This window comes from Bacillus sp. ok061, from assembly GCF_900108285.1.
GTDB lineage: Bacteria > Bacillota > Bacilli > Bacillales > Bacillaceae_G > Bacillus_A > Bacillus_A thuringiensis_S.
In genome coordinates this window covers 1-43,690 of sequence record NZ_FNUW01000013.1, presented here as the reverse complement: position 1 = coordinate 43,690, position 43,690 = coordinate 1, and the positions used below count along the sequence as shown (strand labels likewise).

The window sequence follows — 43,690 nt, the reverse complement described above, 5'->3', positions numbered from 1 at the left end:
CAGAGCCACTGCCACCAGAACCGTTACCGCCGGAACCATTGCCACCAGAGCCGTTGCCACCAGAGCCACTGCTACCAGAACCGTTATCGCCAGAACCGTTGTCACCAGAACCACTATCGTTCTGAGAACCGTTATTTCCTGGAGGTTTATTATTATCCTTTGAGTTTCCTTCTGCAAAATGATCACTATTTTGTACAATAGCGTTTGTTAATGGGCGGAAGTTTTCAGTTGCAGCATTACCAATATTTAAACCGCTAAAAAAAGATAAAGAGAGTGTTGATGCTAAAATGAAGATTTTCGTCATGGTTTTCCTCCTAAGAAATTAATATTCCATCTAAAATACATCCCTTTGTAATATTTCTTAGGAAAAAGAGTTTTATGCAAAAAAAACTATATATAGAAAAAGGTGGTGTATTTCTCAAAGCAGAAAAGAGTTAATGTAGATTTCCTACAAATAGTAGAGGCGGAGAATTTACATTCATAACGGTAGAGGAAGTGGCAGTAGATGAAAGAGTATATAGCGTTTGATATTGGCGGTACGCAAATTAAGTATGGCATTGTTTCAGAAATAGGGAGAGTATTAAAGCGTAAAACAGTTGCAACAGAAATTCATTTAGGCGGAGAACAAATTATTCAAAAACTGATATATGTATCAAAAAAAATAATGAATGAACATACTATTGCAGGAATTGGTATTAGCACCACGGGGATTGTTGATATTAGTAAAGGAATTGTGACGGGAGGTGCGGATCATATTCCGGGATATCGTACTATTCCTATTATTGATAGATTGCAAGAGATATTAAAAGTTCCAGTATCGATTGACAATGATGTGAATTGTGCAGCGTTTGGAGAAAAATGGAATGGTAGTGGAAGAGAGAAAGAGAACTTTATTATGCTCACCCTTGGAACAGGGATTGGGGGAGCGATTTTTATAGACGGAGAATTGTACCGAGGACATTCATTTAGTGCTGGTGAATGGGGGAATATGTTAATAGAAGGAAAACAGTTTGAAGAGGTTGCCTCGATTTCAGGATTAATTCGTCTTGTCAGAAAATATAAAGGCAAAGGCGAGTGGAATGGGAGATTAATTTTCGAGTTGTATGATAAAGGAGATCGGGAAGTTGCTCAAGCAGTTAGGATCTTCTTTAAACATTTAGCAATCGGAATTAGTAATCTTGCTTATATTTTCAATCCAGAAAAGATTATTATTGGTGGAGGAATTACCGATAGAGGAAATGAGTTTTTAAAAGAAGTAAAAGAAGAGGTCAGTAAATACTTAAATCAAGAGATTTATAATAATTGTGAGATTGAACTTGCACAAAACGGTAATTGTGCAGGAATGATTGGTGCTATTTACCACTTCTTACATCATCATAAGTAAATTATATGAATGTTTTCATATAACTGAGAATTTATCCTTTTTATCGCTAGGTAAATAATGCTACAATATAAGAGAAGAATACAATATTTTCCGATTTGGAAAATGCTTTGTAGAAAGGGAGAAACTTCATGCCTATTATTTTAGAAAAAGGTCAAAAGATCGATTTAACGAAAGGACAACCAAAAGTAGCAAAACTACAGGTTGGCTTAGGCTGGGATCCAATTGGGCAATCAGGTGGATTTCTGTCTTCATTATTTGGAAGTAAACCAAATGTAGATTGTGATGCATCTGTTGTTATGTTAGAAGGAGATCGTTTTTTAAACAAAAATGATTTAGTTTACTTCGGAAACAAACTTTCTACTTGTGGTAGTATTATTCATTCAGGAGATAATTTAACAGGTGAAGGCGCTGGTGATGACGAAACAATTTTCGTAGAATTACATAAAGTTCCGAGCCGTATTAATCGTTTAGTATTCGTTGTAAATATTTATGACTGTGTAAATCGTCGTCAAGATTTCGGGATGATTCGTAATGCATATATTCGTATTCAAAACCCGCAAACTGGTGAAGAATTAGCACGCTATAATTTATCGGATAATTATGCTGGCAAAACGACTCTAATTGCAGGTGAAATGTATCGTCACGGAAGTGAATGGAAGTTTTCAGCTGTTGGAGAAGGCACACAAGATAAAAACTTAAGTGAGATTGTATCACGTTATCAATAAAATAAACCGAGGAGGAATTGAATATGGCATCAATTTCATTGAAAAAAGGACAAAAGGTAGACTTAACAAAAACGAATCCGGGTCTTTCAAAAGTTCTTGTAGGACTAGGTTGGGATACGAATCGTTATGACGGACAAAACGATTTCGATTTAGATGTTAGTATTTTTTTAGTAGGTGCTAACGGTAAAGTTTCAGGTGCAGAGGATTTCGTCTTCTATAATAACCCAAAAGGTGCGAATGGTGCTGTCGAGCATTTAGGAGATAACCGAACTGGCGAAGGTGAAGGTGATGACGAATCGATCAAAGTAGATTTGAAAAATGTACCTGCACATATCGAACGTATTTGTTTCACAATTACAATCTATGATGGAGAAGGTCGTAGCCAAAACTTCGGACAAGTTTCTAACTCTTTCGTACGTATTTTAGATGAAGAAAAGAATGCAGAATTAATTCGTTACGATTTAGGAGAAGATTTCTCTATTGAAACAGCCGTAGTAGTAGGTGAATTATACCGTCATGCAGGTGACTGGAAATTCAATGCAATCGGAAGTGGATTCCAAGGTGGATTAGCGTCTCTATGTAATAACTTTGGTTTAGACGTAGAGTAATAGATTTAATTTATATATCCATCGGTGAAATGTATGTTTACCGATGGATATATTTTAAAGATAAAAATATAGAGGTGAATATAGATGGTTATTCAATTACAAAAAGGACAGAAAATTGATTTGGGTAAGACAAGCCCTGGTTTAACAAAAGCAGTAATTGGTCTTGGATGGGATATTAAATCTTATGACGGTGGATCAGATTTCGATTTAGATGCATCTGCCTTTTTATTAGATGCAAACGGAAAATGTACGAAGGAAACTGATTTTATCTTCTATAATAATTTACAGTCTCCTTGTGGATCTGTTTTACATACAGGAGATAACCGTACAGGTGAAGGTGAAGGTGACGATGAGCAACTTGTTGTGGACTTAAAGAAAGTTCCAGCAGATGTGCACAGAATTGCTATTACAGTTACGATTTATGATGCAGAAGGCCGTAGTCAAAACTTTGGACAAGTAGGAAATGCGTTTGTTCGTTTAGCAAATGAAGAGACGAATGAAGAAGTTCTTCGTTTTGATTTAGGGGAAGATTTCTCCATCGAAACAGCAGTTGTCTTTTGTGAATTATACCGTCATAATGGACAGTGGAAGTTTAATGCAGTAGGAAGTGGATTCCAAGGTGGTTTAGGTGCGCTTGTAAGAGCGTATGGCTTGGATGCATAGAAAGGAAACGATATTCGTTTCCTTTTTTTGACCTTTCTATAAATCTAGCAAAGAATAGGGGATAAAGGTAAGATGAGTATTTTGCAAGGAATCCTTGATACGTATGCTCAGTTTTTCGACTTGGACATGTGGATTAAAGTGTTGCAAGATCCAGTATCTTGGGGATTAATAGGTACACTTGTTGTACTTGAAGGTTTGTTATCTGCTGATAACGCACTTGTGTTAGCAGTAATGGTAAAACATCTTCCGGAAGAAAAACGTAAAAAAGCATTATTCTATGGACTTATTGGAGCTTATGTGTTCCGCTTTATTGCAATTGGAATTGGAATGTTCTTAATTAAATTATGGTGGGTAAAACTTCTTGGTGCACTTTACCTTGCTTGGTTATCAGTAAAATACTTTATTGATAAGCGTAAAGGTGCAAGTGAAGAAGACGAAGCTCACGGTATGAATCAAAACAGTATTCTCTTTAGAATGTTCGGTGTCTTCTGGGGAACAGTTGCGATGGTTGAATTAATGGATATCGCATTCTCTGTAGATAGCGTACTTGCTGCATTTGGTGTATCTAATGAAGTTTGGATTTTATTATTAGGCGGAATGCTCGGTATTTTAATGATGCGTGGTATCGCTGGTGTATTCTTAAAATTGTTAGAGCGTATTCCAGAGCTTGAAACGACAGCATATATTTTAATCTTAATTATCGCATCGAAAATGTTACTGTCTTTAATCAAGATTGAGGTTAGTCATACACTATTCTTTATTATTTTAGTTGTAGCATTTGGAGCAACATTTATACTTCACTACATGAAGAATTCTGGACAAGCTAAAGAAGAAGTTGCAGCTACTAAAGAAGACCATAAATAATTGAAATGGGTTTGCTCGTTTTGTGAGCGCCCATTTTTTATAACCAAAAATAGTTTATAATAGAAGAAAGACTTAGAAAAAACGTAAATGTTTTTGGAGGTGAACTGTTGTGTTTTCACGTTTTACACTTCAACCATATGCATTAAAAGATGAATCGGATTTAAAGCAATTTGAAACACTTTTAGAAAAACGTCCACAATATGAGCTGACAGAGAATGAAATGAAATTTAGTTATATAGCATGTCGAATCCTTGGCGTTCCTAATGATGTAGATGAATATTTTAATGAACTGTTTGATTATAGTGAAGCGAAAGGAATTGAAGTTTTACACGAACAAAATTTAAACAAAGTGATTGATTCGGAAAAGCTTCGTCATATTCAAGAAGTGTTCGGATTACATCAAGAAGCACCAAATGGTCTGACAGTAAATAGGCTAGTTGCACACTTATCTGGGAAACAACTTTTACCGAAAGTAGACAATCCTGATTTACAGCATTACATACATGCGACGTTCATTTCAGTATTGAAATTATATGAGAAACAACATAATCAGTCGTTAAAGACAGAAGGCTTCCGTCGTTTCTTAATCGACATAATTAAACTAAGCGAAAATTACGTAGCGAAGTGGTTCTCTACGATTAATTATAAGAAACAAATGCCGCGTATCGTTTGGTATGGTGATGCACAGGAAAGCCGTATATATTTCTTATATTTTCTTATTATGCTCGGTTGTGATGTGCTTTATTATCACCCCGAAGGAAAAGATGGATTTGAAAATATTGATGAAGAGGGAAGAACTTTTGTTGTATCTCATCCGGGTCGCATTTCGCTTGAACCATTCCCTGATCGTCGACGTGAGCGTGTTGCAACAGTAGCGTATCAAGCTTCGAAAGAAATTGAACAAGTACTTCACCACGATAATTCACTATTATATAAACCGTGGCAATTTCGTTCGTATACACCTGTAGCACGTACGTTAAAAACGACATATGATGAACTCTTTTTAATTACGAAAGAAAAGGCATTTGTACGTCCGACATTTTATGTTGAAAATAAACATATTTATATTCCTTCTTTATTTGCGAAAATATCAGGCGTTTCAAAGAATGATAAAGAATATTTTCAACGATTAAAGGTTGTTACATCATTTGATAACAGTTTATTAATTAATACATTCCCGTTTACGAAAGAGCAGAAAGCAAATTTCCAATATCATTATCGAGATGCATTGGACCGAGCCGGGAAATTACATCCTGATCTAATTATGAATAGCCATTGGTGGCCGCATAAGCGTTTACCGGAAGGTTTACAACATGGGATTGCAGAGGCGATTATCCATACGTGCGAAAGTGAAATGTGCAAACCGATTGCGAAAGAAACGAAACAAGATGTAGCACTGTATGTTTTCGCACAACTTTCTCAAATACCACCTAATATTTTAGAGCAGCTTGAGAAATTTGATTATTCACAAGATGTACCGAAAATTGTTATATTTAATAATGAGAAGAGCGGAGAATTAACTCGTTCTGACGCTGTTTTATTACTATTTTTGAATCAAATTGGAGTAGATGTATTCCATTTCAATCCCACGGGCAGAAACGATATTGAACCGTATGTTGAAGCAGGAGCATTTGATTCCCATTGGCTTGAAGAAGTTAATTTCGATCTTGAGTTTCATGGTTCATCAGCCTATAAAAATTTATCACAAACAATAAAAGGACTATTTCGTCCATTTTTATAAGGAAAGGGAGAATACCATATGAATAACCCAGTCGTACTAGATTCGAAAACTGAATTGAATGAGCAAACCGCACAAGATGTTCGATTGCAACTTAGACAAGATGCAGATGTGCAACGTATTTATAACGCAGTAGATATTAAAGATCAACTGGAATTAATTGAACTTGGAAAAGAACCTTCTATGGAAATTTCACGTTTCGCTGATCAAATTTTACATACAATGTCTCTATCAAAGATAGAAGATTCTGGTGAATTGTTAAAGCAACTTGGTAAAATTATGGACAGATTTGATAGTAAAGACTTTGCGGAAGAAAAAAGTGGTTTCTTCTCGCGCATGTTCAAAAAAGCGGATAAAATGATAGAACAAATCTTTAGTAAATATCAAACGATGGGCCGCGAAATTGATAAAGTTTATGTGGAAATTACGAAGTACCAAGATGAGATGAAAAAATCAATTGGTACGTTAGATGGCTTGTATGAGCAAAACTTAAAATATTATTTAGACTTAGAGAAGTATGTAGTAGCAGGAGAAATGTTATTAGAGCGTTTAAATACAGAATTAGTTCCGATGTATGAAGAGCGCGTGCGTAATAATGATCAATTAGCAGGTATTGAATTAGAGTCGCTTAAAAACTCGGTTGAAATTTTAGAGCAACGTATTGATGATTTAGAAAAAGCGCGTATGGTTGCGCTACTTACAGCGCCGCAAATTCGCATGATTCAACGTGGTAATAATAAATTAATTGGTAAAATCAATACAGCATTTATTACAACGATTCCTATCTTTAAAAATGGTATCATTCAAGCAGTAAATGCGAAACGTCAAAAGCTTGTTGCAGATTCTATGGCTGAACTTGATCGCCGTACAAATGAATTACTTAAGAAAAATGCACAAAATATCGCAACGCAAAGTGTAGAAGTAGCGAGATTATCAGGTTCTTCTAGTATTAAAATGGAAACACTTGAGGAAACTTGGAACATTATTTCAAGAGGTATGCAAGAAACACAACAAATTGAAGAACAAAATAAACGTGAGCGTGAAGAAAGTCGCAAGCGTATGGCTACATTAACAGAGAATATCAAAAAAGAATTACAAGGATAAATGAAAAGGCAATGAGGAATAGTCCTCATTGCCTTTTAGTTTCTCTTCACTAATTTAATAATCTCATTCACAACAAGTGGAATGATAATTAATAAGAGAACAAATCCCCAATCTCGCATCGTTAATGCATGTACACCGAATATATTTGCAAGGGGCGGGATGGAGATGATACAAACTTGCATAAGAACACCGATAAGAAGGGAGAAGACTAAATATTTATTTGTAAAGATCCCAATTGAAAAAATCGATTTCGTTCTTGAACGCAAGTTAAATGAATGAACAAGCTGAGAAAAACTAAGAACGACAAATGCCATCGTTTGGGCATGTAATAGAGCATCCTCATCAATTCGCTCTGGGAAAAGAGGGAATAAATTTGTATCTCCAGTATAGAATTTTGCTCCGGCAATAAAAGCTATTAGCGTTAAAAGTCCAATGACAAGCCCATTGAAAACAAGAAAAGGAACGCTACCACTAAATAAGCTTTCTTTCGCATGTCGTGGTTTTTCCTTCATCACATCTGGATCTTCAGGATCAACCCCAAGTGATAATGCAGGCAGTGTATCTGTAATTAAATTTACCCACAAAATATGAATAGGTCGTAGGGGTGTTGCCCAGCCAAGTAAAATCGCTAAAAATAAAGCGATAATTTCTCCGAAGTTACAAGAGAGTAGGAAGAGAATTGATTTTTTTATGTTACGATAAATATTTCTACCTTCCTCAACAGCTTTCACGATAGATGAGAAATTATCATCTGTTAACACGACGTCCGCTGCTCCTTTTGCGACATCTGTTCCTGTAATGCCCATCGCTACGCCAACATCAGCTTGCTTTAAAGATGGTGCATCATTGACACCATCACCAGTCATAGAAACGATATTTCCTTTTGCGCGTAATGCCTTTACAATTTTCACTTTATGCTCTGGAGAGACTCTAGCGAATACATTTAAATGATTAATTTTGCTAGCTAGTTCTGTATCTGAAATGTTATCTAATTCAGTTCCAATCATAATTTCAGATATTTCTTCAGCAATGCCAAGTTCTTTAGCAATTGCAAAGGCGGTATCTTTATGGTCACCGGTAATCATAACTGTGCGAATACCGGCTTTTTTACATTCTGTAATTGAATCTTTCACTTCAGTTCGCGGTGGATCAATCATACCGACAAGACCGATAAAGATAAGATTTTCTTCAAGATGATTTATATCCACATCGTTTGAATTGTATTTTTTAAATGCGAATGAAAGTACTCTTAAAGCTTCTTGAGACATTGCTCCGGCAGATTCTAATATTTGATTTTTATCGGAATCAGTTAAAATCTCGATTTTGCCGTTTTTAAAAATATGGGTACATCGAGGTAAGAGCTTATCGATAGCACCTTTCGTCATGCTATAGTAGCTTTCATCGTATGTATGTACGGTTGACATCATTTTACGATCTGAATCGAAAGGTACTTCGTTAACACGTTCATGTATTTTTTCTAAATGATCTTTTTGCATGTTAAAAGTGGTTCCAGCAACGAGAAGTGCAATTTCAGTCGGGTCTCCCGTTTGTGATTCGTTATTGTAAGACGCATCATTACATAGCACCATATTTTCTAACAATAGACGTTGCGCATCATTATTTACATTTAAACTTTCTAAGCGATCGTATGTGTTATCACTATAAAAGTGAGTAACGGTCATTTTATTTTGCGTTAACGTACCTGTTTTATCTGAACAAATAATTGTGACAGAACCGAGGGCTTCAACAGCTGGTAGTTTCCGAATGATAACGTTTTGTTTAATCATACGTTGCACACCAATTGCAAGAACGATGGAAACGATAGCTGGCAAGCCTTCTGGAATAGCTGCAACGGCTAAACTAATAGCAGTCATAAACATTTCTAACGTATCCCGGCCTTGTAAAAAACCGATGAGGAACATAACGATACAAATAGCTACAGCGACAAATCCTAAATATTTTCCGACTTGTGCTAAGCTTTTTTGAAGTGGTGTCATATCATCGTCTGCTTCATGTAAAAGGGTAGCAATCTTACCAATTTGTGAGTTCATTCCAGTTTCAACAGCAACACCGACGCCTCTTCCGTATGTTACAAGAGTAGACATAAAGGCCATGTTTTTTTGATCGCCGAGTGGTACTTGTTCATCACTTTGCATGGAAGGGTGGTAGATTGCATCTTTATCAACAGGGACAGATTCACCAGTTAGAGCAGATTCTTCAACTTTTAAATTTGCGGTTTCGATAAGGCGTAAATCACATGGGATATATCGTCCGGCGTCGAGCATAACGATATCCCCTGGAACGACGTGCTCAGATGGAATTTCTTTTAGTTCACCATCTCGCTTGACAATTGCTTTAGGTGTCGCCATCTTCTTCAATGCCTCTAAGGCTTGTTCTGCTTTCGATTCTTGGACAACACCGATAACAGCATTTAAAACTACAACGAGTGCAATAATACTTGCATCAGCCCATTCACCTACAAAGGCGGAAATAAGGGCTGCAATAATAAGGACATATACGAGAACGTCATTAATTTGGGCGAAAATACGTTGCCATAAAGTGCGTTTTTGTTTTGTAGCTAATTCATTAGAACCGTATTGCTTTAAACGTTCATTTACAATTTCATCTGTTAAACCGTGTTGTTCATTTGTTTCTAGGTCGATTAATGTTTGATCTTTCGTCTTACTGTACCAATTGCTCATAAGTAAGCACCTCCAGTAAAAACAGTTAGCAATGGTAGTGTTGCTATTATTTGTGAGTAGTATGTATGGAGAAAAAATCTAAGGTGAGGTTCTACTTCTATTGTACAATATTTTACAGTTGGTTGAGGGAAAGAGAAGAGTTGTCATGAATTTGTTGGAAATAAAAAAGAGCCTCATATAAGAGAGGCTTTTTTACTTTTTAATTAATGTACCTAATTCTTCTGTAATAGCTTGCATTTCACTAATGCTGAATGTTTCACGTTTCATAACATGATCATAAATATCACGTAAATCTTCGTACATTTCTTCGTTAAAACTAGCAGCTCTCATCGCTCCAGCATTAACCATACGTAATTTTTCTTTAATAGCTTCGACCATGTATTCAACGTTTTCTTCTGACTTTACGGATAAATCCACCGAAGTGTCCCCCTTTAAAATAACATAAGGCTATCTTAACATTTTTTATCATTTTCGTTAATGGATCTTTTCAATCCTATTAAATTAGTAGGGATTTCCTTTATATTTCATAATTGGTTGTTTATACTATAAGTATATATGAAGAAATGCACCAAGAAGGGAAGAAACAAAAACATGGTTCAAGTATTGTTTGTTTGTCTTGGGAACATTTGCCGTTCTCCGATGGCAGAAGCGATTTTTCGAAATCTTGTCGTAAAAGAGGGACTTGAAGAGAAAATTGTCATTGATTCTGCAGGAACTGGAGATTGGCATGTTGGCCATCCGCCACATAAAGGAACACAAAAAATTTTAAAAGAAAATGCAGTCACTTTTGAAGGAATTAAAGCAAGGCAAGTAGAAAAAGAAGACTTAACAAAGTTTGATTATATTATTGCCATGGACAACAAGAATATAGCAGATTTAAAAAGTTTAGGTAAAACTGGAGGCTATATTGGTAGGCTGTCCGACTTTGTTCCAGACGGTGGCTGGACAGACGTTCCTGACCCTTACTATACAGGGAATTTCCAAGAAGTATATGACCTTGTAACAGAAGGGTGTGCAAAGCTATTAGCTTTCATTCGAAATGAACAAGGAATATGAGGAAGCTTAGAAAGAAATACTTTCTAACATAAGAAATGAAAGGGTGAAGGAATATGGCAAAGAAAAATAATATTGCTCGAAACATTGCGATTGGTGTAGCGGCAGGTGTAGCTGTATCCATGTTAAAGAAAGAAAACCGTGAAAAAGTAAAAAATACAGCAGAAAAAGCAAAAACAAAGATGATTGAAATTGGTGAAAATGCAAAGATCAAAGAAAAGGTGCAAACTGTTACAGATAAAGGACGCGAACTTGCTGATTTCAATGTGGTAAAAGCGAAAGTAGCAGAAATTAAAAAATTAACGCCATCTGTTGTAGAGACGTTAAAAGAAACGAAAGAAATTTTTAGTAAGAAAAAAGTTGAGTCAGAAGAAAAGCCAGAAACGATTGAAATTCAAGCTGTATCTCCAAAGGTAGATGAGCTGAAAGCAGAAGAAGAGCCAGTAGTTGCTGAAGATGGTGGTATGAAAGAAGCGCGTGAATTATTTATGAAAGACTCAAATAAAGAGGAAAAAAAAACTGAAGCGTACATTGAGTTGAAGCAAGATAAAGAAGAGAAGAAAAGTGTTTAAACATATATGAGAAAAATTTTAGAAAAGGTGAGAAGAAATCGTACTTATTCGTTTGGTAAAGATTTGTATGACCGGACGATGCGCGATGATGTAGCGGGCTTGGCAGCACAGCTCGCTTATTTCTTCTTGCTTGCAATTTTTCCTGGGCTCGTTTTCTTAATTACGCTTCTTGGATTTATCCCCATTCAAACAGAGGATGTGCTTAGTTTATTAGAGGTTTATGTACCAGATGATGCAATGAACTTAATTGAGGTAAATGTAGATAAAGTTGTAAACCAGCAAAATGGTGGTTTATTATCGTTTGGTTTATTATCTATGTTATGGTTTGCCTCAAATGGTGTTAATGCGGTTATGAATGCTTTTAACCGCGCTTATGATGTGAAGGAAACACGTTCTTTTATTACAACAAGAGCGTTATCAATTGTGTTTACATTAGCTATCATTTTTATGATTGTCTTTGCGTTAATTGTCCCAGTATTCGGACAAGTTATTGGAGCAGCAGTGTTTAAAGCACTCGGTTTATCAGATAGTTTCTCTTTCGTATGGAGCATTACACGATTAGTAGCGAGTTTCTTCGTGTTATTTGCATTGTTTAGTTTTTTATATACATTTGCACCAGATCGAAAATTAAAAAGAAGAGAAGTTATTTCAGGGGCGTTATTTGCTACTGTAGGATGGATTGTGGTATCGTACTCATTTGCTTATTATGTAGATAAGTTTGCAAATTACGCCAATACATATGGTGGTCTCGGTGGTATCATTATTTTAATGTTATGGTTTTATTTAACTGGATGGGTAATTTTACTTGGCGGTGAAATTAATGGTTTACTCCATCATTATAGAACGGGTGACAATAATTCCCGTAATGAAAAGTGAGCTCTTGTTCCATAATAATAGGGAACAGGGGGGATATTTCATGAGTAATAATAAAAAGAACCATAATAATAAAAATAACAATAAACAAAAAAGCAGTTCGCATCCAAAGCATAAAACGAGTAGCAGTGCGAATGGGCATAATAGCTACCATTAAAAAAAGCGGGTCCTTTATGAGGGACCCGTTTTATTTGTTTCCTTTTAATAATCGTAAGCCATTCAAAATGACAAGAATCGTACTTCCTTCATGCCCAATAACACCGAATGGAAGAGCTAAAAATTGTAAGAAATTTGAACAAATTAGTAGTGCAATTACAGCTAGCGAAAAGATTACGTTTTGCTTCACAATACGGTTCATTCGTTTTGATAGACGGATCGCTTGAGAAAGTCGAGATAATTCGTTCTTCATCAGTACAACATCCGCAGTTTCTAAAGCTACGTCTGTTCCTTCTCCCATTGCTACACCAATGCTAGCAGTAGCGAGTGCTGGTGCATCATTTATACCGTCTCCGACCATTGCTACTGTACCGTATTTTTCTTTTAACTTTTTAATGGTTTCAACTTTTGTTTCTGGTAAACATGATGCGTAATATTCTTTTATATTACTTTCAGAGGCAATTGCCTTTGCTGTTTCCTCATTATCGCCAGTAATCATAATTGCTTCGACACCAATGATTTGTAATTCACGAATAGCAGCTATTGTTTCTTGGCGAAGCGTATCTTTTAAAGCGATAAGTCCAAGAATGCCTCCCTCATCACTAATATAAACGACAGTTTTACCTTCCTTTTCAAGTGAGGCAGAAATACCATTATGGAATGTTTTTGTTTCTTCACCGATAAAATCAGCTTTACCTATTTTATAAGCGTTGTTTTCGAATATTCCTTTTAGCCCAAAACCAGTTACATCTTCAACCTTTTCTGGTTTTTTTAATGTAATGTCGTACGCATGTTGTGCATATTTAACAATGGATTCAGCTAAAGGATGTGTAGAGTGACTTTCAATGGATGCTGTAATAGAAAGTACTTCTTTTTCTGTTATATTTTCTCGAACATATACATCTGTTACGGTAGGTTTCCCTTCTGTTAATGTTCCTGTTTTATCAAACGCGATTGCTTTCACCGAAGCAAGGCGTTCTAAATGTATTCCACCTTTAAAGAGAATTCCATTTCTTGCTCCGTTAGAAATTGCAGATAACGTTGCTGGTGTAATGGCAGCAACGAGTGCACAAGGAGATGCGACTACAAGTAAGATCATAGCGCGATAAAACGTTTCATTCCAGCTCCAGTCAATTAAGAAATGAGGAACGAACATCATAAGCGTAACAACGAGTAGTACACCTTTTACGTATGTTCCTTCAAACTTTTCGATGAATAGTTGTGATGGTGATTTTTCACTTTGTGCACTTTGGACGAGACGGATAATCTTTTGGAATAATGTTTGATCGCTTGGCTTCGTAATTTTAACTTCGATAGCACCACGTAAATTTACAGTACCTGCAAATACTTCATCGCCATGTCTTTTCTCATTTGGAATAGGTTCTCCCGTGATTGCTGCTTCATCGATATTTGTTTCACCGTTATGAATCGTACCGTCAGCAGGAACACGTTCACCAGGTTTAATTAAAATAATGTCGTTAATTTGTAACTCTCCAACAGGAACACGTTCCTCAGTTCCGTTGGAAATACGTAATGCTTCTTCAGGTTGTAAGTCAAGAAGAGCGGAAATTTCTTTTTGGCTTTTACTTAACGTATAAGATTCCATAGCACCGCTGAGCGCAAAGATAAAGATTAAGATAGCCCCTTCTGCCCAGTAGCCAATAATTGCAGCACCAATAGCTGCAAAGAGCATTAGCATTTCAACATTTAGCTCTTTTTCTTCAATCGTATCTTCAATGCCTTCTTTCGCTTTTGCATATCCACCAACTATATAAGCAAGGATATAGCAAGTAATACCTACATTCATTGCATCGTTCTTTGTGAATAGCCAGCCAGCTAAAATAAAAATACCAGATGTCACTGCAAATACAAGTTCATAATGCTTTTTTAATATGTCCCATAAAGAGGGATGAGGAATTGTTTCTTTTGCGTGTAACGTTTTTACTTCTGAGTTCATTACTACTCGCTCCTTCCGAATTCTTATTGAGAAAAATAATCAAAATCGAAACCCCTATAAAACGACGAAAGCTGCCATCCATAATGGATAGCAGCATTTCTGTTGAATCTGTTTTTAATAGTTATTATGTTGTAATTATTCTATAGTATATCATATGTTTTTATGAGATGGTACAGTTTTGTTTCAAGTATAAACGGAAAACTTGTGTTTTCGCAATTCCTTTGGTATATATGAATATTGTTCATAAAAAGGTCGGAAAGGAAGACAACAAGTGAAGACAGAGAAATTTTTTACCCATCCGATTGGCGTATTTATTGCTGCAATAGTAGCAACTTTTTTATGGGGAAGCGCATTTCCTTTTATTAAATTAAGTTATGTTGAACTTGGAATTCAACCACAAGAAGTTGGAGAGCAAATATTATTTGCCGGTTATCGTTTCTTTTTATCTGGAGTCATGCTCTTATTATTCTTTAAAGTGTTAGGAAAAGATATGAGCTTCAAAAAAGGAACGGGGAAACAGTTAATACAAATTGGTTTATTCCAAACGTTTCTTCAATATATCTGTTTTTACATTGGAATGAGTTATAGTTCGGGAATTGAAGGAGCTATCATTTCAGGGACATCATCATTCTTTCAAATTTTACTCGCCCATTTTTTATATAAAGATGATGCTCTCAATATGAGAAAAATAATTGGGGTATCGATTGGTTTTTGTGGCGTCATTTTAGTAAATGTGCCGAGTGATGGTAGCTTATCATTTCATTTTGGAATCGGAAGCTTATTACTTCTTAGTGCAGCAATACTGTATTCATATGGAAACATATTAGCAAAAGAAGGTAGTAAAACATTAGATGTTGGCTATATGACAGCATACCAAATGATGTTTGGTTCTATAGGATTATTATGTATAGGGGCTTTACAAGTTGGAGTAATGCCATTTACATTTAGTCTACATGCACTACTTATGCTGATTTATTTATCTTTCTTATCTGCAGCTGGTTTTTGCATTTGGAATACAATTATGAAGTACAACAAGGTTGGAAAAGTATCTATGTATATGTTCTTTATACCCGTATTTGGTGTGTTATTATCGAGCATGATTTTAGGTGAAGCAATTCATTCATTTGTGCTACTCGGTTTAGCATGTGTAGCCGCGGGAATTATTGTGGTAAATCGGACACCAGCTAAGCAAAAAATGGAGCAAGAAAAACAAGTAGCATAGAGAGCAGAAAAGCGATTACAATGGAAGAACAGTGCTGTTCTTCTTTTTTTAGAAAAAGGATAATAGACTAAGTGTAACGAAAAAAGATACAAAAAGCATTTATTGAGGAGAACATATTATGAATCTACTTTACGTGGTGTTAATTGGGCAAATACTTCTTTTTTTTATTGGTGCAATTTATGCAATGGGGCAGACAAAAAGAACGAAAGCTAATATGCCGTTACCTTTAGCAATCCGTCTTATTCTTAGTTTTTCTTTAACAGGTAGTGCAATTTGGATATGGTTACAAGATCCATCTGTAGAGTATAGTACGTGGGTTGCACTTGGTATGACTTTATCGACTGTGGGAGATTTGTTTATGGCTGGGCTGATTCCAATTGGTCATCGATTAATTGGAGGGATGGTTACTTTCGCTCTTGCTCATTGTTTTTATGTAAAAGCATTTTTGCAAACAGGAATTTCATGGAATGGTTTTTGGATTGGCTTACTCGTATATGGGCTCTTTCTAATTGTAGGATGGTTCTTCTTTATCCGAAATGATAAACAGGATAAGTTGTTTACGATAGGAGCTCTAATTTACGGATTGTGGGTTGGAGGAATGGCTTGCTTTGCATTCGCCTTATATTATGAAAATACAGGGATATGGTGGATACCAGCGTTTGGTGGCTTACTGTTTGTAATTTCTGATTTCATTATTGGCGTGACAGATATCGGAGGGCGTAAATTGAAGTATGAGCCACTTTGGATTTGGCTTACATATGTAGCTGCTCAAATGTGTATTGTATATGTGGGATTATAAAAAGATACTCTCAAAAATAGTGGATAGACTATTTTGAGAGTATCTTTTTTGCTTGTTAATTTGATCAGTATTTTTATTTTAAAATTTCTAATATTATAATTTTACAATTCAGAATTTTGTAGAAAATCACCGGTCGTATTATTTATAATAAAAGTAAAAAGATGATGAGTTGGTGAAATGATGCAAAAGAAAAAACGTTGGCGTGAATTCTTTGGAACTATTGCAATTGCATGTTTATTGGTGTTTTTGGCGAAAATTTTTGTGTTTTTTCCGACGACTGTAAAAGGAGCATCTATGAGGCCAACGTTGCAAGATGGAGATAAGGTGATTGTTAATAAGTTAGCAAAACAATTTGAAAGCTATGGGAGAGAAGATATTATTGTTGTGAAAACAGATAATTTTTATGTCAAAAGAGTGATTGGATTGCCTGGAGATATAATTGAGATGAGAAATGATCAATTATATGTAAATTCTGAAGTGAAAGATGAAGAGTATTTGGATAGTAATAAAAAACAAGCAGAAAAAAAACTTATGAATTTAACAGAGGACTTTGGACCGATTACAGTTCCTAAAAATAAGATTTTTGTTATGGGAGATAATCGCTTAATAAGTAAAGATAGTAGAAATGGTTTAGGTTTTATTGATAGAGAAGATGTGTTAGGAAAGTTAGCAGGCATTTATTATCCGTTTGAACATATGAAAATAATAAAGTAAAAAAAACCAAGCAAATTTTAGTTTGCTTGGTTTTTTTGTTAAACAGTAGGAGATTCGTTTGATACAGAGATATCTTCATGTTTCTTTGTAGTACTTAAAACAAATTTATGTTGTAGTAATTGTAGTTTAAATAACGCCAAAGGATCATGATATGTTTCTGGATTGCTTCTTAGCGTCGCTAATGTTTGCTCGTCTTCCTGTATCTCAAGTTGAGCTGCATCTACATTTTGTTTCAATATATTAAGTGGATCTTTGAAGAACATCATGATATCACGTTCTAATGCACCTTCAAATACTTCAAATTGAAGGAAGAATTGTTTGGAAATTGTGTGAGCAATTTCTGTATAGTCTTCTGTTTCAATATATTGTTTATATTTGTTGGCGAGCATAGATTGGTTTTTTTGCATATTACCAAATAATTTTCCGGCACTTTTTAAGAAAAACTGTGTCGGTGTAAAGCGTAATAAAATATTGATGTTCGTTACTGTAATTCGATTTGTCATTCGTGCAACATCTCGATTCCAATCATCTAATAATTTGAAATCGCAAGGAAGTTTCATACGTTCTTCTTTATATAATTTATTAAACGTTTCACTCATTTCATCTAAATAAGCTTGAGCTTGAATAAATTCATTATGTGCTGTTTCAATCCATTCTTGAATAGACCCAGTAAATTTAGGAAGAAGTACCTGTTGTACATGCTTTTGAACACGTTCATTCATTGCAGCATTTAATTCTTCATGAACTAGTTTGAAATCACTATCTTCTTGAACAAGATCAGAGCAACTCTGTAATAATTCAGGAATTTGAGAATGTATATCTCGTGTAATTTCTTCTTTCGTTAAAAGATAGGATTCGGTAATAGAGCGAATTTTATCTTTTTCAAGAGCAGTAAGGTTATTAATAAATCCAGTAAGTTTCACTGAGATGTGTTTATTCCAGCGTACGGATTTTACTAATGTATTTTCTAATTCCACACGTTCATTTATGAGATAAGCAATTGTCTTTTGTGTAAACCATATTAGCTTTTCTATACGTTCTTTTTCTATATCGCGTTTTGCAAGATTAGAGAGAATAGATTCTGTTACATCTCCAAGTTGCTGGCTACTCTCTTGCGAAGGAGAGTATGGGAAGAATTGTGCATCTGGAAAATGTACTTTAAGTTTACTAATTAGTTTTTCATTAGTAGTCGTATTATTTGTGTGTAATACGAAGTGAATTTGTAAGTTTGGTACTTGTTCACGTAAATAAATTAATGTATCAATTTCTTTACTATGCAATGGTGAAGAAGAATTTAATACGTAAACAAGACTATCTGCTGCTTGTAAGTATTCAAAGTATGCATTGTTTTTATCCAATTGCTCTTGAATGGATGGTGTAAGAAGAAATGTAAACTTATTTTTTCTTAAAAACCTACTTGGTAGCTTAATTTCTATACATTTTTTCTCAAGTTCTGACTGAGCAGATGTAGCCGTTATTTGATGGAATTCATCAAGGTTAGGGATATTTCGTATATCTAACTCGGTAAATTCTGTTATTTCAGTTTGACTAGCGTCTTTAAATAGAATAGGAGTTGTTAAAGTTTCAGTTAAGATGTTCTCTCCCAATATTGAATTAACAAATGATGTTTTATCATGGTCACTAGTTCCAGCTATTAGTAGTGGTGTGACATTTAAATCACATAGTTCATGGACTAGTAGCGTAAATTGATGACTTAAATCTACATCATTTTTCTCAGCCCATACAGCGATTGTTTCGAATAAATGAGAAACTGTTTCCATATTTACATCTGCTTCAGCTGATGTATTAGAAAGTAAGGATCCAGCACTTTTTACGAGTAATGATTCTAAAGTTGTAGGTGAGACTTCATTCCATGCTAACACTGCTGCAGAGACAACTAGAGAATCTTTTGCTTTCGTTAAACTAAACCAATTTGTTAATAAATTTGGTACAAGTCCGTTTAATTCATGCATAAAATGATTTCCGGTAATTAATGCAAAGTATGTTTCTTGATAGCGAGTAGAAATTTCATTCCAATCGTCATTATTGTCTGTTTCAATATGCAAGAATAAATGATTAATACTTTGAATCCAAGGAAGGTATAAGGATTCATGTTGATAGCTATTCCAAAGAGCAATAACAAGCTCTTTAAATTGAGCTTGATCAACAGCATATAGAGCTTTTAAAGACTCATAGAAATATTCAGGCTTAATATTTTTTGTAAATCCTTTGTTTATGTAATTTATTAACGTATCAAACCAGTGTAAAGATTGTGTTCGAATACCTTCTTGAACAGCTAGTTCGATAGCGTTGTTCCAATCTTCTTGTTTTTCATAGAAAGAACGTGCAATTGCAGTAATATTTGGATAATCCGGTTGGAATGCAACAGCTTCACTAATCGTCTTAAAAGCGAGTCCTAAACGATCTTGTTCGATATAAAGAGAAAGAAGTTGTAAGGAAACCTCCATCGTAAGAGTTGTATCTTCCGTTTGAATAGATTGATAAATTTCTTCTGCCTTTGGTAAGAATCCTAGTTCAAAATAAGCATCTGCAATATTTTTTGTCGCCCAAAGTGCAAGAGCATTATTTACTTTTTCCCATTTAAATATAGCTGCTTCAAAATCTTTATTTTGATAATAAAATTCACCTTGAGCAAATCGAATATTAGAAATGTTGGAGAATTCATTTTTAGATTCATTTATATATGCTTCACCGAGTACTTCCGATGCAGGAGTAGAAGTTTCTTCTGTTAAAAATGTTTTATAGTAAACTTTTTGAATAAATTGATTTTCAATGGTCATGTTCGTTCCCCCCTGTATAATTTAGAAAAATGATGTCGTATGTAAAAGGGTGTATGTTCTTTTAATAGGTAGAAGTTGCATTATATAGACCAAACTATGTTTTTGCTAGATATATCATTTTTCTTGAGAGTTAAACCGTTGCGAAAAGTAACTTTCCTTTATTGTAACAAAAAAACACGCATATGAATTTTTATTTTTTATCGGGTTATTTGCGGGCAGTAAGAATCTACTCTCAAAATTGGTGAATGTAAGTAAGTTATGTGGGAGTCGGGATGTCTGTAGAAGCAAGATTGGCATAGGTTAATAATTAGTAGAGGATGAACAAAACTCCCACTGATTAAAGTTTCACTTTATCTCTGTTAAAGGAAAGAATAGAAGTAGAGTTCATTATAAAAACAATGTATAGTGAATATGTATACCATGTTTGCCTTAAAGATAGAAAGGGTACAATGTGGAATAACGATCGTGCATAGGATGTGTCTTCCGAATGGAACAACATATTGGCGAGTTAATCGCGCATTATGGCTATTTTGGAATTGTTATAGCTTTGGCTGGTGGTATTGTCGGATTACCGATACCAGACGAGTTTTTATTGACCTTTGTTGGTTATAATGTTTCAAAAGGAGTTATGTCAGGAACTGCTGCTTTTTTAAGTGGGATGGCTGGTGCGATGTTAGGGATCACGTTAAGCTACATATTAGGTTTAAAACTTGGGCTCCCTGTTTTAAAGAAATATGGGCCGAAAATTAGAATTAAAGAACATCACATTGAAAAAACACATATTTTATTTGAAAAATATGGGCCATTTCTTTTAATGATTGGTTATTTTATACCGGGAGTACGTCATTTAACGGCATATTTTGCTGGGGTATCAAATTTGACACTTTGGCGTTTTTGTTTGTACGCTTACGGTGGTGCGCTCATTTGGATAAGTGTTTTTATTGGGCTTGGCTGGAAGTTAGGCGAGAAGTGGCGCTTCGTTGAGTATAGTTTACATCATTATGGAATATGGATTTTATTAATTTCAGCAGTTGTTACATGTGTTGTATGGTTGTACATAAAGAAAAAGAAAAACCGCTAATAGCGGTTTTTTTAGCTGAAAGCAATAAATAATACACCAGCTGTAATAAAGACTACACCAACACCGGTCATAAAGTTTAACTTTTCACCGAGGATAATCATAGCGAGAATGATAGAAAATACGACGCTTAATTTATCGACAGGAGCTACTTGTGAAACCTTTCCTGTTTTGAGGGCAAGAAAATAAAATAGCCATGACGAAGCACCTGCAACCCCACTTAATGTGATAAATAGCAGTGCTTTTTTATTTAGCAGTACGTCGCCGATATTTTGAAATTTACCTTGTATGATAATAACGCCTATCATAAATAATGCCATAATAATAGATCGAATTGTTGTTGCAACGTTTGCATCGATGCCGTCTAAACCAAACTTTCCAAAAATAGATACAAGGGCAGCAGCAATTGCTGATAATAGTGCAAATAAGAGCCACGAACTCATAGTAAAATTCCTCCAATCTTACAGTATTATACATGAAAATGATTCTCATGTATAAAGTTGAAGCAATTGAGCTTTATAGAAAGCGCGACTTCAACTTAACTTCTTGCTCCACCTGAATTTTAAGGTGGGAGTTTTACTGCCTGTAAATAGTGGGCTAAATAACGAAATAATCCCCACCTTATATTTTTAATAAGGTGGGGATTATTATACTACTCTGCAATTTCCTCATATAAAAAGTACGTTACATTATAAATATGTTCTACTTCATCGTCTGTCATAAACAATAATTCGTCACGCTCAATCCCTTTTTTCTTTTCAATAAACTCAATCATATTTTTGCGTTCTTCTCTCTTCATCAATTTTATTTCTCCTCTCAATCTGTTTTAATACAGTTTATTTAAGTTACTGCTATTATATAACAGAATCTTTGGAAAGTTCCACCTATTTTATTATTTTTTTTAAAAGAACTTTTCGACAAAACAAGCCCACCTAAGGGGGGGCTTGTTTTATTTTATAGTCGTAAAAACTCAGGCTCCGTCGTACCGGCACCATCGATGTAATAAATTGTGTCGGGATTGATTTTTATCAATACGTAATTAGGGTCTTCAGGACCGAGTAACCAACGTTTTAAGCTATTATTCCAAAACTTGTTTTTTAATGTCGAGTCTTCCTCGATTGAAGCCAATCCTTCAACTTCAATATAATCTTCATCTAATTTTTTCCCTTCTCGTCCGAGTAGTACATGGACATTAGGATTGTGTTCAATATCTGTTATCTTTTTTGATTGTCGATCTGTTGCAACATACAGTACAAAATCTTCATGGAAAAACATCATAAAGGCGCTATGAGGTTTCTCATTTCGTACTGTAGATAATACACCAGTACGTTGACCGTGAATAATAGTTGCGATTTTTTCTTTTAAGTGCATAATTTTAACCCCTTTTCATAATTTATAATTCTGTCTGTTTAAACAAGATAATTTAAATATCTTTCATACTGTTTTCTTCAATCCGATTTTTTAAACGTAATTGTGATGAAATCGGACAAGTTAGGAGAAGAATAATAATAATATTGAGGAGAAATACATACGATGGAAGGGTGAAAAGCATGTTTAATAAAATATTTCTTATAGTAGCGCTTATAGGTGTACCACTGTCTGTACTTGGAAAAACACTTCATTGGCCAGAAACAATTATGTTCGCTGTGTATTGTATTACGATTATCGCATTAGCTGGTTTTATGGGGAGAGCAACAGAGAGTTTAGCAATTGTTTCTGGTCCTAGAATAGGCGGATTATTAAATGCTACTTTCGGTAATGCTGTTGAACTTATCATTTCAATTTTTGCACTTCAAGCAGGGTTAATTGAAGTGGTGTTAGCTTCTTTAACGGGTTCTGTACTTGGAAATTTATTATTAGTAGGAGGGTTATCTTTCTTTGTTGGAGGTCTTAAATACAAAAGACAAAGTTTTAATGTATACGATGCAAGGCATAATTCAGCTTTATTAATATTTGCTGTTGTCGTGGCCTTTGTTATTCCAGAGATCTTTTCAATGAAGATGGACGCTGGCAAGACGTATCAATTAAGTATAGGTGTTTCTATTATTATGATTATCATGTACCTTGCTGCATTACTATTTAAGTTAGTTACGCACCGTGGTGTATATCAACATAAAAGTGACGAAATAGCGCATGAAGAAGAGCCAGAGTGGTCGAAAGGGAAGGCACTCCTTATTTTAGCGATAGCAACACTGGCGGTAGCTTATGTATCAGAGGCGCTCGTGCATACTTTTGAAACTGTTGCAAAATCATTTGGTTGGTCAGAGTTATTTATAGGGGTTATTATCGTTGCAATTGTTGGAAATGCAGCGGAACATGCGTCTGCAATTATTATGGCTTATAAAAATAAAGTAAATATTGCAGTCGAAATTGCAATAGGCTCTACATTACAAATCGCCATGTTTGTTGCTCCTGTATTAGTATTGCTTTCTATGTTCTTTACGCAGAGAATGCCTTTAGTATTTACCATACCAGAACTTGTGTCTATGATTACAGCCGTTTTCTTAACGATTGCAATTTCAAATGATGGAGATACAAACTGGTTTGAAGGTGGCACTTTACTAGCGGCGTATGTCATTATGGGAATTGGTTTTTATTTATTATGAAAAATAGGCATAACAATTGTGCTCAGAGAAAACAATAAACAAAGTAGTATATATACCTTTACATAGGAAGGAGCCAGACAGGTGAAACGAGTATACAGCATATGTCTTTCAACTATGGTCTCGTTTATTTTATTATTTCCTAACATGAGTTTTGCAAAGACAACAGTAGGAACAAAAATGCCTTCATCTGTTTTAAATATTTCAAAAGACAATACATTTCCAAATGATGCGCAAGATTTGCCACGTTTACAGCCAAGTAAGTTTGCTCAAGAACTATTGAAAACAGCTAATATTAAAATTGAAAATCCAGACTTAATTCGGATGTTTAATGAAACGACAATTTCAAATGCGCCGCTTGCAGTGGGGTATCGGGCAAAAATTTATTTAGGTCAATGGGCTTTACATTATGAATCAGTAGACACATCGATTAATTGGGAATATAAACAAGTGAATCGAAATGTGTATGATAATCGCGGAGGAGACCGTTTATATCCACTTCGCTATAAGCAAGAAACACAAAAGACGGTTGAAGGTGATTTAACAGCAGATATGAAAGATGCTGCAGATGTGAAAAAAATGATGCTTCTCAAAGCACTTGAAAAAGTACAATTACCCCTTTCGTTTAAAACAACTATTGGTTATGGTACTGGACATGAGCGTGTGTATAATATTAGTCCGAGTCAACTCGGATATTTATACGCTTATACACCAGCAGTAAATGAAAAGGGAAAAGTAACATTTGGAGAAGTCTATCTTGTATTAAAGGGAAATCAAAAAAGACTTGTTGTGAAAAATATTACCTCTCAAGGAATTGGAGCGGCGATTCCAATTCATGATCATTTATTTTTTAAATTCATTTCTTCTTCTCACTCGCAATAACATGAAAAAACGTCAGCTTATAAGCTGACGTTTTTTATAATGTAATGTTTGCTGTTTTTGATAAGAAATCTTCTGTCGGATAGTAGCTGTTTTTTACAAGAACATTTGGTCCAAGACATTTTACTGCAGGACAGTGACAGCTTAATGATTTTGCTGTTTTTGAAGCACTCCATTTGTCGTATGCTTCTTGTAATGTGTTTGTTTGTATGTTTCCTAGAAGTGGAACATCACCAAAATCAGTAACGATAATATTGCCATCGAAAATATTTACATTTAAGCGTGAACGACCATCTGGATCGTTACGAACAGTTACATTTTTGCTCTCTTGTAACTTTTTAAATGTGGCAATGTCTCGCTCGTCATCGCTACAAGCATAGAAAGGTAAAGTTCCAAATAACATCCATACATTTTCATCGCGAATTTCTAGTAAATGCTCAATCGCATCACGAATTTCAGCTTTTGTTAAAATCTCTAGATTACTCGCGAAGTCACTTGGATACATTGGGTGAACTTCATGACGTTTACAGCCCATCTCTTCGACGATTTGGCGGTGAATATGTTCAATATGTGGTAGAGTTCTTTTGTTTAACATTGTTTCGGCCGATACAAGTACACCTGCATCTGATAGAGCCTTACTATTTGTAATCATTCTTTCGAATAATTTTGCACGTTGTTCGTAAGTAGGTTTACGCTCCATCATTGCAAATCCGCCTTCAACGAAGTCATCAATTGTTCCCCAGTTATGAGAGATATGCAACACGTCTAAATAAGGAATAATTTGTTCGTAACGTGCTAAATCTATAGTTAAGTTAGAGTTGATTTGAGTGCGAACGCCTCGTTCATGGGCGTATTTTAAGAGTGGTGTTACATAGTTGTCGACGGATTTTTTTGAAAGCATAGGTTCTCCGCCAGTAATACTTAAAGAACGTAAATGAGGAATCTCATCTAATCGTTTTAATAAAAGATCCATCGGAAGCGGATTTGGGTCTTTCGGCTGTAACGTGTAACCAACAGCGCAATGCTCACAGCGCATATTGCATAACGTCGTCGTTGTAAATTCAACATTTGTTAATAGTAGTTTGCCGTACTCTTCAAGGTCCATATACGCTTCCCATGGATCGTAAGAAGGAGTAATCGGCTTCATTTTTTGTGATATCGTCATATGAAATACTCCTTTGACTATTGAAATAACAATTTGTCCATTCTCTATAATAGAAGAATATGTGCTTTTTATAAAGTGAAACTTTTTAGCGTGAAAAGAGAGAGGGCTTACATTATAGTGGATGACTGTGACAAAATTGATGAAATTTCATGCCCATAGCAATCATTTTTGCGGTATAATAAAAGCAACTCGAATTAAAAGGAGAGTGCCTTCATGGGAAAAGCAATTCAAGATAAAGATACACAATTAGTATATTTAAAAGAGCGTTTAAATATGTTCATTGAAGTAATTGATACAATTGAACCTGAAGAAGTAGAATTAGAAGATGTAGATCGTCTTCTTGCAATGTTAGATGAATTAGAATTAAAATGTGAGCAATTTAAAAAAGACGAATAATATATTAAAAAGGCTGCCAATTCCAATTTGGTAGCCTTTTTCTGTGCGGATAATAGAAGGACGATAGAAAAAGAGGTATAATCAAGTTGTGAAAAATTTCATTTATGCTTTAATAGCGTGAAACAAATAAAAAGCTAAAGAGCATAAAAATGAAATTTTCAGCTCATAACGTTTTGGTAGCGTTCACAATTGAGGGGGAAGTAACAATGGAAAAGCTTCAAGAAAGCATGTATCAACTAATTGTTGAAACGTCAACGAACTTACCGAAAGATGTTCGTCGTGCGATTCAACAAGCGAAAGAGCGAGAAAATGCAGGGACTCGTTCTGCGATGGCACTTGGCACAATTACAAATAATATTAAAATGGCTGATGATAACATCTCACCGATTTGCCAAGATACAGGGATGCCAACGTTTAAAATTTATACACCAGTTGGTGTGAATCAATTAAAGTTGAAGGAAGCTATCTATAATGCGCTTGAGCGGGCGACAAAAGATGGTAAACTTCGTCCAAATTCTGTTGATTCTCTTTTTGGAGACAATAGTGGAAATAATTTAGGACCAGGTACACCGGTTATTAAGTTTGAACAATGGGAAAAAGATTATATTGATGCACGTTTAATCCTAAAAGGTGGTGGCTGTGAGAATAAAAATATTCAATATAGCTTACCGTGTGAACTAGAAGGACTTGGACGAGCTGGCCGTGATTTAGAAGGGATTCGTAAATGCCTTCTTCATGCAGTATACCAAGCACAAGGTCAAGGATGTAGTGCTGGTGTAATTGGTGTTGGTATCGGGGGAGACCGCACATCAGGTTATGAATTAGCAAAAAATCAATTATTCCGTACATTAGATGATGTCAATCCAGTACCAGAGTTACAACAACTTGAAGAGTACGTATTAGAAAATGCGAATAAGCTTGGCATTGGTACGATGGGATTTGGTGGAGAAACAACTTTACTTGGTTGTAAAATTGGCGTCTATAATCGTTTGCCAGCTAGTTTCTACGTATCTGTGGCGTATAATTGCTGGGCATATCGCCGCCTTGGTGTAACAATCCACCCTGAAACAGGTGAAATTATGGATTGGTTATATCAAGAAGGTGAAGATACACTTCAGCATGAAGCACAAGAAAAAACAGAGCAACGTGAGATCGTATTACAAGCGCCAATTACAGAAGAGCAAATTCGTGAACTTCGCGTTGGTGATGTTGTAACAATTAATGGCATGATGTATACAGGTCGTGACGCAATCCATAAGCATTTAATGGATAATGATTGTCCAGTAGATTTAAATGGACAAATTATTTACCACTGTGGTCCAGTTGTTGTGAAAGATGACAATGACAATTGGCAAATTAAAGCGGCAGGTCCAACGACAAGTATTCGTGAAGAACCGTACCAAGGCGATATTATGAAGAAATTTGGTATTCGCGCTGTTATTGGAAAAGGCGGTATGGGTGCGAAAACATTAGCGGCTTTAGAAGAACACGGCGGCGTGTACTTAAACGCAATTGGCGGTGCGGCGCAATATTATGCTGAATGTATTAAAGAAGTGAAAGATGTTGATTTCTTACAATTTGGTATTCCAGAAGCAATGTGGCATTTACGCATTGAAGGTTTTAAAGCAGTTGTAACGATGGACTCTCATGGTAATAGTTTACATGCAGATGTCGATAAAACATCACTTGAAAAATTAGCTAGCTTTAAAGAGCCGGTATTTAAATAAACAAAAATGCATCTCGAATCTTTCGAGATGCATTTTTTGGTATATATAGAAAAACATGCACAGCATGAAAGTAAGTAAGGAAACAGAAACTACAGGTACGATTATATATGGAAAGGAGACTATTTATGAAATATAAATGGTTATATATCGGTCTCATTTTTTCAATTATGATGGCACTTGTTCCAGTTTCAACATTGGCTTATACAAATACTCCACATAACTGGGGAATCCCGCGTCCTAAAAATGAAACAGTACCAGATGCAGGAAAGTTATATACAGATTTACTTCAAAAAAATGGCGGGTTTTATTTAGGAGATACGAAGAAAAAAGATATTTATTTAACATTTGATAATGGATATGAGAATGGATACACAGGGAAAATCTTAGATGTATTAAAAGAGAAAAAAGTACCAGCAACTTTCTTTGTAACGGGGCATTACATTAAAACACAAAAAGATTTATTGTTAAGAATGAAGGATGAAGGACACATTATTGGAAATCATTCTTGGAGTCATCCTGATTTTACAGCGGTAAATGATGAGAAACTTCGTGAAGAATTAACGAGTGTAACGGAAGAAATTAAAAAAGTAACTGGGCAAAAAGAAGTGAAATATGTACGTCCTCCGCGCGGCGTATTTAGTGAAAGAACGTTAGCTCTTACGAAAGAAATGGGCTACTATAATGTATTTTGGTCACTTGCATTTTTGGATTGGAAAGTGGATCAGCAAAGAGGATGGCAATATGCGCATAATAATGTTATGACGATGATTCACCCAGGATCTATTTTATTACTTCATGCAATATCAAAAGATAATGCAGAAGCACTTGCGAAAATCATTGATGATTTGCGCGAGAAAGGGTATCATTTTAAAAGTCTAGATGACTTAGTAAAAAGCAATCAACCGTAAGCGTGTATGCTTACGGTTTTCTCATGCTATAATGATGTGTAAAAAGGATGGGGAAACGTATGTGGAGCGAAAATGTTACGTTAGAGTATCCGTATCATTTTGAAGAAGTATTAAAACGTTTATCTTTTGATCCTCTTAACGTCATTCAATTAGATGAGAAAGTCATTTATATCCCGCTTTGTATAGACGAGGAACAGGTTATTGTTCGCTTACAAGGGATTGGTACTGTACAAAATCCACAGTTTTGGATTTCTAGTCAGACAGGAAATCCGGAGAAAGTCATGAAACGAATGAGGACCATTTTTCATTGGAATGAACCGTTTCAAGATATACAAAATCATTTTTTAAACACATCATTACGTCCACTATTTGAAACATATGCTTATACTCCAATTATTTTAGAATTTGATTATTTTGCTTGTCTTCTTCGCTGTATCATTCACCAACAAATAAATTTGAAATTTGCTACTGTGTTAACAGAACAATTTGTGAAACGGTATGGAACAGAGAAGAACGGTGTATTCTTTTTCCCCACTCCGGAAATAGTAGCAAATATTTCAATAGAAGAATTGAGAGAGCAGAAGTTTAGTCAGCGAAAGGCTGAATATATAGTAGGATTAGGTCGAAGTATTGTCAGTGGTACATTAAATTTAGCGAGTATAGAAACCGGGACGGAAGAAGAGGTTGGGGCACAATTGTTGCCAATTAGGGGAATTGGTGCATGGACAGTGCAAAACTTTTTAATGTTTGGGCTTGGACGGAAAAATATGTTCCCGAAAGCGGATATTGGGATTCAGCGTGCAGTGCAAGGTATATTTCAATTAGATGATAAACCTGATGATGCATTTTTAGAAAAAGTGAAACAAGAGTGTGAACCATACTGCAGTTATGCAGCGTTATATTTATGGAAAAGTATAGAGTAGAGGTGTAATAATGATACAAAAGCAACATGAGAGTAAGTTGGAAGTTGGTCAAACGTTTCCTGTGACAATTAAACGTCTTGGGATTAACGGAGAAGGCGTTGGTTATTTTAAGAGACAAGTTGTTTTCATTCCAGGGGCATTACCAGGAGAAGAAGTTGTTGCAGAAACAACGAAAATTCAGCGTGGCTTCGCTGAAGCGAAAGTGAAAAAAGTTCGTAAAGCTTCACCGCATCGTGTGAAAGCACCGTGTCCAGTGTATGAGGAGTGTGGCGGTTGTCAGCTGCAACATTTAGATTATAAAGAACAATTGAATCAAAAGCGTGATATCGTTGTACAAGCATTTGAGAAGTACATGAAAAACAGCATGGAAGAGAAAATTCGTCCAACGCTTGGCATGGAAAATCCATGGCATTATCGTAATAAGAGTCAATTACAAGTGGGGCGTAAAGACGAAAAAGTTATTACAGGGCTATATAAACAAAACTCACATCAGTTAATTGATATCGCTCACTGTATGATTCAACATAAAGCAACAAATGAAGCGACAAAAGTTGTAAGACGTATATTAGAAAAGTTAAATGTTTCTATTTACAATGAGAAAAAACAAAAAGGTTTAGTACGCACAATTGTAACACGTACTGCAGTTCAAACAGGGGAAGTACAAGTTACACTTATTACAACAAAAGAAGAATTACCAAATAAAGAACAATTTATTGCAGAAGTACAAAAACAGATGCCAGCGGTTAAATCAATTATGCAAAATGTAAACTGGCGTAAAACATCTGTTATTTTTGGCGACAAAACATTTAAATTAGCTGGAAAAGAAGTAATTCAAGAAACACTTGGTGATTTATCATTCGAATTATCAGCACGTGCATTCTTCCAGTTGAATCCAGAACAAACTGTTGTTTTATATGATGAAGCGAAAAAAGCAGCTGCGTTAACAGGAAACGAGAAGATTGTGGATGCGTACTGTGGTGTTGGTACAATCGGTCTTTGGCTTGCGAACGATGCAGCGGAAGTACGTGGTATGGATGTAATTCCAGAAGCGATTGCAGATGCAAGGAAAAATGCGAAGCGTCACGGATTTACAAATACGAAATATGAAGCAGGTAAAGCTGAACAATGGTTACCGAAATGGGTAAAAGAAGGATGGCGTCCAGATGTAATTGTTGTCGATCCACCTCGTACAGGTTGCGATGATAAATTACTGGAAACAATTTTAAAAGTGAAACCAAAACAAGTTGTTTACGTATCATGTAATCCTTCTTCATTAGCACGTGATGTACAAGCATTAATGAAGAGTTATGAAGTGGAATATGTACAACCAGTTGATATGTTCCCACATACAGCCCATGTTGAGAACGTAGTTAAATTAACGCTGAAATAAAGGGGTTTTAATGAGATTGTTGATGGGTTTGACCACATTCTGACCACATCAACAATTTTTTTATGATTTTAATGCCTCACTTAGCTTTAAAACAGCACTTTCTTGCATATCTATAGTAACATGACTATAAGTATCTAATGTGGTCTTAATTGAACTGTGTCCTAAACGTTCGCTTACGATTTTTGGATTAATACCCAGCTTCAATAAAATTGTTGCATGTGTATGTCTTAAATCATGAAACCTAATTTGAGGTACATCGGCTTTTTTTATAAATTGATTAAAAGTAGTTGTCATAGTTCTTGGTAATATTGGCTGTCCAGTTTCTTTAGCAAAGACTAAATCATTATCCTCGTATGACTGCCCAAATAATAATTTGAATTCATTTTGTTTAGCTTTATAAGACTTAAATTCTTTACATAAGTTCGGATCGATAGAAATTAAGCGTTTTGATCCATGCGTTTTTGGTTCTGTAAATCTAAAACCATTTTCATCATAAATAAGTGTTTCTGTAACGCTTATTTTCCCTTCATTCAAATCGAAATTCTTCCACTTCAGACCAAGTACTTCTCCACGCCTCATACCTGTATTTAATGCCAATAAGAAAAGATGATAATAGATGACATTTTCAAATTTTGTACGATTTAAAAACTTTTTTGTTTCTTCGATTGACCACGTAGAATTGACCACTTTTCGTGGTCGAGGTATTTCCACATGTTGAAATGGGTTTTTAAACAGGAGCTCCCATCTAACGGCGTCTTCTAATGATCCTTTTAAAACAGTGAAAATATATTCAATATACTTAGGTGATAATCCTTCATCAATCAGGGATTTAACAAATCGTTGTCCGTGCAAGGGTTTTAATTCCTTTAGTTTGTGTGAACCAAGCACAGGTATAATTCGGCTGTTTACAGCTCTTTTATAATTGGTGAATGTAGTTTCTCTTACTCTTTGTTTAGCGGTATTTTCTAGCCATTCATGTAAATAATCACTAAGAATAAAATTCTTATCATCAACTAGACTTCCGGTATTAAATTGATGGATAAGCTCATTGCATGCACGTTCGGCTTCTTTCTTTGTTTTAAAGCCTGATGCTGTTTTTTGTTTTCTTTTGCCAGTAAGAGGATCTCTTCCAATATCAATTGTAAATGACCACTTTTCACCGCGTTTTCTAAAATATCCTTTCATTATCCATACCTCCTTGAACTAATAGTATTCGAATAGCACAAATAATTCCAGTATCAGAAAAAGGAAATAGACACCCATTCGAGTGTCTATGTGGTAAAATATATGTATCCATACTTCTAAGTCCACATAATTTGTGGGCTTTTTTTATTGGTGCAAAATCAGTGTTTTGTTGTATTTTGTCGAATTAGAATAAAAAAAGAGAGCGGCAGCTCTCTTTGGTTAATTTGGTAAAAATATGTAAAAATTTACCTCTAGATATTGGAAAACATTTCTTTTATGATGAAACCAACAGAAGTACAGCTTGCCATTTTCATCATAGAATATTTTTGTTGTTTCGCAGCATTTCCACGTATAGCGAAACCTGTTTAGCAAAATGTCCTTTCTGACGCCCATCAAGCTCCTCATAAGCTTTTTTGACGTCACTTTGTAGTAATGCTAGTAACGCATCATCTTGCTCATTCTCGAAGTTTAGAAGTGTGTCTGTAGAAATACGGAAAATCGACGCTAAAGTTTTGATGCTCTCAACATCTGGCTGGTGTCGATCTGTCTCCCAATGTTTCATTTGACCGTGACTAAAACCGTATTTATCAGCAAACTCCTCTTGTGTTAAACCTGACTTTTTTCTAAAGTATTTAATAGTTTGGCCTAATGTTCTCATAATTCGAGTATAGTTATCTGACAATCTATATACCACAAAAGTTAGATATACTAACAAAATAGATAAAAAAGTTAGGGGTGTACGAAAAATAATATTTATATAGAACAAATGTTTGTTTAGTGGTAAAATATGCATATGGGTTCTTCATGAGTCTCATGCATAATTGCATATTTTATTTTTGTGCAACTTGAAAAACGTTGATATAAAGCGTTTTTTAAATTTTCTCAACAATTGTCTGACAATCACAGGACTGAATATTGGGAAAAATGTGGTATTATGAAAACAATAAAATAAACGGACGTGAAAAAAGACCCACGGTGTAAGTAGTGTTGGACGCACTCTTACACTGCCCCCTAACCACCTAGGGAACATTGTCGCGGATCTTGTACATACATATTATAACACACCTTAGATTTAAAGTGGCGCGTTTTCCTTTATATGTAACAAAATGGGGTTTACGTGTCTTTTGTCCATAAGGAGGACAAAGATTGTGCGAGTTTCATTAGATTTGATCGACATGAAAGAAAATTTAAAATCAAATGGTTATACAAATCGAAAACTAGCAACGCGTTTTAAAGTAACACACACAACAGTGAATGGCTACTTTAGTAAGCAAGATAAATTTGATTTTATGCATTTAGTTGATGCCCTTAAGCTATATAAGCCTAAAGATTTAGAATTTAGAAGGAATTGTATTAAAGAGTATGTTCCTAAAATGTCTCACAAAAATTTGAAATTGGCATTAGAAGTTTTGGATATGTTCGGAGAGTATGAACTTCAAGATACAGTTATAAAACAAATAATGAGTTTCGATACGAATAAGGATGAAAAAAAGAAGGGAAACGAGAATACAAAAAAAGAAAAGAAAAAAGGAAATTCAAAAACTATACGGATAAATCTAAATTTAATTCCGTTATATAAAACGTTACGCGAAAGAAGCGAAAATACAGTCACTCCTAAACAGTATTTTGAGAAAGTCGATAAGATGAGAAAGAAACAAAAATATACAGACAATGAACTGGTAATAATTTCGGTCTTAAATACGATATATTCTTTTTTTGATTTAGGAAATTATAAGATGGTTAATGAATATATCCAGCAATTATTACCTGACATTTTAGAAATTAAATGTCATACTCTAAGAGATTCTCTTTTATTGAGAGTAAAAGAAATGCAAGTTTTCGTTGCGCTTCACGAAGATAATAAAGAAAAAGCTCGCGAATTATGTTTTGAAATAATAAATGATGAGGCGAATTGTTATGTCAGTACTAAGTCAGTAGCATATTGTAAAATTGGAGAAAGTTTTGTTTTCTCCGATTTTCAAAAAGCGAAAGATTATATGGAGAAATCACTTTCTGTTATTGGGAATCCAGTAAACCAAAAGTTAGAAATAAGAAGAGGAAAAGTATTAAATACGCTTTTATTTTTAAAAATATACCACGAGAAAGATTTGCATACCATTAGCCTTGAAGATTTAGATGAAGCTGAAAAGGCCTTTTTATATATAAGATTAGGTGAAAATGAAAAAGCTATTAAAATTTTAAAAGCTTTACAAGATAAAAATGGTTATCTTAGCAGTTTTCAACTATATTATATGGGTCTTGCAGTTGGAGGGGAAGAGGGAAAAAAATACTTAGAAATGTCCGCAGAAAGTTTTTCTAAATCAGGTGATTTCTTCTATATTTTTCTACCAAAAACAGCCTTGAAATGTTATAATTGAATTATTCATAAAAGGTGGTGAAACACTTGAAAAATAAGCTTGTAAAAGCAATTTTAACTATTGCTACTGTAGCTTGTCTTTCTATCACAGCTTTTCAGGTGACAGAAAAGGATAAGGTACAAAGTGCTAAAGAACAAAGACAAACTTTATACATGGTTGATCCCGGCCCTGGTGGCGGGTAATTAATATAAATATTGACAATGACACTATCAAATAGATAGTGTCATTTCTACTTTATAGGGAATGGAAACATTTTGACTGTAACGACAAAAACTTTCCACTTTAAGTGAGTTCACATATAAAAAAGGGATGCAGGGGGAATTAGGGATGACGAAAGAGCAATTAGTGAGAATGGCTGCGAAATTAGGTTTACAACAGGGGAATCCTAAAGCGGAGGACATTTTAAAGATTGTCCTTGATGAATCATATAAGGAAAAACCAAATACATAAAAAAGAAGACTGCCATATGAGGTAGTCTTCTTTGATTAGCTATTCTTTTTGTTCTGCATATAAGTAACGTACATTTCTAATTGCTCCCAAGCTTTCTTTCGCTCATCCTCTGGAAGACTTTCAATTAATGACATGATATTCTTTCCTTCTTCAGATACAACTTTATCTTCTTCTTCATTTAGTTCAGGGTCTTCCGATCTCCCTAACAAATAATCTGTAGTTACATTGAATACTTCTGAAAACTTTGTGGTTACTTCTCTTGAAGGTTGTTTTTTTCCAGATTCAACTTTTGAAACAAATGACTCGCTGACATCAACCTTTTCACCTAATTCTCTCTGAGACCATTTTTTCTCTTTCCTTAGTTCTTTTATCCTAATGGATAGTATAGGTAACATAATTTATTCCCCTTTTTCAAAATGCTATTCCATGTGTATTATTTTATGGTTATGTTTTATGTCAATTATAATATATATTCTACATAAAACTTGACCACTAGTCCATTTCTTGTTTTAAAAAATAAAAATTAAAATAAATACTTGACCCTAGGTCATGTCAGGTGTACAATGAAAATGTAATCGAGAGGTGAAGCCGATGAAAATAAAAGGGAGTTACATTAAAGAACTTCGCACGAGTAAAAAACTCACGCAAAAACAACTTGCTGAACTATCACAAATCAGTGAGAGCATGGTTTCGAAGATAGAATTAGGTGTTAAATCAGCTAAGATTGAAACATTAAAAAAAATAGCAAACGCTTTATCGACAACAATGGATGACTTAGTGGGATGAGGTCATTTTTTAAATATCACAAACTTGACCTGAGGTCATTGTAAGTGGGTTTTACTTGACCTCAAGATAATAAAGGAGGAAAGAAAATGAATCAATTACAAGTTGTGCAACATCCGATAAGTGAGTTTGTTTTTACAGAAGGAAATCAAGTGGTTACAGACAGCTTAACAATGGCTCAAATGTTTGGGAAAGAACATAAAAATGTAATTCGAGATGTCGAGGTCCAACTAGAAAAATTGATTGAAGCAAATGAAACAGAATGGGGGCAGCTCAACTTTGAGCATACTCAATACCAACATTATCAAAATAAACAATGGTATCCAAAGTTCAATCTTACAGAAGATGCATTCGCGATTGTTGCAATGAGCTACATAACACCAGAGGCAATGAAAATGAAAATTAAGTTCTTACAAGAGTTCAAACGAATGAAAGAACACATCCAAAAATTACAACAACAACCGAAAACCGTTGAGGATGCAATCATCTACAGCATGACTGAACTAAAACAAATTAAATCAAGGCAAGATCATACGGAAGAAGAAATGAACAAAATGAAACTTTTAGTAGATAATGAGCTTTGGCTTACTGAACAAAACAAAGGTGCTGTTCAACAAAAAGTGAAACAACGTGTTTTTGAACTAAGAAAAGAAGGTTATGATAACGCATCTTATCAAGGAGTGTATGGGGCGTTAAAAAGGCATTTCGGGGTAGCTAAATACGATAAGATACCACGAAAATACTATCAATATGCAATGAAATTTATTTCTGGATGGTATCCGCCCGAAAGACCTAATTTATTCGATGATCATGTTTCTGAATTGCAAAATTAAAATTTTATTAGAAGAAAGGAAGATATAAAAAATGAAAAACTCAACAGTTCAAATAGCGTTGGCAATTACAAAGTTTTCAGCTCAAAAGGGATGGAGGGATGAAGAGTTTTGGGAGGCTATTGAATTGCTTCGCTTCAATAAAGAAGATGAAAGACAAACAACTGTAGAAAAGCTAGATAGCATTCCAGTCACTAATGATAGCACGAACGATTATCCAATTATGTTAAACGTAAAACACGTAGAAGAAATATTAGGAGTAGCGAAAAGAACAGCTTACGACATTATGGATCAAAAAGGTTTTCCTTTAGTGAAAATTGGGAGAAAGAAAGTAGTTCCAAGGGATGCATTCTTTAATTGGCTAGAAAAGGGGGTGTCAGCATGATGGAAGATACAACATCATTAGCTATATTAGCAATGGTAATCGCATGTGGGTCATGGTTGTTTTACATTACTTATGAACCAATAAAAGCATGGGCATGGAGTGGAGTAGAACAAAATAAAAAGGCCCACGGCAATGGGTCCTTTGAAAAAAATAAGTTGTTATAAGTATACCACGGGAAGCAGGGAAATAGTACATGGATTTAATTGAATATCAAGTGCTATTACCTAATAAGTTCTGGGACTTAGCAAAAAACAAAGATGAATTAAAGAAAATGATTGAACAGTATTTCAGTGTTGGATATCCAAATTATGAAATTCAACGAATCATAAAAAGTGGACAAGCATATGTGGCAGTTTGTACGAGGAGGTAATTACAGTGTCAGAAGTTAAATGGATAAAGCTTTCAACTAGTATGTTTGAGGATGAAAAAATACGTTTAATCGAAAGCATGCCTGAAGCTGATACCTTACTAATTATATGGATTAGATTATTAGCGCAAGCCGGAAAAACAAATGCGAGTGGGTATATTTTTCTTAGCAAAAACATTCCTTACTCAGATGAAATGCTCGCAACTCTGTTCAATAGACCGATTGCAACAGTGAGATTAGCACTTCAAACATTTCAACAATTTGGAATGATTGAGATAACAGATGATCAATACATTTGTATTTCGAATTGGGAGAAGCACCAGAATGTTGATGGCCTAGAACGTGTGAAACAATTAAATGCAGAACGGAATAAAAAATACCGTGAACGTAAGAAACAACAGCAATTAACACTAGAAAACAAGGGAAATGAAAGTGACGTTCGCATGACGTCACGTGACGGTACAGATATAGAAGAAGATAAAGAATTAGATAAAGATAAAGAATTAGAAATAATTAATATATCTTCTTCTGACGAATCGGATACAAAAGTATCAATCCCTTATCAAGAAATCCTAAATTACTTAAATGAAAAAGCAGATAAAAACTTTAATCATAAAGCCGAGAGTCACAAAAAACTAATTAGAGCGAGATGGAATGAAGGTTATACAGTTGAAAACTTCAAAACCGTCATTGATAACAAGGTATCACAATGGCTTGGAAAGTTTGATAAAGAAGGGAAACCTCTTGATCAATATCTAAGACCAAGTACATTATTTGCTCTAAAACATTTTGATAATTACTTGAACGAAACAGTAAAAGGAGAGAATTCAAATGCAAGCTCTAAAAAACACAAAAACAATGAATTCATTCAAAAATACGACTTCTCAAAACGCTAGTCAAAGATATGTACTTTCACCTAATAGATGCAAGAATGTCTTTTTAGTAGGGAAAGAAAAATTTAAAGATGTTTGCAGCAAACGCATGTTGATAGATACAGAAACACTTGAGGAGTTTTGTCCTCAATGTAGATCGGTAGAAAAGGAAGATCAGAAATTAGCTATAGAGACGCTTGCTATAAAAAAGAAAAATGAAATCATTCATTTATATGATTCATTTGCTGATAACAGCTTAATAAATGACAAACTCAAAAAAGCTACATTTGAAAATTATGTACCAACGAAAAAGGAATTAGCCGATGCGAAAGAAACAATTATGCATTTTGTAGCTTCATTTAATAAAGAAGAACCAATAAGCATGATAATAACGGGGGATTATGGAGTAGGGAAAAGTCATTTGTGTGTGGCAGCAACTAAGGAACTTATGAAAAAGGGTCACAGTGCAATGTTTATTCAAATGAATAAGCTATTTACCAAAATCAAATCCACATGGAATAAAAACAGTGAAATGACAGAGGACAAGTTAATGTCTCTACTAGCAAAAGTCGATGTCTTGATTATTGATGACTTTGGAGCGGAATTTACAGAGAAAGATAAAGAGGGCGTCACATGGAAACAAACGAAGACAAATGAAATTGTAGATAGCCGTATAGGTAAAAGCACTTTATTTACTACTAATTTTACGATCGATGAATTAGCAGAAATGTATGGAGAACGTGACTTTAGTCGAATGATGGAAAACGCTGAAATGTTAGAAATGCATGGGGATAATTATAGATTACGTAATTTCAAAAAGGAGGAATAAGTATGTGTGTATTATGTCATGATACAGGAATTATTCGTAAAGAAACTTTTCCAGGTGTGATTGGAACGAAAGGTTGCAATTGTGAAGTAGCAAAGCAACAGCAAGAAGAAAACGATAAGCGTTGGCAAGCATGGTTAATCGAATTTGAATCAATGAAACAAGAGTTGCAACGGAATCAACAACAAAAAGTAAGTTAACAAGGGGGAGCAAGTTATGAAAAATACAGGTGTTGTAAGAAAAGTGGACGAGCTAGGTCGAGTAGTAATTCCAGTTGAGTTACGTAGAACTTTGGGTATTGCTGAAGGGACAGCATTAGACTTTCATGTTGATGGGGAAAACATCGTTTTAAGAAAACCAGAAAAGTCATGTTTTGTAACAGGTAAAGTGTCTGAATCCAACATCGATTTGTTAGGTGGCCGAATGGTTTTGAGTAAGGAAGGGGCACTTGAGTTACTTAATTCTCTTGAAAAGAGTGTGAAGGAACATGCCTAAACAATTAAATATTTTCGATGTAGAGCCAGCAATTTACGAGTTCAATGTAATGAAGGCAAATGTGAAAAGAGGTACTGGACGTAATACATACGCTGATGTACGTGTCCAAGTTCCGAAGAATGCAAAGTGTACGGATGAGTTACCACGCACAACAAAACAAGATGATCGTTATGACATCTTTGAACAATATGCAATGGCGATTTGGAGATTTCAACGCGCTGTAGATAAGTTTTTTAGTTGGGATACAGCGGAAGAGTTATGTAAGGCAGCAAGGGATAAAAAAGAAATAATTCCGGTACGGGTTTACTTAGGAAGTGGATTTAAACCTGATGTTGTCGAGTACATGAAGTGAGAAAAAAGGGAGAGGGACATATGAAGAAAGAAATCGATGTTACAAGTAATAAACTCCTTGTAGTAAAAGATGGTGAAATCCTTTCATTCAACCCACCAGAAAGCGGTTTTGGTGAGCAAGTCGTAATTTGGGTGAACGGTAAGGGTGTCCATGTCAAAACTACTTCTAATGAAAAGATAGATTAATTATTTAATAAGAAAGTGGGGTCGCTTATGAGTGTCGCAAGAAATCATGAAGCGATGAAGGAATCACGCTTGAAGGTATACATCGCTTTAGAAGAGGCTAACTTCATTTGGGATGAAAGAGATGTAGTTCGTTTTCGTGAAATGTGGAGTCAAGGTATGAGCTTGCCAAATATGGCAAAAGCGTTAAGGAGACACCAAGCGGAAGTTGCACTTCTTGTAATAGATCAGGCTGATAAGTATTTAATTGAAAATCGTCCGATAGGATTAGGGATTTGCTAAATAGGAAGGGGAAATCAAAATGAACTTAACTAGAATATTCGGAATGCAAGAAGTATTGGATACAAGAATCATTAAGGAGCATGGATTGGAAGGACAAAATTTATTTTACAATATGATCCTTGCTTTACAGGTTGAAATTGGAGAACTTGCAAATGAAACAAGATGCTTTAAGCATTGGAGCAATAAAGGACCTAGTGAAAAAGAAGTTATTTTAATGGAGTATGTAGATGGATTTCATTTTATAGCTTCATTAGGAAATGGTATCGGATTTAATCCTAATGAATATAGCCTGAAATTATTAGAATATAATGCAAACGTCTATACGGCAAGTACGTTAGTCAATCAATTCAACAATGTATATGAAGGTATATCGGAATTTCGTGCAACCCAAGATATCGAGCTTTATGAAGAATTATTGTATTCGTTTTTAGGGTTAGGTAAGAAATTAGGATTCACATTTGAAGAAATTGAACAAGGTTATTACAAAAAGAATGAAGTGAACCACCAGCGCCAGGATAACGGATATTAAGACCAAATTTGAATATAGGATTTGTAATGAAAAGAGCCATGAGTTGTGAAGGCTCATGGCTCATTGTATAAGGGTAAAGTCGTAAGGACTTTATAAATAAATAATATCACGGATATCCAAATAAATACAATAAAAGTAAATTAAATGGTACAAAATTTGAATTTTGTTAAGAAATGAGGGAGAAAGATGAAATTATATAGCAACGTTTTAGACATTATTTATTGTCATACGAAAGAACAAGCTGATGAACTTTTTGATTTTTATATGAAGAAAGGATACAAAGTCGGGGTTTCTGTATCAGAAATTGATACAGGGACACTTGGTAAATGTGTAGTTAGGAAAATAGATATTTATAAAAACTAAACAAAAGCGTTATTTTAATCGAAAAGGGGGATTAAAATGTACCCGTTTTATGTAGATGGTGAAAAGGTATTTTCATTCTCTTACAAGCCAAGTAAAGGTGTTGTGAAAGATGATGATACTGGCAAATGGTACGAAATAACCGAAGTTGAGCAAGGTCGTGGTCGCAAGGTATACGGCAAGGAAACATGCAATTTAGACAGTTGGGATTGGAAACCTTATAAAAACTAATCATAAAGGGGAATTTATATGTATACAAAAATAGTTAAATACGAAAGAAATGGAATTGGAGTTTGGGATCAAGATTATGAGAGTTTTGAAGTTTTAAAAGAAATGAAACCAACTGATAACGATTTTTTCGAGAATATCTTAAAAATAGATGATAAATTGTACAAGCCTTGCAGCGCGTACGGTGAATATATAGCAGTTGATGAAATTAGAATCAACTACAGTCCTGTTGCGGATGTTAGAAATGAAAGTGGTGTTGAATGTCCGTATTGCGGTTTTGTGGATCAAGATACACATGAGTTTTCGAGTAACTCAGGCGAAACGGAATGCACTAATTGTGAATCGGAAATCAAATATGTAATAAACGCCGTTAATAATTCACTAGGGGAATGTGTTGAAGTTATATGTCATACGGGTCCAGTTAAATTAAATGAGCCTATCGAAATTTAATAAAATAGTTATTTGAATAGAAGGTGATAATCGTATGGATTGGTTATTAATTGCAGTAGGCATATACCTACTAATTGGAGTTGTATTGCTTGTATGGAGTATTAAAACGTCAGAATGGGGCGTGTTGTTTTTACATATTCCACTTACATTATTCATTTTATTGGGATGGCCACTTATGTTTCGATCAATCGTAAATGAAGCTTTTGAGAATTATATGAGATGGGAACTGAAAAGAAAAATAGAAAAGGAGAATAAGAGATGAAAGTAATTTGCATTAAAGATGTAATCATGAATACGGACGAAAAAAATGGTAAGTATTCTGGTAAACAAGCTTTTACAAAAGGGAAATTGTATAAAGCAAGGCATCATACAACAACCTTAGAAGACCCGCGGACACCGGTTAAAGTATTACGAGCTAATAATGATTTAAACGATCTTCATATTATAAAACACTGTTATGAAGGAGCAGACAATGCATTCTTTAAAAAGCATTTTTTAGAAGTTAAAAACTAAACAAAATTCTTATTTGAATAGAAAGGGAGATGGAGAGAATGAGATTCGCAGGAATGGTAGCAAATATGTTTAATGAGGAAGATCGATACTTTAATGTAGTCAATGGTCCATTAATTGTTGGAGAGAAATATGACTTGGGAATACTTTTGAAATACTCTGTGTTCGGAATATTGGATGGTGTATTTGTAACGGAACATGAGTATTGCGGTGAGATTGAAGGACTCCATATTTTTTCTAGGTATTGTGATAAGAGAAGAATGTTTATAGCGAGTGAAATGACTACAGGTGGAATTATCGCTCATTCTCCATTAAGTGCATATGGTGCGTTACTTAAAGCAAAATACTTATTGAAGAAGAATAAAGAAAAAGCTTATAAATTCTTGAAGAAACATCAAGAACGATGCTATGTGAATATTTTAGTTGAAGACATTCCAGAACATTTAAGGGACAAGGTCATTGAAGTGCAAAAAAATTTAATAGCTAAAAGAAATCCAGTTAAAGGTTTTTTCGAGGATTATGACGGACAAACCATTTTGAGTGATGTTAGAAATTTTAAAAGCAAAAAAGAATTTGTTGAACAGGCTGAAAAGTATCTCTTGGAAAATCAATATGGCGAAAAAATTGTTGTTAAAGCGCATGTAACAGAAATACTGGTTGGAGAAGAAGAGTGGAAACCTGCGGATGATCCTGATTTCGAAGGGGAAGAGATTACAGTATATTGTGCAGAAGTACATTCTGTAAATTAAATAAAATCTTTATTTAAAAACTAAAGAGCGCTTTTTAAAGCGCTCCTTAAGAAAAATAAAAAAGAATACCTCATGATACTGTATGTATGTTTTTTAGGAATGTGAGGATTTAAAACAAAATCGTTATTTGAGAAAAAGGAGAATGGAAATGTCCTTAGTGGGGAATTTGAAAGAACTCCAAGAAAAAGTCATTGATGAAAAGGTATTGGAATTTGCAGAGGAAATGGAATGCGTAATAATCGAAAGTGCTGCAAATGGATATTCAGGTTATAGATATCAAATTCATAAAGAAAATCCAGACAAGCATATTCTGCACTCAAAACCATTTACGGAAAAGTTACAAGAATTAATGGATGGTGTGAAAGTTGAATTTAAGGTAGTAGAAAAGAAAAACATTTTAGGTGGATCTTATTACGAACATTACATCCGTTTTAGTTGGAATGACTAATTTCTTAATAAAAAACGCTATTTTA

General features: G+C 34.7%; 55 protein-coding genes and 1 pseudogene. 44 read left to right on the top strand and 12 right to left on the bottom strand.

What is annotated here, in order from left to right; all coding sequences use genetic code 11:
• A pseudogene (locus C4S65_RS17840) lies at positions 1-304 on the bottom strand (peptidase); the annotation flags it as partial.
• A gap of 201 nt (positions 305-505) precedes the next feature.
• Between C4S65_RS17840 and C4S65_RS17835 the strand changes: the two are divergent.
• From C4S65_RS17835 to C4S65_RS17805, 7 genes are all read left to right on the top strand, one after another.
• The gene (locus C4S65_RS17835) at positions 506-1,384 is read left to right on the top strand and encodes an ROK family protein (RefSeq protein ID WP_000666111.1); all 879 of its coding nucleotides are present in this window, start codon (positions 506-508) and stop codon (positions 1,382-1,384) included.
• A 128-nt stretch (positions 1,385-1,512) separates the two neighbouring features.
• Positions 1,513-2,109: a TerD family protein gene (locus C4S65_RS17830; protein ID WP_001121586.1), complete on the top strand. Its 597-nt coding sequence runs from the start codon at positions 1,513-1,515 to the stop codon at positions 2,107-2,109.
• A 23-nt stretch (positions 2,110-2,132) separates the two neighbouring features.
• Positions 2,133-2,717 carry a TerD family protein gene (locus C4S65_RS17825; protein WP_000146729.1) on the top strand — a complete coding sequence of 195 codons (585 nt, stop codon included), beginning with the start codon at positions 2,133-2,135 and terminating at the stop codon, positions 2,715-2,717.
• Between the two features lie 84 nt (positions 2,718-2,801).
• On the top strand, positions 2,802-3,380 hold the full coding sequence (locus C4S65_RS17820) for a TerD family protein (RefSeq protein ID WP_000236653.1): 579 nt from the start codon (positions 2,802-2,804) through the stop codon (positions 3,378-3,380).
• A gap of 72 nt (positions 3,381-3,452) precedes the next feature.
• Positions 3,453-4,244 (top strand): TerC family protein, encoded by a 792-nt coding sequence (locus C4S65_RS17815; protein WP_000025706.1) that lies wholly within the window; start codon positions 3,453-3,455, stop codon positions 4,242-4,244.
• A gap of 109 nt (positions 4,245-4,353) precedes the next feature.
• Positions 4,354-5,985, top strand: coding sequence for a YceG family protein (locus C4S65_RS17810; protein WP_000492855.1), 1,632 nt, complete (start codon positions 4,354-4,356; stop codon positions 5,983-5,985).
• A gap of 18 nt (positions 5,986-6,003) precedes the next feature.
• Positions 6,004-7,086 (top strand): toxic anion resistance protein, encoded by a 1,083-nt coding sequence (locus tag C4S65_RS17805; RefSeq protein WP_001064413.1) that lies wholly within the window; start codon positions 6,004-6,006, stop codon positions 7,084-7,086.
• Between the two features lie 35 nt (positions 7,087-7,121).
• Here the strand turns inward: C4S65_RS17805 and C4S65_RS17800 are convergent, their stop codons facing one another.
• Positions 7,122-9,788, bottom strand: coding sequence for a cation-translocating P-type ATPase (locus tag C4S65_RS17800; protein ID WP_098617824.1), 2,667 nt, complete (start codon positions 9,786-9,788; stop codon positions 7,122-7,124).
• 192 nt (positions 9,789-9,980) lie between these two features.
• Entirely contained in the window at positions 9,981-10,205 is a 225-nt protein-coding gene (locus tag C4S65_RS17795; protein ID WP_000366196.1) for a DUF1128 domain-containing protein, read from the bottom strand.
• A 174-nt stretch (positions 10,206-10,379) separates the two neighbouring features.
• Here C4S65_RS17795 and C4S65_RS17790 point away from each other — a divergent pair, with 174 nt between their 5' ends.
• Genes C4S65_RS17790 through C4S65_RS17780 form a run of 3 tightly spaced genes read left to right on the top strand, consistent with a single transcriptional unit; the run spans position 10,380 to position 12,289 of the window.
• Complete coding sequence (locus C4S65_RS17790; protein ID WP_000250916.1) at positions 10,380-10,844, top strand: low molecular weight protein-tyrosine-phosphatase; 465 nt, start codon at positions 10,380-10,382, stop codon at positions 10,842-10,844.
• A gap of 53 nt (positions 10,845-10,897) precedes the next feature.
• Positions 10,898-11,413 (top strand): DUF4075 domain-containing protein, encoded by a 516-nt coding sequence (locus C4S65_RS17785; protein WP_001085391.1) that lies wholly within the window; start codon positions 10,898-10,900, stop codon positions 11,411-11,413.
• A gap of 6 nt (positions 11,414-11,419) precedes the next feature.
• The gene (locus C4S65_RS17780; protein ID WP_001226537.1) at positions 11,420-12,289 is read left to right on the top strand and encodes a YihY/virulence factor BrkB family protein; all 870 of its coding nucleotides are present in this window, start codon (positions 11,420-11,422) and stop codon (positions 12,287-12,289) included.
• Positions 12,290-12,473: 184 nt separating this feature from the next.
• Here C4S65_RS17780 and C4S65_RS17770 read toward each other — a convergent pair whose 3' ends face one another.
• A complete protein-coding gene (locus C4S65_RS17770; protein WP_061666212.1) occupies positions 12,474-14,399 on the bottom strand; it encodes a heavy metal translocating P-type ATPase in 1,926 nt (641 codons plus the stop codon).
• 271 nt (positions 14,400-14,670) lie between these two features.
• Between C4S65_RS17770 and C4S65_RS17765 the strand changes: the two genes are divergently transcribed.
• From C4S65_RS17765 to lepB, 3 genes are all read left to right on the top strand, one after another.
• Positions 14,671-15,621, top strand: a complete 951-nt coding sequence (locus C4S65_RS17765) for a DMT family transporter (RefSeq protein WP_000845705.1) — start codon at positions 14,671-14,673, stop codon at positions 15,619-15,621.
• Positions 15,622-15,739: 118 nt separating this feature from the next.
• Positions 15,740-16,420: a lysoplasmalogenase gene (locus C4S65_RS17760; RefSeq protein WP_098536136.1), complete on the top strand. Its 681-nt coding sequence runs from the start codon at positions 15,740-15,742 to the stop codon at positions 16,418-16,420.
• Between the two features lie 177 nt (positions 16,421-16,597).
• Positions 16,598-17,134 carry a signal peptidase I gene (gene lepB, locus C4S65_RS17755; RefSeq protein WP_000983308.1) on the top strand — a complete coding sequence of 179 codons (537 nt, stop codon included), beginning with the start codon at positions 16,598-16,600 and terminating at the stop codon, positions 17,132-17,134.
• A 38-nt stretch (positions 17,135-17,172) separates the two neighbouring features.
• Here the strand turns inward: lepB and C4S65_RS17750 are convergent, their stop codons facing one another.
• Entirely contained in the window at positions 17,173-19,935 is a 2,763-nt protein-coding gene (locus C4S65_RS17750) for a hypothetical protein (RefSeq protein ID WP_061655991.1), read from the bottom strand.
• 487 nt (positions 19,936-20,422) lie between these two features.
• Here C4S65_RS17750 and C4S65_RS17745 point away from each other — a divergent pair, with 487 nt between their 5' ends.
• Positions 20,423-21,016 (top strand): DedA family protein, encoded by a 594-nt coding sequence (locus C4S65_RS17745; protein WP_000434878.1) that lies wholly within the window; start codon positions 20,423-20,425, stop codon positions 21,014-21,016.
• An 11-nt stretch (positions 21,017-21,027) separates the two neighbouring features.
• Here the strand turns inward: C4S65_RS17745 and C4S65_RS17740 are convergent, their stop codons facing one another.
• The 3 genes from C4S65_RS17740 to C4S65_RS17730 all read right to left on the bottom strand — a co-directional run bounded on the left by C4S65_RS17740 (position 21,028) and on the right by C4S65_RS17730 (position 22,384).
• Complete coding sequence (locus C4S65_RS17740; RefSeq protein WP_000100296.1) at positions 21,028-21,456, bottom strand: EamA family transporter; 429 nt, start codon at positions 21,454-21,456, stop codon at positions 21,028-21,030.
• 209 nt (positions 21,457-21,665) lie between these two features.
• Positions 21,666-21,812: a BH0509 family protein gene (locus tag C4S65_RS17735; RefSeq protein ID WP_000817786.1), complete on the bottom strand. Its 147-nt coding sequence runs from the start codon at positions 21,810-21,812 to the stop codon at positions 21,666-21,668.
• Positions 21,813-21,967: 155 nt separating this feature from the next.
• The gene (locus tag C4S65_RS17730) at positions 21,968-22,384 is read right to left on the bottom strand and encodes a pyridoxamine 5'-phosphate oxidase family protein (RefSeq protein WP_098838625.1); all 417 of its coding nucleotides are present in this window, start codon (positions 22,382-22,384) and stop codon (positions 21,968-21,970) included.
• Between the two features lie 179 nt (positions 22,385-22,563).
• Here C4S65_RS17730 and cax point away from each other — a divergent pair, with 179 nt between their 5' ends.
• Positions 22,564-23,619 (top strand): calcium/proton exchanger, encoded by a 1,056-nt coding sequence (gene cax / locus C4S65_RS17725; protein ID WP_000482132.1) that lies wholly within the window; start codon positions 22,564-22,566, stop codon positions 23,617-23,619.
• Between the two features lie 81 nt (positions 23,620-23,700).
• Positions 23,701-24,498, top strand: coding sequence for a YfkD famly protein (locus tag C4S65_RS17720; RefSeq protein ID WP_002083605.1), 798 nt, complete (start codon positions 23,701-23,703; stop codon positions 24,496-24,498).
• A gap of 34 nt (positions 24,499-24,532) precedes the next feature.
• Here the strand turns inward: C4S65_RS17720 and yfkAB are convergent, their stop codons facing one another.
• A complete protein-coding gene (yfkAB, locus tag C4S65_RS17715; RefSeq protein ID WP_000156022.1) occupies positions 24,533-25,660 on the bottom strand; it encodes a radical SAM/CxCxxxxC motif protein YfkAB in 1,128 nt (375 codons plus the stop codon).
• Positions 25,661-25,873: 213 nt separating this feature from the next.
• On the opposite strand from yfkAB, the gene C4S65_RS17710 reads away from it, so the two are divergent.
• From C4S65_RS17710 to rlmD, 5 genes are all read left to right on the top strand, one after another.
• Positions 25,874-26,056, top strand: a complete 183-nt coding sequence (locus C4S65_RS17710; protein ID WP_000513558.1) for an SE1561 family protein — start codon at positions 25,874-25,876, stop codon at positions 26,054-26,056.
• Between the two features lie 206 nt (positions 26,057-26,262).
• Positions 26,263-27,783, top strand: a complete 1,521-nt coding sequence (gene fumA, locus C4S65_RS17705; protein ID WP_000413526.1) for a class I fumarate hydratase — start codon at positions 26,263-26,265, stop codon at positions 27,781-27,783.
• A gap of 125 nt (positions 27,784-27,908) precedes the next feature.
• Positions 27,909-28,691, top strand: a complete 783-nt coding sequence (gene pdaA, locus C4S65_RS17700) for a delta-lactam-biosynthetic de-N-acetylase (protein WP_000875970.1) — start codon at positions 27,909-27,911, stop codon at positions 28,689-28,691.
• A 59-nt stretch (positions 28,692-28,750) separates the two neighbouring features.
• Positions 28,751-29,614, top strand: coding sequence for a DNA-3-methyladenine glycosylase (locus C4S65_RS17695; RefSeq protein WP_103945372.1), 864 nt, complete (start codon positions 28,751-28,753; stop codon positions 29,612-29,614).
• Between the two features lie 10 nt (positions 29,615-29,624).
• Complete coding sequence (gene rlmD / locus C4S65_RS17690) at positions 29,625-31,004, top strand: 23S rRNA (uracil(1939)-C(5))-methyltransferase RlmD (protein WP_103945371.1); 1,380 nt, start codon at positions 29,625-29,627, stop codon at positions 31,002-31,004.
• 60 nt (positions 31,005-31,064) lie between these two features.
• On the opposite strand, the gene C4S65_RS17685 is transcribed toward rlmD, so the two are convergent.
• Together C4S65_RS17685 and C4S65_RS17680 are read right to left on the bottom strand one after the other, a co-directional pair.
• On the bottom strand, positions 31,065-32,189 hold the full coding sequence (locus C4S65_RS17685) for a site-specific integrase (protein WP_103945370.1): 1,125 nt from the start codon (positions 32,187-32,189) through the stop codon (positions 31,065-31,067).
• Between the two features lie 313 nt (positions 32,190-32,502).
• A complete protein-coding gene (locus C4S65_RS17680; protein ID WP_103945383.1) occupies positions 32,503-32,847 on the bottom strand; it encodes a helix-turn-helix transcriptional regulator in 345 nt (114 codons plus the stop codon).
• 490 nt (positions 32,848-33,337) lie between these two features.
• Here C4S65_RS17680 and C4S65_RS17675 point away from each other — a divergent pair, with 490 nt between their 5' ends.
• The 3 genes from C4S65_RS17675 (at position 33,338) to C4S65_RS35250 (ending at position 35,017) form a co-directional block, all read left to right on the top strand.
• Complete coding sequence (locus C4S65_RS17675) at positions 33,338-34,567, top strand: AimR family lysis-lysogeny pheromone receptor (protein ID WP_103945369.1); 1,230 nt, start codon at positions 33,338-33,340, stop codon at positions 34,565-34,567.
• 26 nt (positions 34,568-34,593) lie between these two features.
• Positions 34,594-34,749, top strand: a complete 156-nt coding sequence (locus C4S65_RS34460) for a hypothetical protein (RefSeq protein WP_181032139.1) — start codon at positions 34,594-34,596, stop codon at positions 34,747-34,749.
• Positions 34,750-34,894: 145 nt separating this feature from the next.
• On the top strand, positions 34,895-35,017 hold the full coding sequence (locus C4S65_RS35250; protein ID WP_255288586.1) for a hypothetical protein: 123 nt from the start codon (positions 34,895-34,897) through the stop codon (positions 35,015-35,017).
• Between the two features lie 35 nt (positions 35,018-35,052).
• On the opposite strand, the gene C4S65_RS17670 is transcribed toward C4S65_RS35250, so the two are convergent.
• Complete coding sequence (locus tag C4S65_RS17670; protein WP_103945368.1) at positions 35,053-35,412, bottom strand: helix-turn-helix transcriptional regulator; 360 nt, start codon at positions 35,410-35,412, stop codon at positions 35,053-35,055.
• Positions 35,413-35,608: 196 nt separating this feature from the next.
• On the opposite strand from C4S65_RS17670, the gene C4S65_RS17665 reads away from it, so the two are divergent.
• The 20 genes from C4S65_RS17665 (at position 35,609) to C4S65_RS17580 (ending at position 43,665) form a co-directional block, all read left to right on the top strand.
• Entirely contained in the window at positions 35,609-35,803 is a 195-nt protein-coding gene (locus C4S65_RS17665; RefSeq protein ID WP_087997066.1) for a helix-turn-helix transcriptional regulator, read from the top strand.
• A gap of 86 nt (positions 35,804-35,889) precedes the next feature.
• On the top strand, positions 35,890-36,633 hold the full coding sequence (locus C4S65_RS17660) for an ORF6C domain-containing protein (RefSeq protein WP_103945367.1): 744 nt from the start codon (positions 35,890-35,892) through the stop codon (positions 36,631-36,633).
• A gap of 31 nt (positions 36,634-36,664) precedes the next feature.
• Positions 36,665-37,015: a helix-turn-helix domain-containing protein gene (locus C4S65_RS17655; protein WP_098816853.1), complete on the top strand. Its 351-nt coding sequence runs from the start codon at positions 36,665-36,667 to the stop codon at positions 37,013-37,015.
• Positions 37,012-37,179: a hypothetical protein gene (locus tag C4S65_RS34455; RefSeq protein WP_176542746.1), complete on the top strand. Its 168-nt coding sequence runs from the start codon at positions 37,012-37,014 to the stop codon at positions 37,177-37,179. The genes C4S65_RS17655 and C4S65_RS34455 overlap by 4 nt, the downstream gene beginning before the upstream one ends.
• 29 nt (positions 37,180-37,208) lie before the next feature.
• Entirely contained in the window at positions 37,209-37,385 is a 177-nt protein-coding gene (locus C4S65_RS34450) for a hypothetical protein (RefSeq protein WP_000364153.1), read from the top strand.
• Between the two features lie 5 nt (positions 37,386-37,390).
• Positions 37,391-38,278, top strand: a complete 888-nt coding sequence (locus tag C4S65_RS17645) for a phage replisome organizer N-terminal domain-containing protein (protein WP_103945366.1) — start codon at positions 37,391-37,393, stop codon at positions 38,276-38,278.
• The gene (locus tag C4S65_RS17640) at positions 38,214-39,083 is read left to right on the top strand and encodes an ATP-binding protein (RefSeq protein WP_103945365.1); all 870 of its coding nucleotides are present in this window, start codon (positions 38,214-38,216) and stop codon (positions 39,081-39,083) included. Before C4S65_RS17645 ends, C4S65_RS17640 begins: the two co-directional genes overlap by 65 nt.
• Positions 39,084-39,085: 2 nt before the next feature.
• The gene (locus tag C4S65_RS17635) at positions 39,086-39,280 is read left to right on the top strand and encodes a hypothetical protein (protein WP_103945364.1); all 195 of its coding nucleotides are present in this window, start codon (positions 39,086-39,088) and stop codon (positions 39,278-39,280) included.
• A 16-nt stretch (positions 39,281-39,296) separates the two neighbouring features.
• Positions 39,297-39,575, top strand: a complete 279-nt coding sequence (locus C4S65_RS17630; RefSeq protein WP_103945363.1) for an AbrB/MazE/SpoVT family DNA-binding domain-containing protein — start codon at positions 39,297-39,299, stop codon at positions 39,573-39,575.
• A complete protein-coding gene (locus C4S65_RS17625) occupies positions 39,568-39,927 on the top strand; it encodes a cell division protein SepF (RefSeq protein WP_086402704.1) in 360 nt (119 codons plus the stop codon). Before C4S65_RS17630 ends, C4S65_RS17625 begins: the two co-directional genes overlap by 8 nt.
• A gap of 20 nt (positions 39,928-39,947) precedes the next feature.
• The gene (locus C4S65_RS17620; protein WP_050842983.1) at positions 39,948-40,112 is read left to right on the top strand and encodes a DUF3954 domain-containing protein; all 165 of its coding nucleotides are present in this window, start codon (positions 39,948-39,950) and stop codon (positions 40,110-40,112) included.
• Positions 40,113-40,139: 27 nt separating this feature from the next.
• Positions 40,140-40,391, top strand: a complete 252-nt coding sequence (locus tag C4S65_RS17615) for a helix-turn-helix domain containing protein (RefSeq protein ID WP_103945362.1) — start codon at positions 40,140-40,142, stop codon at positions 40,389-40,391.
• A 19-nt stretch (positions 40,392-40,410) separates the two neighbouring features.
• Entirely contained in the window at positions 40,411-40,920 is a 510-nt protein-coding gene (locus C4S65_RS17610) for a dUTP diphosphatase (RefSeq protein ID WP_103945361.1), read from the top strand.
• Positions 40,921-41,106: 186 nt separating this feature from the next.
• Positions 41,107-41,283: a hypothetical protein gene (locus tag C4S65_RS34445; RefSeq protein WP_180231406.1), complete on the top strand. Its 177-nt coding sequence runs from the start codon at positions 41,107-41,109 to the stop codon at positions 41,281-41,283.
• A 36-nt stretch (positions 41,284-41,319) separates the two neighbouring features.
• Positions 41,320-41,511, top strand: coding sequence for a hypothetical protein (locus C4S65_RS17605; protein ID WP_103945360.1), 192 nt, complete (start codon positions 41,320-41,322; stop codon positions 41,509-41,511).
• 18 nt (positions 41,512-41,529) lie between these two features.
• Entirely contained in the window at positions 41,530-41,958 is a 429-nt protein-coding gene (locus tag C4S65_RS17600; protein ID WP_103945359.1) for a hypothetical protein, read from the top strand.
• 34 nt (positions 41,959-41,992) lie between these two features.
• Positions 41,993-42,220 carry a hypothetical protein gene (locus tag C4S65_RS17595; protein ID WP_000383972.1) on the top strand — a complete coding sequence of 76 codons (228 nt, stop codon included), beginning with the start codon at positions 41,993-41,995 and terminating at the stop codon, positions 42,218-42,220.
• Positions 42,217-42,471 (top strand): hypothetical protein, encoded by a 255-nt coding sequence (locus tag C4S65_RS17590; RefSeq protein WP_258043877.1) that lies wholly within the window; start codon positions 42,217-42,219, stop codon positions 42,469-42,471. Before C4S65_RS17595 ends, C4S65_RS17590 begins: the two co-directional genes overlap by 4 nt.
• A 53-nt stretch (positions 42,472-42,524) precedes the next feature.
• On the top strand, positions 42,525-43,217 hold the full coding sequence (locus C4S65_RS17585) for a hypothetical protein (protein ID WP_142391552.1): 693 nt from the start codon (positions 42,525-42,527) through the stop codon (positions 43,215-43,217).
• Between the two features lie 148 nt (positions 43,218-43,365).
• Complete coding sequence (locus tag C4S65_RS17580) at positions 43,366-43,665, top strand: hypothetical protein (RefSeq protein WP_061665829.1); 300 nt, start codon at positions 43,366-43,368, stop codon at positions 43,663-43,665.
• The last annotated feature ends 25 nt before the right edge of the window (positions 43,666-43,690 follow it).

Excerpts from the sequence above, each read along its gene's own strand:
- C4S65_RS17835 (WP_000666111.1), top strand. The coding sequence starts at position 506 with ATGAAAGAGTATATAGCGTTTGATATTGGCGGTACGCAAATTAAGTAT.
- C4S65_RS17830 (WP_001121586.1), top strand. The coding sequence starts at position 1,513 with ATGCCTATTATTTTAGAAAAAGGTCAAAAGATCGATTTAACGAAAGGA.
- C4S65_RS17825 (WP_000146729.1), top strand. The coding sequence starts at position 2,133 with ATGGCATCAATTTCATTGAAAAAAGGACAAAAGGTAGACTTAACAAAA.
- C4S65_RS17820 (WP_000236653.1), top strand. The coding sequence starts at position 2,802 with ATGGTTATTCAATTACAAAAAGGACAGAAAATTGATTTGGGTAAGACA.
- C4S65_RS17815 (WP_000025706.1), top strand. The coding sequence starts at position 3,453 with ATGAGTATTTTGCAAGGAATCCTTGATACGTATGCTCAGTTTTTCGAC.
- C4S65_RS17805 (WP_001064413.1), top strand. The coding sequence starts at position 6,004 with ATGAATAACCCAGTCGTACTAGATTCGAAAACTGAATTGAATGAGCAA.
- C4S65_RS17800 (WP_098617824.1), bottom strand. The coding sequence starts at position 9,788 with ATGAGCAATTGGTACAGTAAGACGAAAGATCAAACATTAATCGACCTA.
- C4S65_RS17790 (WP_000250916.1), top strand. The coding sequence starts at position 10,380 with ATGGTTCAAGTATTGTTTGTTTGTCTTGGGAACATTTGCCGTTCTCCG.
- C4S65_RS17785 (WP_001085391.1), top strand. The coding sequence starts at position 10,898 with ATGGCAAAGAAAAATAATATTGCTCGAAACATTGCGATTGGTGTAGCG.
- C4S65_RS17780 (WP_001226537.1), top strand. The coding sequence starts at position 11,420 with ATGAGAAAAATTTTAGAAAAGGTGAGAAGAAATCGTACTTATTCGTTT.
- C4S65_RS17770 (WP_061666212.1), bottom strand. The coding sequence starts at position 14,399 with ATGAACTCAGAAGTAAAAACGTTACACGCAAAAGAAACAATTCCTCAT.
- C4S65_RS17760 (WP_098536136.1), top strand. The coding sequence starts at position 15,740 with ATGAATCTACTTTACGTGGTGTTAATTGGGCAAATACTTCTTTTTTTT.
- lepB (WP_000983308.1), top strand. The coding sequence starts at position 16,598 with ATGATGCAAAAGAAAAAACGTTGGCGTGAATTCTTTGGAACTATTGCA.
- C4S65_RS17750 (WP_061655991.1), bottom strand. The coding sequence starts at position 19,935 with ATGACCATTGAAAATCAATTTATTCAAAAAGTTTACTATAAAACATTT.
- C4S65_RS17745 (WP_000434878.1), top strand. The coding sequence starts at position 20,423 with ATGGAACAACATATTGGCGAGTTAATCGCGCATTATGGCTATTTTGGA.
- C4S65_RS17740 (WP_000100296.1), bottom strand. The coding sequence starts at position 21,456 with ATGAGTTCGTGGCTCTTATTTGCACTATTATCAGCAATTGCTGCTGCC.
- C4S65_RS17735 (WP_000817786.1), bottom strand. The coding sequence starts at position 21,812 with ATGAAGAGAGAAGAACGCAAAAATATGATTGAGTTTATTGAAAAGAAA.
- C4S65_RS17730 (WP_098838625.1), bottom strand. The coding sequence starts at position 22,384 with ATGCACTTAAAAGAAAAAATCGCAACTATTATTCACGGTCAACGTACT.
- cax (WP_000482132.1), top strand. The coding sequence starts at position 22,564 with ATGTTTAATAAAATATTTCTTATAGTAGCGCTTATAGGTGTACCACTG.
- yfkAB (WP_000156022.1), bottom strand. The coding sequence starts at position 25,660 with ATGACGATATCACAAAAAATGAAGCCGATTACTCCTTCTTACGATCCA.
- C4S65_RS17710 (WP_000513558.1), top strand. The coding sequence starts at position 25,874 with ATGGGAAAAGCAATTCAAGATAAAGATACACAATTAGTATATTTAAAA.
- fumA (WP_000413526.1), top strand. The coding sequence starts at position 26,263 with ATGGAAAAGCTTCAAGAAAGCATGTATCAACTAATTGTTGAAACGTCA.
- pdaA (WP_000875970.1), top strand. The coding sequence starts at position 27,909 with ATGAAATATAAATGGTTATATATCGGTCTCATTTTTTCAATTATGATG.
- C4S65_RS17695 (WP_103945372.1), top strand. The coding sequence starts at position 28,751 with ATGTGGAGCGAAAATGTTACGTTAGAGTATCCGTATCATTTTGAAGAA.
- rlmD (WP_103945371.1), top strand. The coding sequence starts at position 29,625 with ATGATACAAAAGCAACATGAGAGTAAGTTGGAAGTTGGTCAAACGTTT.
- C4S65_RS17685 (WP_103945370.1), bottom strand. The coding sequence starts at position 32,189 with ATGAAAGGATATTTTAGAAAACGCGGTGAAAAGTGGTCATTTACAATT.
- C4S65_RS17680 (WP_103945383.1), bottom strand. The coding sequence starts at position 32,847 with ATGAGAACATTAGGCCAAACTATTAAATACTTTAGAAAAAAGTCAGGT.
- C4S65_RS35250 (WP_255288586.1), top strand. The coding sequence starts at position 34,895 with ATGACGAAAGAGCAATTAGTGAGAATGGCTGCGAAATTAGGTTTACAA.
- C4S65_RS17670 (WP_103945368.1), bottom strand. The coding sequence starts at position 35,412 with ATGTTACCTATACTATCCATTAGGATAAAAGAACTAAGGAAAGAGAAA.
- C4S65_RS17665 (WP_087997066.1), top strand. The coding sequence starts at position 35,609 with ATGAAAATAAAAGGGAGTTACATTAAAGAACTTCGCACGAGTAAAAAA.
- C4S65_RS17660 (WP_103945367.1), top strand. The coding sequence starts at position 35,890 with ATGAATCAATTACAAGTTGTGCAACATCCGATAAGTGAGTTTGTTTTT.
- C4S65_RS17655 (WP_098816853.1), top strand. The coding sequence starts at position 36,665 with ATGAAAAACTCAACAGTTCAAATAGCGTTGGCAATTACAAAGTTTTCA.
- C4S65_RS34455 (WP_176542746.1), top strand. The coding sequence starts at position 37,012 with ATGATGGAAGATACAACATCATTAGCTATATTAGCAATGGTAATCGCA.
- C4S65_RS34450 (WP_000364153.1), top strand. The coding sequence starts at position 37,209 with ATGGATTTAATTGAATATCAAGTGCTATTACCTAATAAGTTCTGGGAC.
- C4S65_RS17640 (WP_103945365.1), top strand. The coding sequence starts at position 38,214 with ATGCAAGCTCTAAAAAACACAAAAACAATGAATTCATTCAAAAATACG.
- C4S65_RS17635 (WP_103945364.1), top strand. The coding sequence starts at position 39,086 with ATGTGTGTATTATGTCATGATACAGGAATTATTCGTAAAGAAACTTTT.
- C4S65_RS17630 (WP_103945363.1), top strand. The coding sequence starts at position 39,297 with ATGAAAAATACAGGTGTTGTAAGAAAAGTGGACGAGCTAGGTCGAGTA.
- C4S65_RS17625 (WP_086402704.1), top strand. The coding sequence starts at position 39,568 with ATGCCTAAACAATTAAATATTTTCGATGTAGAGCCAGCAATTTACGAG.
- C4S65_RS17620 (WP_050842983.1), top strand. The coding sequence starts at position 39,948 with ATGAAGAAAGAAATCGATGTTACAAGTAATAAACTCCTTGTAGTAAAA.
- C4S65_RS17615 (WP_103945362.1), top strand. The coding sequence starts at position 40,140 with ATGAGTGTCGCAAGAAATCATGAAGCGATGAAGGAATCACGCTTGAAG.
- C4S65_RS17610 (WP_103945361.1), top strand. The coding sequence starts at position 40,411 with ATGAACTTAACTAGAATATTCGGAATGCAAGAAGTATTGGATACAAGA.
- C4S65_RS34445 (WP_180231406.1), top strand. The coding sequence starts at position 41,107 with ATGAAATTATATAGCAACGTTTTAGACATTATTTATTGTCATACGAAA.
- C4S65_RS17605 (WP_103945360.1), top strand. The coding sequence starts at position 41,320 with ATGTACCCGTTTTATGTAGATGGTGAAAAGGTATTTTCATTCTCTTAC.
- C4S65_RS17600 (WP_103945359.1), top strand. The coding sequence starts at position 41,530 with ATGTATACAAAAATAGTTAAATACGAAAGAAATGGAATTGGAGTTTGG.
- C4S65_RS17595 (WP_000383972.1), top strand. The coding sequence starts at position 41,993 with ATGGATTGGTTATTAATTGCAGTAGGCATATACCTACTAATTGGAGTT.
- C4S65_RS17590 (WP_258043877.1), top strand. The coding sequence starts at position 42,217 with ATGAAAGTAATTTGCATTAAAGATGTAATCATGAATACGGACGAAAAA.
- C4S65_RS17585 (WP_142391552.1), top strand. The coding sequence starts at position 42,525 with ATGGTAGCAAATATGTTTAATGAGGAAGATCGATACTTTAATGTAGTC.
- C4S65_RS17580 (WP_061665829.1), top strand. The coding sequence starts at position 43,366 with ATGTCCTTAGTGGGGAATTTGAAAGAACTCCAAGAAAAAGTCATTGAT.